Here is a 56,632-nt window from a genome sequence, read left to right as displayed (position 1 = left end):
GCGAGCTGCTTCGGGAAACTGACCGGCAGCTTGCCCGAGGGGTTGACGTCGCCGTAGAGCAGCGACGCGATCGCGTTGCCGTTCTCCTGGCCCGGGTACCAGCCCTCGATCACCGCGGCGACCTTCCCCAGCCACGGCATGGTCACCGCCGAGCCGGTGTTGAGCACGACGACCGTGCGCGGGTTGGCCGAGGCCACGGCGTCGATCAGGTCGTTCTGCTGGTGCTGCAGATCGATCGTCTCGAGGTCCTCGGTCTCGGACTCGCCGTAGCTGGCGAACACGATGGCGACGTCCGCGGTGCGCGCCTGGGCCACCGCGGCCGGGATGTTCGGCGTCTGGACGTGCTCACCCGCGCCGTCCACATAGGACACCGTGACGCCGGACCCGGCCCGTGCCCTGATCCCGTCGATCGGGTTCACCGACGCCGGTGACGGGTTCACCTTGGCGCTGCCGCCGCCGATGTTCTGCGGGTCGATCCCGTCGCCGCCGGAGAGCGCGATCGATTTCGTCGAAGCGGTCAGCGGCAGGACGCCGGTGTTCTTCAGCAGCACCGACCCGGCCGCGGCGACGTCCCGCGCGGTCGTCACGTTGGCCGCGTTCGTCACGACCGACTGGGGTGTCCCCCGCCGGGCCCGGTCGAAGACGCCGAACCGGAACATCTGCGTGAGCACCCGCCGGACCATGTCGTCGACGCGCGCCTGCGTGACCTCGCCGCGCGAAACGGCGTCGAGCAGGCCCTGGCCGAAGAACGCACCGCCGGGCATCTCCATGTCCAGCCCGCCGTTGGCCAGCTGCCGCGGGCCGCCGGTCGCCGAACCCCAGTCGGAGCCGACGAAGCCGCCCCAGTTCGCGTCCTGCTTGATCGCCGTGGTGAGCACGCCGCTGTTCTGGCACGCGGGAACGCCGTTGATCTGGTTGTAGGCGCACATCATCGACGCGACCTGGCCCTGGCTCGCCACCTGCTGGAACGCCGGCAGGTACAGCTCGTGCAGGGTCCGGTCGTCGACGATGACGTTGTCCGACGGCGTGCCGCGCGACGCCCCGGCCTCGACGTTGTAGGCGGCCGCGTGCTTGGCCTGCGCCAGCACGCCCTGGCTCTGGATGCCCTGGATCGTCGCGGTCCCGGCCGCCCCGGCGAGGTACGGGTCTTCGGCGTAGGTCTCGAAGTTCCGGCCCCACCTCGGGTCGCGGACCAGGTTGATCGTCGGGCCGAGCGCGATGTCGACGCCCTTCCCGGCGAACTCGGCACCCATCGCCGTGCCGTACCGGTTCAGCAGGCCGGTGTCCCAGGTCGCGGCGGCCGTCACCGGCGCCGGGAACTGGGTGACGCCGTCGAGGCCGTCGCCGACCCCGGCCGGTCCGTCCTGCAGGCCGAGCGCCGGGATGCACAGCTCGGGCACGGCGTCGGTGTTGCCGATGTACGGCCCGGTGGCCCCGTTGCCGTGCAGCACCTTCACTTTCTGCTGCGGGGTCATCGCGGCCATCAGCTGGGTGACGCGGTCGGCAACCGGTGCGGTGGAGCCGACCCACGGGCACCCGGCCGGCGGCGGTGCGCTGTCGGACGTGTGCACCGCGAACTCCCACAGCGAGACGCCCCACTGGGTGGCTCGCGCGGTGGCGTTCACCCGGACGTACCGCGCCGTGCCCGAAACGGCCGGGTGTTCGGTGCCGCCCGACCCGGTGACGGTCGCCGCCGTCGTCCAAGACGTCCCGTTGGTGGACAGCTGGACCGTGTACGCGCTCGCGTAGGCCGCCTCCCAGGTCAGATCGACGCCGCAGACCGCCCGCGCGCTGCCGAGGTCGACCTGCAGCCACTGCGGGTCGGCGGCCAGGCTCGACCACCGGGTCCCGGTGTCGCCGTCGACGGCCGCGCTCGCTCCGAACGCGTCCGACTGGACGCTCGACGCGGTCGCGGGCTGGCGCAGGCCTGCGTTCGCACTGCCGCACGCCTGGGCCGAGCCGTCGCCGAAGACCTGGAACTCCCACAGCGACACGCCCCACTGGGTCGCGCGCTGGGTGGTGGTCAGCCGGACGTAGCGGCCGCTGCCCGACACCGGCAGCGTCTGGGTGCCGCCGGTACCGGTCGTGGTCGAGTACACGGTGGTCCACTGGCCGCCATCCGCGGAGGCCTGGATCGTGAACGCCTTGGCGTAGGCCGCCTCCCACTGGAGGACGACCTGGTTCAAGGTGTGTGCCGAGCCGAGGTCGACCTGCAGCGTCTGCGGGTCGGCGGCGAGGCTGGACCAGCGCGTGCCCGGGTCGCCGTCGACCGCCGCGCTCGCCGGGAAGGCGGCGTTCTCGGTGGAGGACGCGGTCACGGCGTGCCCTTGCGAGAGCAGCGCGGGGGCCGCCTGGGCGGCGAGCGGTGGGACGGCGAGCAGGCCCGCCGTCACCACCGCGGCGAGGACGAGCCGCCTCACTGGTAGACCCGCACGTAGTCGATCACCATGTCCTGCGGGAGCACGGTGCCCGCGCCCGGCGGGCCGGGGAAGTCCCCGCCGATGGCGTTGTTGAGGATCAGGAAGAACGGGTGGTCGTACACCCACGGGCCCCGCGTGCTCTCGACCGTGTCGCGGTTGATCGTCTCGAAGGCCTTTCCGTCGACGTAAAAGGTCATGTGCGAGGCGTCCCAGTCGAGCCCGAACTTGTGGAACCCGGCGGCGACGTCCTGCCCGAGGTCGAGGGGTGCGCCGATACCGCCCGCACCGTTGTACGCCGGGGCGTGGATGGTCGAGTAGGCCAGGTTCGGCGACTTCCCGACGTGCTCCATGATGTCGATCTCGCCGCAGTTGGGCCACGGTGTGCCGCTGAAGAAGTTGGCGCCCAGCAACCAGAACGCGGGCCACAGCCCCTGCGTGCCGGACACCTTGATGTTGGCCTCGACGTGGCCGTAGGTGAAGCTGAACTTGCCGGCGGTGTTGATCCGGCCGGAGGTGTACTGGCAGGTGCCGCTGCCGCTGACCGGGTCGACCGGGCAGGCGCTGCCCGGCGTGGCTTCGCGGCGGACCTGGATGACGAGGTTCCCGCGGCCGTCCTGCTTGGCGTTGTTGTTGTTCGTGTAGAACTCGAGCTCGTTGTTGACGCCCGCGCCGGTCTCGGCGGTCCACTTGCTCGCGTCCGGGTTCGCGCCCGCGGCCCCGTTGAACTCGTCGCTCCAGACCAGCGTGCCCGGGAAGTGCGGAGCGGGCGGCGCGGGCGGCGGGGTCGTCGGGTTGCCGCCGGTGCCGTAGACGTCGAAGCCCCACAGCGAGTAGCCGTAGCCGTTCGAGCGGGCGGTGCCGTACATCCGGACGTACCGGCCGGACCCGTTGACGGTCAGGGTTTCCTTGAAGCCCTTGCCGCTGGTGGTCGAGTAGAGCGAGGTCCAGTTCGTGTTGTCGTTCGACACCTGGATCTGGTAGGCGACGGCGTAGGCCGGATCCCACTGCAGGACGACCTGGTGGATCGCGGCGGTGGCCCCGAGGTCGACGGTGATCCAGCCGGGGTCGACCCAGCCGGTGGTGGCGCTCGTCGCCCAGCGCGTGGCGGGGTCGTGGTCGAACGCCTTCGCCGGGAGGCACCCGGGGCAGGCGCCGTCGTCCTGGTAGGAGGACGCCGTGCCGGACTTGCCGTAGGACAGCAGGGCATCGCCGGGCTGGGTGGTGCCGCCCCCGCCGTAGACCTGGAACTCCCAGAGCGAGTAGCCGTACTGGGTGGCCCGCTGGGTCCCGGTGAGCCGCACGTACCGGCCGCTGCCGGTGACGTTCAGGGTCTGGCTGCCACCGGTCGCGGTGGTGGTCGAGTAGAGGGACGTCCAGGTGGCACCATCGGCGGAGGCCTGGATCGTGAAGGCCTTGGCGTACGCGGCTTCCCAGGTGAGGACGACCTGGGACAGCTGCTGGGTGGAGCCGAGGTCGACCTGGAGCCATTGGGGGTCGCCGAAGGCGCTGGACCACCGGGTACCGGCGTCACCGTCGACGGCGGCCGACGCGGGGAAGGCGCCGGATTCGGTGGAGGACGCCGTGACGGGGCGGCCTTGGGAGAGCAGAGCGGGAGCGGCCTGGGCAGCCGGCGCGGTGAGGAGGGCGGTGAGGGTGAGCGCGAGGACGGCGAGGGCGGTCCAGCGAGCCCCGACCCACCGGCGCCCGGTCCGGAGCGAGCCGGCCCGGCGGGCTCCGGTCCGACCGGCCCCGGTCCAGCCTGCCCCGGTCCAGCCAGTTCCGGCCGAGCGCCGGGCGGTGAACCGGCGGGTCCCGGTCCAGCCAGTTCCGGCCCGGCGGCCGGCAGGCCGGTTAGCCCGAGACCGGCGGCCCTCAGTTCCCTCGGTTCCGGCCGGGCCGTCGACGGGCCGGACCGGGCCACTCCAGTCGGCCGCCGACCGGGGCGAACCACCACCCCCGTCGGCAGCCGGCCGAGGCGAACCACCACCCTCGTCGGCGGCCGGCCGGGGCGAACCGCCGCCCCAGCGAGCCCCCAGCCAACGAACCCCGGTCCGGCGGGATCCGGTCCAGCTTCCCCCGGCCCACCAGCCGGCGGGCCGGAGCGGGCCGGCCCGGCGGGCGGTGCGCGACACCACCCCACCCATCCGGGCGGATCTCGTTCCTCCCCCGGCGGCTGCGGACGGAGTGGTCTTCGGCGTGCGGCGTTGCATGAGCACCTCCACGGCGAACCGGCGCCGGGGCGGCCTTGCCCCGGCGCGGATCGGCTCACGTGGCCCTCGGCGCGGGTGTGGGTCCCGGCCGTCGGCACGCTCTTAGTTCAGGATATAAATAAAGAGCCGTAAAATGTCAACTTCCCTGCGCCGGACGGTCGCGGACCACGGCCGGGATTGGTCCGGGAGAACGAATCCGCGCCGGATCCTTGACTCCGCCGAACCCCGCGGTGTTGACTTCGACCCGCTGGAACCGGTTCCGTGACCGCCACCCGGATCGGTTCTCCGCGTCACGCACACCCTCGGGCTGACCGGTTCGCGCCGTCGCACCCACCCTGGTACCGCTCCTCCGGCTCACGGTGCCGGCGGGTGCCGGGGCGCGAACCCGCCGCACCACCCGACGCCGGCGCGAGCTGTGGGGCTCGCCCGGTCCCCTTCGCACGTCCTCCCCCGATCAGCAGGCAGGCCGATGAGATCAACGACGTTCTCCCCCGTACACCGCCTCCTCGTCATCGCCACCACCTTCGTCACCGCGGTCACCACCGCGGCGGTGGTCGGCGCCGCGCCGGCCCAGGCCGCCGCGTGCGGGACGACCAACCTCGCCCAAGGCCGCACCGCGACCGCGTCGTCCGCCGAAAACGGCGGCACCCCCGCGTCCGCCGCGGTCGACGGCAACGCCGGCACGCGCTGGTCCAGCGCGTTCAGCGACCCGCAGTGGCTCCAGGTCGACCTGGGCTCCGCCCAGCAGCTCTGCGACGTGGCGCTCACCTGGGAAGCCGCGTACGCGAAAGCGTTCAGCGTGCAGCTCTCGAGCAACGGCACGAGCTGGACCGACGCGTACACGACGACCACCGGCACCGGCGGCACGCAGACCGTGCCCGTCACCGGCACCGCCCGCTACCTGCGGGTCTACGGCACCCAGCGGGCGACCGGCTACGGCTACTCCCTGTGGGAAGTGGCCGTGCACGGCACCGGCGGCGGCACCACGATCCCGCCGACCGACCCGCGCAACCCCGACCTCGGGCCGAACGTGTCGGTGTTCGACCCGTCGACGCCGGCCGCGACGATCCAGAACCGGTTGACGCAGCTGGCGAACCAGCAGCACACCAACCAGTTCGGCAACGAGCGCTACGCCGTGCTGTTCAAGCCCGGCAGCTACAACGCCGACGTCAACCTCGGCTTCTACGAACAGGTGGCGGGCCTCGGCCTCTCTCCCGACGACGTCAACCTCAACGGCCACGTCCGCGTCGAGGCGGATTGGCTGCAGCAGGGCGACAACCCGAACAACAAGGGCAACGCGACCCAGAACTTCTGGCGCTCCGCCGAGAACCTCTCGGTGACGCTGCCCGCCGGGCAGGTCGAGCGCTGGGCGGTCGCGCAGGCGGCGCCGTACCGCCGGATGCACCTCAAAGGCAGCCAGATCCAGCTGTGGAACGGCGGTGACGGCTGGGCCAGCGGCGGCCTGATCGCCGACAGCAAGATCGACGGCGTCGCCGTTTCCGGGTCGCAGCAGCAGTTCCTCACCCGCAACAGCGAGCTCGGCGGCTGGCAGGGCGGCGTCTGGAACATGGTGTTCGTCGGTTCCACCGGCACCCCGCCGGCGTCGTTCCCGAACCCGCCCGAAACGGTCGTCGGCCAGACGCCGGTGATCCGCGAGAAGCCGTTCCTCTACGTCGACGGCTCGGGCAGCTACAACGTGTTCGTCCCGGCGCTGCGGCAGAACTCGCAGGGCACGAGCTGGGGCCACGGCGCGCCGGCCGGGCAGTCGATCTCGCTGAGCGAGTTCTACGTCGCACACCCGTCGGACTCGGCGGCGACCATCAACGCCGCCCTCGCCGCGGGCAAGAACCTGCTCGTGACGCCCGGCGTGTACCACCTCGACCAGGCGCTGAACGTGACGCGCCCGGACACCGTGGTGCTCGGACTCGGCTTGGCGACGTTGATGCCCACCAACGGGAACGCGGCCATCACGACGTCCGATGTGGACGGTGTGAAGATCGCGGGCCTGCTCGTCGACGCGGGCGCGGTGAACTCGCCGGTGCTCGTGCAGGTCGGCCAGCCGGGGTCGAACGCCAACCACGCGGCGGACCCGACGTCGCTGCACGACGTGTTCTTCCGGATCGGCGGCGCGGCCGTCGGCAAGGCCACGCAGACGCTGGTGGTCAACTCGAACAACGTCATCGGCGACCACATGTGGCTGTGGCGCGGCGACCACTCGAACGGCGTCGGCTGGAACGTCAACACCGCGGCCAACGGCCTCGTCGTCAACGGTGCGAACGTGACGATGTACGGCCTGTTCGTCGAGCACTACCAGCAGTACGAGGTGCTCTGGAACGGCAACGGCGGGCGGACGTACTTCTTCCAGAACGAAATGCCGTACGACCCGCCGGACCAGGCGTCCTGGACCAGCGGCGGCGGCCGGCAGGGCTGGGCGGCGTACAAGGTGGCCGATTCGGTGACCAGCCACGAAGGCTGGGGTCTGGGCAGCTACTGCTTCTTCAACACCAATCCGTCCATTGTGGCCAGTCACTCCTTCGAGGTGCCGAACAACGGCGGGGTCCGGTTCCACAACCTCGTTTCGGTGTCACTCGGCGGCGTCGGCACGATCGCGCACGTCATCAACGATTCGGGTGACGCCGCGAACACCGGGCACCAGGTGAGCCCGCTGGTCAGCTACCCGTAGGACGGCGGCGACGTAGGCGTCCGGACGGACCAGCCAGGCTTCGCCCGGACGCGCGCCCAGCGCCCCGCCCACCGGGATCTCCACCGCCGGCACCCCTTCGGCTCGCACGCCGGGGGTCGTCAGGACCCGGAAACCCCGGCGGGCGTGGTCACGCAACCGTCCATTCGCGACGGTGACGTCCGGCAGCAGCACCCCCGGCCCCGGCGGCGGCAACGTCCCCCGCCGGGGCCGTCCGGTGTGCGGGCGCACCGGATCGGGCGTGGTCAACGGCGAATCCTCGTACCAGAAGGGTTCGGCGAGCCGGCCCGAGTCGACTTGCTCGTGCACCGCCGGGTCGGTGGCGGCGCGGGTGAGGACGTCCAGGCGGCGCGCGCGCTGCCCGTCGTCCTGCGGCACCAGGAAATCCATGGTCGCGGTCGTGACCGCCGCGTTCTCGACGGCCGCCGCGTGGCGCTCGGTGTGGTAGCTCTCCAGCAGCTCCTCTTCGGCGTGGCCGCGCAGGACCCAGGCGAGCTTCCAGGCCGCGTTCTCCGCGTCGGCGACGCCGGAGTTGAGCCCGCGCGCCCCGAACGGCGCGACCAGGTGCGCGCAGTCGCCGGCCAGCAGCACGCGGCCGACACGCATCCGGTCGACGAGCCGCGTGTGGAAGCGGTACACCGAGCGCCAGACGACCTCGTACGGCCGGTCGCCGATGATCGCCCGGATCCGGTGGTCGAGGGCGCCGCCGGTCTCCTCGGCCGCGAGGTCGTAGTCGTCGGGGACCTGCCAGTCGATGCGGAACTGCGAACCCGGGCACGGGTGGATGAGCACCTGGCGGCCCGGGTTCCACGGCGGGTCGAAGTGGAACCGGCGCTCGGCCGCCCAGCCCGGCAGGTCGGCGCGGATGTCGCAGATCAGGAACAGGTCGCGGAAGGAGAACCCGGCCAGCTGCTGCCCGAGGGCCCGCCGCACGGTGTCGCCCCGCGAGCCCGCGCACGCGATCGCGTAGTCGGCCTCGATCCGGCGCGGCCCGTCCTGAGTTTCGCACTGGATTTCGACGCACCCGGGCTGGGTGACGCCGGTGACGCGGTGCCCGCGCCGGACGTCGATCAGCGGCTGCTCGGCGATCAGCGCGTCGAGGACTTCCTCGACGCGCGCCTGCGAGATGTTGACGAACGGCGGGAGCGCGGACCCGCCGTCGGGCAGCTTCAGCGAGAACAGCTCGGTCTCGCGGTGGAACGTCCGGGCGGTCGTCCAGGTGAGCCCTTCCTCGGCGAGGCACCCCGCGCCGAGCGACGCCCAGACGTCCAACGTGTCCCGTTGCTGGCAAATCGCCTTGGACCCCACGGGGTCGCGCACCTCGTGCTCGTCGACGAGCACCACCGGTACACCCCAGCGCGCGAGCAGCAGCGCGGCCGTCTGACCGACCGGGCCGCCACCGAGGACGGCAACTGTCATCGGTCTAGCCCTGGAGCTGGTCCCAGACTTCGCGGTCGCGTTCGGCGGTCCACACCACCGGCCGTTCGATGCCGCCGAGCTCGTCCCAGAGCCGCGAGACGTCGAAGGGCAGGCAGTGCTCGAAGATCGGCCAGTGCCCGTACTGGTCGTTCAGGGCCGCGTGGGTGCGCTCGAAGGCGTCCTTGAGCGTGCCGCCGGCGTCGCGGACCGCGCCGACCTCACGGATCATGGTGCGCAGGAAGTGCCGGGTCTGCGCGACGGCGGCCTCGACGGCGTCCCGGCCCCGGCTCACCCCACCGCGCCCGCCGATCAGCGTCTCCGCGCCGAACTCGCCGACGCGGTCCAAAGTGGACGAAGCCCAGTCCCGGTGGAACGCGTCCCCGGTGTACAGCGCGGCTTCGGCTTCGACGAGGTCACCGGCGTAGAGGATCTTCTGCCGCGGCAGCCAGGCGACGATGTCGCCTTCGGTGTGCCCACGCCCGCAGTACTGGAGGACGAGATCGCCGCGCTCGCCACCGAGGTCGATGGTGAGCCGGTCGGAGAAGGTCAGCGTCGGCCAGGTAAGGCCGGGGACGGAGTCCGCGCCTTTGGCCAGCCGCGGCATCCGCCCGAACTCACTGGCCCAGTCCTCCTTCCCGCGCTCGGCGACCAGCGCCCGGGTGTTCTCGTGCGCGACGATGACTTCGGCGTCGAACGCGGAGGCGCCGAGCACGCGCACGGCGTGGTAGTGGCTCAGCACCAGGTAGCGCACGGGCTTGTCGGTGTGTTCCCGCAGCTTGGCGAGCCACTCACGGGCCGCGACAGGAGTGGCCAGCGCCTCGAAGCAGACGAGGAAGTCCTCGCCCTCGATGGCACCGATGTTGGGGTCGCCCTCGGCGGTCAGCGCGTAGACCCCGTCGTCCAGGACTTCCAGGGTCTGCGCTTTCTCCGCCAGGTCGGCCGAAGAGGCGAAAGCTTTCTTCGTCACGGCTCGGGCTCCTTGATCGTCAAAGGATTGACTATCTCTCGGCCAGGCTAGCCCGCCAGGCCGCCGCACGGAACCCCCGCGTCGCCTAACCTTGGCCGCATGACCGACCGACCGGCCGACCTCGACTACCTCTCGTTCGTCGACTACGCGATCGGGAAGACGCAGGCCGAGCTCCCCGCAACCGACCCGGTGGCCATGCGCCTCGGCCTGACCCTCCACCGCCTCGCCGGAGCCCTGGTCTACGACTGGGAGTCGACGGTCCACCGCCCCCGGGGCTGGAGCTGGGGAGGGTTCCGGGTGCTGTTCGTGCTGTGGCTGGCCGGCCCCCTGGAGTCCCGCCACGTGGCCCGCCTGGCGGGCATGAGCCGAGCAGCGGTGTCGGCACTGGTCAAGACCCTGGAGCGCGACGGCTTGGTGACGCGCGCGGCGGTCCCCCGCGACCGCCGCGCGGTCGAGCTGGACCTGACGAAGGAGGGCCGCGCATCGGTGGCGGAGGCGTACCAGGAGCACAACGCCCGCGAGCAGGCGTGGTCGGCTTCGCTCACGCCGGAGGAACGGACGGTGTTGATCGGGCTGCTCGAGAAGCTGACAACCGGCCCGGCAGCGGCGACAGCCCAGCGACTGACCTAGCCGGCGAGGCCTTTCTTCGGACGAGCAGCAGCAGCGGCCGGGACGGCGAGGCCGTGAACGACGACAACCAGCCCGGCTGCGGACCAACGCCTGACGGCGCCTTGATCCAGCTGACGAGGGCGCGGACCGTGGCGATGACGACCAGCTGCGGCGGACACCTCACGGCACGGAACCGGTGCACCATGGCAGGCAATCACTACGGCGCCCCAACGCCCGCTCATGGCCCGACGGTGCCTCGGCCCGGATAGCCAATGAAAAACAGCGACAAGCAGCTGCGGAGGCGGGCTCAGCACCTGACTTCGTTCGGGCGATCAGTGCGTATGACGAGTGGGCACTGCGGCGGATGGGCGCCCGCCTGCGGTCCGAGCGATCAAGCGTGAAGCGGTGAACGAGCTGCGGTCGACGCCTTGGCCTGGGCGACCCCGTGGACGAGGACGGGCTGCCACCACAGCAGCCGATCGCCCAGACGACGAGTAGACGCTGTGGCACGGTGTCGGTGGATGGATCCGCCGGAGCATCGGCGAATGGGCTTGCCGGCGCGAAGCGGGGCAGCGCATGGGTGTAGGCCCGGAGCCTGGCGGCTACGGGCCGATCCCATCAAGCCGCGAACGGCAGTGGCTGATGCAGGTTGTTGCGCCTGGGTTTTCGACGCTTGTCCAGGAAACGCGGCGGCAGGAACTCGGGGTGGCCGTCGGAGGCGAGGCGGACCTGCCAACCCGAGCGGTGCATCAGACGGTGGTGATGCGCGCACAACAAGACCAGGTTCGCGAGATCGGTCGGGCCACCGTCGGCCCAGTGGCGAATGTGGTGGCCTTGACAGTGCCGGGGTGGGCGATGGCAGCCCGGGAAGGCGCAGCCCCGGTCACGCAGGAACAGTGCCCGGCGGAGGCCGGGTGAGATCAGGCGGCGTGCTCTACCCAAGTCCAGAGGTTCGCTGCTGGCGCCGAGGACAGTAGGGATCAGCTTGCAGTCGCAGGCGTGGATGCGGGCTTCAACCGCGGAGATCAGGCCGGTGTCGCCGAGAGTGGCGTGGCCGACACCGGATCTCAGGTCAGCCAGGGACACCGCGACCATCACGTGCGCACGTTCACCAGCCTGCGTCGGCAACTCTGGGGAGTTCAGCGCGAGGTCGATCGCGTCGGAGAAGGCGTCGCCGTAGCGTTCCTGTGGGGAACGGAAGTCTGCGCCGTCGTCGGCGGTGCGGCGTTCCGCGAGGGCGTCGAGTAAGGCGCTGGCTCGGGTGCCGGTTTCGTCGTCGAACCGGCCCGAGAGTTCCCAGGTTCCGGTGCGCCTGCGGCGTAACGAGAGTTCGCGGGTCGGGGTGGCGGGCTCGACATCGACCGGCTCGGCGCCGTCAGGATCGAGGTGGGCCAGGATCCGGGTGCCCAGGGCGGCGACTTGTTTGTGGCCTGCATCGGCGGCGAAAGCCAGCAGATCCTGTTCGGCGGAGTCGCGATGCTCGACGGGGATCCGAGACACAGCCTCGATAATGGTGTCGATCATCGGGGTACTCAGGGCACCCGTCAAAGCAGCGACGCCGGTAGCGGGGGCGACAGCGGCCGGAGAGTCGAGGGTGTGCGCAGAGGTGAGAGCCCGGGCTCGGGCGACCGTACGCTGGGCAGCCGCGTGGGGAATGTCGGCGAGGTGTTCGAGCAAGCGGGCAACCGAGCGGTAGCCGAACAGTTCCATCACACCACGCGACTCGATTTCCACCAGCAGAGTCCCGATTTCCGCCTCGGCAGACCGCACAACGGAGAGCAGCCCACGGAGACGGTCAGCCAAAGCCTCCGCATCCGTCTGCCACACCGCTTCTCTGTCCACACAACAAGATTACCCGACCATCGACCACATGTTCATCACTCGATCAGGTGGCGATGATCGTTGCGTGGGGAATCGGCACTGCCGACCACCACAAAAACGCAACCACCACGAGCGCCGATTTCCCACGCCCCGGCGAAGCCGTATCAGTAAAGCCGAAAAAGGCTTTTAACTGGCAATCCCAGGCAAGCGCAGAGTGTGCCCAGTCTGCTCAGCCTTCGCCCGCAGGTACCGAACGTTGTTGTCAGTGGCGAAAACCCCAGTAGGCACCTGATCCCGCACACCAATCCCAGCAGCCCGCAACTGAGCAGCCTTGTCAGGGTTGTTGGAGAGCAGATCGACCTCCCCAGCCCCCAGCGCCTTGAGCATCTGCGCGGCAACGGCGTAGTCCCGAGCATCCTCAGGCAACCCGAGCGCGGCATTGGCGGCATAGGTGTCAAGACCGTCATCCTGCAGCGCATAGGCGTCGAGCTTGTTGTAGAGCCCGATCCCCCGCCCTTCCTGCCGCAGGTAGAGCAGGTAACCACCCGTAGCGGAGATCCGTTCGACGGCCTCAGCCAACTGCGGCCCGCAGTCACACCGAGCGGACCCGAACACGTCCCCGGTCAGACACTCGGAGTGCGGCCGGACGAGCGGAACCTCCCCCGGCGTACCGAGCACGAAGGCCAAGTGCTCCCCGCCGTCCGAGAGCCCCCGGAAGGTGACGGCTTCGGCGTCGACCTCGACGCCGCCGTGCAGGCGCAGCGGGATCCGCACCCGGGTCCGCACCTCGGCCGTCACGTCGTCGCCCCTGGATTCGCCCACAAGATCGACCCTACACGAAGTTCAAATTCGAACACCGGCATGCGGGAAAACCGGTGGCGGGGCGGTCGTAAGCTCGGGCCATGATCCCCGGCGCCACCGCGGCTTCCTTCCTCCTCGTCGTCATCCTGGGCGCGATGTCGCCCGGTCCGGACTTCATCGTGGTCACCCGGTCGTCCCTCACCGGGGGACGGCGGGCCGGGATCGCCGCCGGGTTCGGGATCGCGCTCGGGGTCTTCGCCTGGGTCGTCGCGATCGCGCTCGGGGTGGCCGCCGTGCTCACCGCGTCCGCCGTCGCCTTCACCGTCGTGAAACTGGTCGGGGCCGGCTACCTCGTCTTCCTCGGGGTCAAAGCCTGGCTGGCCGTCCGGCGCGGGGAGTACCGGGACCTCGGGGCGGACGCGGACGAAGAGCCGCTCAAGGCGGCCGCCGCCTTCCGGCAGGGGTTGTTCACCAACCTGCTCAACCCCAAGGTCGCCGTCTACTTCCTCGCCCTGCTCCCCCAGTTCCTCCCCGCCGACGGCTCGACCCTGCAGACCCTCGAACTCGCCGCCATCGCGACCGCCGGCACCGTCTTGTGGTTCGTCACGCTCGCCGTGGTCGTCGGGGCGCTCAAGAAGGTCTTCCGCAACGGCCGGGTCCGGCGCGGGCTCGACGCCGTCCTCGGCAGCCTGCTCGTCGGGCTCGGCCTCAAGGTCGCCGCCACGACGGCGTGAGCTCAGCCGAGCTTCTCGGCCGCCAGGCGGGTGCCTTCGACCCGCGCCTCGATCTTCGCGAACGCGAGGTCGCGCGAAGTCGACGTGTCGTCCGCGAACGGGGAGAACCCGCAGTCGTCGCACGTCCCCAGCCGGTCGACCGGTAGGTACCGGGCCGCCCGCAGCACCCGGTCGCGGACCTCCTCCGGGGTCTCCACGCGCGGGTCGATCGGGTCGATGACGCCGACGAACACCCGCTGGTCCGCCTTCAGGTTCTCGGCGATGATCCCGAGCGCGCGGTCCGGGTCGGGCTCGCTGGCCAGCTGGACGAAGAAGCGCCCGGCCTTGAGGTCGAACAGCGCCGGCAGCAGGCCCGCGTAGTCGACGTCGAGGCTGTGCACCGAGTCCAGGTCACCGCCCGGGCAGGTGTGGACGCCGATCTTCGCGCGCTCCTCCGCCGTGAAGCGGTCGAGGACCGCGTTGTTCAGGTCGACGAACTGGCGCAGCAGGCCACCGGACGGGTCCAGCTTCAGCGAAAGCCGGCCCTCGGTGAAGTCGATCTGGACGCTGTCCGCGCCCGCGTCGAGGCTGCGCCGGATGTCCGCCTCGGCCTCGTTCACCAGGTCGGCGACGAACTGCTCCTGCGAGTACCCCTCGATGCCGTCGGCCGGGTAGATCAGCGAAAGCGCGGACGGGGCGATCACCGCCTGCTTGACCGGCTTGGCCGTGACCGCCTTCGCGCGCGTCAGGTACTCGTCCGCGTGGGTCGCGTAGCGGAAGGGACCCGCGGTCAGCCGCGGCAGCTGGCGGGTGTGGCCGTCGGCGAACGGGATGACGACGCCGTCCGGGGCCAGCGCGGTGAGCCCGGCCAGCGGGTACGTCGCGAAGCTCGGCTTCCCCTGCTCGCCGTCGGTCAGCACCGGGGACCCGGTCTCCTCGAACCGGCTGATCGTGTCGGCCAGCGCCCGGCTCTCCAGCTCGGCGAGCGCGGCGGCGTCGATCCGCCCGGCGGCGAACTCGCCGAGGCCTTCGACGAGGTACGCCGGGCGGGGGATGCTGCCGATCGGTTCGGTGGGCAGGGTCATCGAGGTCCTCCAGCTGCTTGAAGGTGCAGGCGCGCGAAGAGGACACAACGGCCCCCATCCGTCACCCGGGCCGTCACCGGCCACGTTCGAAAGGCAACTTAACGTGCTCGCGGGCGGTCACGGAGCGCGGATCACCCGGTCGGAGCAGCAAAAAGCACGAAATCAGAAGACGTTCGGCGGTTCGTTCGGAGGACGATTGGGTATTCGCTCTGGCGACACGGCGGGTTCGGCGCCGAAGGAGTACCCCGATGCTCAGTCACCACGATCGCACCGAGCTCGAGAAGATCGAGCGCAGTCTCGAGCTCAGCGACCCCGATCTGGCCACCGCGCTGCGCGACGGCAAGCGGCCGAAGTCGCGCGCGCTCCGGAGCACCCTCCTGATCTTCTTCGACGTCGTCGCCGTGACGCTGCTGGTCGTGGGGCTGGTCCTGCCCGACCCCGGGGTGACGCTGTGCGGGATCATCGCGCTCACCGGCACCGTCTGGACCCACGTGGCGCGGCACCGGGTCTGAGGCGAGACTGGGCCCGTGAAGTGGGTCCTGCACGTCGACCTCGACCAGTTCATCGCCGCGGTCGAGGTCGCCCGCCACCCGGAGCTCGCGGGCAAGCCCGTCGTCGTCGGGGGCAACGGCGACCCCACCGAACGCGCCGTCGTCGCGACCGCTTCGTACGAAGCCCGCGAGTTCGGCATCCAGTCCGGCATGCCGCTGCGGCTCGCGGCGAAGCGCTGCCCGGACGCCGTCTTCCTGCCCAGTGACCCGGACGCCTACCTCGAGGTGTCGGCGCGGGTGATGGCGGTGCTGCGGGAGTTCCCGGTCGTCGTGCAGGTGCTGGGCTGGGACGAGGCGTTCCTCGGCGCGGAAGCCGACGACCCCGAGGCGCTCGCGGCCGAGCTGAAGGCCGCCGTGGCCCGCGAGACCGGCTTGTCGTGCGCGGTCGGGATCGGCGACAACAAGCTGCGGGCCAAGCTCGCCACCGGGTTCGGCAAGCCGGGCGGGATCTACCGGCTGACGCAGGAGAACTGGTGGGCCGTGATGGCCGGGCGCCCGACCGACGCGCTGTGGGGCATCGGCGGCAAGACGGCGAAGAAGCTGGCCGAGCTGGGCATCGAGACCGTCCTCGACCTGGCGGGCGCGGACGCGGCGGCGCTGGCCGCGCGGTTCGGCCCGAAGACCGGGCCGTGGCTGCGGCTGCTCGGCGGCGGCATCAGCGACGCGGACGTCAGCGCGACCCCGTACGTCGCGCGCTCCCGCAGCCGCGAGACGACGTTCCAGCGCGACCTCACCGACCCGGCCGAGATGGCGGCGGAGGTCTCGGCGCTGGCGAAGCGGGTCACCCAGGACGTCCTGGAGGAGGGCCGCCCGGCGGCGCGGATCGCGGTCAAGGTGCGGTTCGTGCCCTTCCTGACCCACACGCACAGCATCACGTTGCCGGAGCCGACGTCGGACGCGACTGAGATCGACCAGGCGGCGCGCGAGGTGCTGGGGATGTTCGAGCTGACCCGCGCGGTGCGGCTGCTGGGGGTGCGGGCCGAGTTCCTCCGGGAGGACGAGGACTAGCGGGCCGGCGTAACGATCTCGAACTCCGCCGCGACCACAAGCCGTACCTTCACCGGGCGCCGGCGGTCTGGCGGTGACGATGGGAGATGCCGCGTGACCTCCGATGGTTCAGCAGATCTCTCCGATGACAGCGTCCTGTACTTCGCCTACGGCAGCAACATGTCGTTCGACCAGCTGGCCAAGCGGTGCCCGTCGGCTCGGGAAGTCGGAAAGGCCCGGCTTCGCGACCATCGCCTGCGGTTCAGCCGGAAATCCCAGGTCACCGACACCGGCGTCGCCGACATCACCCCCGAACGCGGCTTCACGGTCATGGGTGTCGTTTATCGCGTACCGCGCGATGAGTGGCCGGCACTGCGCCGCAAGGAGGGCCTGGAGCTGTCGCCGCCCGCATACGCGGAGTCCGAGGTCGACGTGTTCTGCTTCGCGGACAAAACCTTGCGGCGAGCATCGACGTTCACGGTCGTCACGCCCGAGCCAATGGAGCAGGTTCCGTCGGCCGACTACCTGGACAACATGATCCGGCAAGTCGAAGAACGCGGACTTTGGCCCTACGCCATGTTCCTGAAGTGGATCGAGAAGCAAAGAAAAAACCGGCCGAACGAAGAGCTTCGCACCGGCCTGCTGCCGGCCGGGACCAGTGCTCGCCACAATTCACGCGGGCGCTGTATCGTACGGGCAAGTCCCCGCTCGGTTCCCGGCTACGCCAAAGGTTCACTGGTGAGCGTCACGTTCGACCGGAAGGTTTCGATCGCCTCACTCCACGTCTCACCCGAGATTCCCGAAGGACTGTGCGAGATTGACCAAAATCTGCGGCATGCACTCGGAATGGTGGGACAGAATTGCTACGGCTACACAGCTGATCTCCAGGTCCACCACAAAGCACGTCTCCAGTCGACCCTTGCCAGACCACGCAACCTCTGCCTGAAAGTGCGGCAGACCAACTGGATGGACAGCGAGAAGAGGATATGCATTCTCCATCCCTACTACATCTCGATGATCGGCGTAAACGAGGGCGACCACGTGGAAATAGAATGCTCGACACGACAGGGCAACACCGTTGTCGTCAAAACCCTTCGCATTCGCGCGTACTCCTCGAAATCCCACACCGGCCAGCAGCACGACTATCCCGCGATGGACCACATCTACCTAGATCTGGAGTGTCGCCGCGAACTCGGCCTGCCCGAGGACCGCAGCGATTTCCTCGACTGGCCTCTGACCGTCCGGCCGAGCGTGATTCACCTGCTGAGGCGAAGAGCGGTCATCTACGGGATCACCTTCTTCCTGGGCACAGCTTCATTGAGCAACCTGTTCTCCTTGTTCATACCGGCACTAACCGGGACGGGTCGCGGACTCGTGGCGATCCTGACGGCGATCGTCGCCACGATCACCGTTGCCGTCATGGATGTCCGGGTAAATGTCGGCTATTGACCGGACTCACACACGAGGGAGCAGACTTCGGATGGCCGGGATAAAGATCGAGAACCTGTTTTCGCCACCACGCACGGCCGACCGCGGAAACTTCGTCCGCCAAGTCGACCGCGCGGTCGCGGAGATCGGCGGCCAAACGATCTGGCATTCAACCGAATGGGTCCTCGAGATGCGTTTCAAGACGAACAGGAAGTTCGTCATCGGCTATACCTTTCCCTTGAACGATGCCGCGTCGGCGATGCTGGCCGAAGACAAGGTCGCCACCGCGTGCGTCTTGGCGGAATCCGGTGTCCCGTGCGTGCCACACGTCCTGATCCGGCCCGGCCCCGAGGGGCTGGAAAGGGTGTTCACCCGGTACGAACCGGGCCAGGAAGTCGAAGACTCCGTGCTCAAGCCGAACGACGGCTGCGGTGGTCACGACGTGTACCGGGTCCGGACCGCGGACGAACTCGAAGCCGCACTAGGCACGCTGTCCGGCAAGTACCGAGCTCTGGCACTTTCCCCGTACATCGCCATCCAAGACGAATACCGAACGGTGTTCCTCGACGGCGAGCTGCTGCTGGCCTATAGCAAAGAGCGCGCTTCCGATCACACCGGCAACGGATCCGGCACGCTCGAGTGGCGTCACAACCTAGGACTCGGGGCCGCGCCGAGGTTGTGCACGGGTAAACCTGAACTCGATCGACTCACCGACCTGGGCAGCCGGGCCATGAACGCGCTCGGTCTGCGGTTCGCGACCGTCGACATCGTCACCGACGGGGAACGCGACCTCGTGCTGGAAATCAACGGTGGCGTGGCCTTGGAACGGTTCAGCGCGGACAACGCGGCCTACTTCGCGCTCGCCGGTGACGTGTATCAGCAAGCCGTCATGGCCAGCTTCGTCCATTGAGGCGGGCGCGACACCACGTGGAGGTGACGCCCTCAGCCCAGCTCCTCCGGCAGCGGCAACGGCCGGTCCGGGTCCACTTCCACCCCGCCGGCCCTCAGCGTGTGGTCGAGCATCGCCCAGATCGTGCCCGTCAGCTGGTCCGTCAGCTGCGCCAAGCTCAGCGTGCCCGGGTGGTCGAGCCACCGGGTCGTCGCCGACTCGACGTAGCCGACCAGGCCGAACGCGATCGTGTCCGCCGGGGCCGGGTCGAGGCCGAACGCCGTCAGGTAGCCCGAGAACAGGCCGCTGAGGTGGCGGGCGATCGTGCCGCGGACGTCCGTCGTGCCCGGGCCGGTGCGCAGCAGGTAGCGGTGCAGGTGGACGTGTTCGGTGAGCCAGCGCAGGTGGGTCGAGATGACCGCCGAGATCATCTCGTTCGGCGAGCCCGACGGGTGCCACAGCGGGGCGAGCTCGGCCGTCACCAGCTCGGCTGCACGCTCGGCGATCGCGCGCTGGAGGTCGGCTGCGTCGGCGAAGTGGCGGTAGAGCCGGGTGCGGGCCACGCCGGCGCGCTCGGCGATCTGCTCCGTCGAGACCTCCGGGCCGTGCTCGGCGATGGCCGCCAGCGCCGCGTCGACGAACTCCGCGCGCCGCCGTTCCTGCTGGCCCGCCCAGCGCGCCGCCCGTCCGTCGACCTTGGTCACCCGGGAAGCCTACTCAAGTCCCGCGCGCCGGTGTACGCTCGCCGAAGTAACTAGTACATCGCGTACCCCCTACTTTCCGGAGGCCGCCATGGGCGTCGAGGCCCAGGACCGGGACGTCACCGCGGCTCGTCTGCTCAAGAGCTCCGCGAAGAACTCCTACGACCCCTACGTCGACATCGACTGGGCTGCGCCGCTCGCCGAGGGCAAGGCCTACATGCCGCTCGAGCGCGTCTCCCTCTACGGCACCGAGCTGTGGGCGAGGCTGACGCCGGAGCAGCGGATCGAGCTGTCCAAGCACGAGATCGCCAGCATCATGAGCGTCGGCCTGTGGTTCGAAATCGTCCTCATGCAGCTGCTCGCCCGGTACGTTTTCGACCTGGACGCGCGCAGCGAGCACGCGCAGTACGCGATGACCGAGATCGGCGACGAGACCCGGCACTCGGTGATGTTCGCCCGCACCGCCGAGCGGCTCGGCGTCCCGCGCTACGGCGTCCCGAAGGTGGTGCACCGCGCGGCCAAGGTGTTCGGCGCGACGGCGGCCGGCCCGTCGATGTTCGCCAGCGTGCTCGTCGCCGAGGAGACCACCGACCGGCTGCAGCGCTCGATGATGGACGACGACGGCATCCAGCCGCTGATCCGCTCGGTCAACCGCATCCACGTCGTCGAGGAGGCGCGGCACGTCCGCTTCGCCAAGGAAGAGGTGCTGCGGGAGACGCCGAAGCTGTCGAAGGCGAGCCTGCAGCGGCACCGGGTGCGGACCGCGCTCGTCGCGTTCGGCGTCATCGACAGCATGGTCGACCCGCGGATCTACCGCAGCGTCGGGATCGACCCGCGCGCGGGCCGGGCCGCCGCGCTCGCGAACCCGCACTTCCACGAAACGCGCCGCTGGATGGCCGAGAAGATCGTGCCGTTCCTGCGCGACGCGGGGCTGATCGGCGGCCGGTCGGAAGGCATCTGGCGGCGCGCGCATCTCGTTTGAGGCACTGACAGCGGAATTCCCTTCGCACCGATTGCCCGGTTCCGCCACGATGCCCGGGTGACCGCTGAGATCCCCGCCGCCCCGGCGCCGCTGCGGCGCTCGCCGTTCGCCCACCCCGTGTTCGCCGGCCTGATCGGGGTCATCGTCGGCGCGGTGCTGGTCGGCGTGCCGTGGCTGGCGCTGACCCTGCTCGGCGGGCCGAGCGGGCGCGCGCTGAGCGTGCCCTCGAGCCTGGGCGGGCTCGGCCGCACCCAGGACACGCTCGCGAAGTTCGACGTGGAGAAGAGCAAGGTCCAGGTCGCCCGCGTCGACAAAGCCGACCGGGAAACGGCCGCCCGGACGTCGGCGGCCTACGGCGGCGCGGGCGCGGTGGTGCAGCAGTACCAGGACGACCGGCTGGAACGCAGCTTCCAGCTGATCGCGGTGCGCGCGGGGTCGCCGGAACTGGTGGCGCCGTACGAGGACGCCGAGGAACTCGGCCTGGCCGCCCCGAGCACCGAACTGGTGCGCGTCGGCGCCGTGCAGTGCCTGGTCCACAACGACGCCGCGGCCGCGGGCTCGACGCCGGACCCCGACCGGTCGTTCGTCACCCACTGCCAGCGCAGCGGCCCGGACCTGACCGTCACGCTGCGCAGCATCTCGGCCGAGGGCAACCGCGACCCCCGCGAGCTGGCCGGGATCGTCGAAGAAGCCTGGAAGGAACTTTCGTGACGACCACCGTCCGGCCGGCCCGCGCCGGCGACGAAGCCGCGCTCGCCAAGATCGACGAGCGCACGTGGGACTCCACGGTGTCCCCCGCTCCCCCGCCGCCGCCCGGCACGCCGTTCTTCGACGAGGGCTCGCGGCCGGAGGACTTCCTCGTCGCCGAGCACGACGACGTCGTCGCCGGATACGTCCGGCTCGCCGAGGGGTTCGGCATCCCGGCCCACGCGCACGTGCTGGTGGTCGGCGGGCTCGCCGTCGACCCGGACCGCCAGGGCCTCGGCATCGCGGGACGGCTGGTGGACGCGGCCGCGGCGGAGGCGCGCCGGCGCGGGGCCCGCAAGCTGACGCTGCGCGTGCTGGGTCACAACGCCGCCGCCCGCCGGGTCTACGAGCGGTCCGGGTTCGTCGTGGAAGGCGTGCTGCGCGGGGAATTCCGCATCGACGGCACCGACGTCGACGACGTTCTCATGGCCCTTTCGCTCGCTTGACAGCTTCCCGGCGGCTTTGCCATCCTGGGTCCCGGGCCGAGAGGCGCTGCGACGGAACTCTTTCCGCCACGCTCGGCCCGCGACACGCATCCAAGGGCGCCTCCCGCGAGGGAGGTGCCTTTTTTGGTGTCACAGCCGTCCGTCGTCACCCCGGTGAGTCCTCCCGCGCGCTCCGCAACCAGCCTCAGGAAAGAGCTCGAGGAATGAGTGACAAACTCGCACGCCGCAACGGTCTCGACTTCGCCGTCGCCGACCTCTCCCTCGCCGAAACCGGCCGCACGCAGTTGCGCCTGGCCGAGCACGAGATGCCCGGCTTGATGGCGATCCGCCGCGAGTACGCCGCCAGCCAGCCGCTCAAGGGCGCGCGCGTCGCCGGGTCGCTGCACATGACGGTGCAGACCGCCGTGCTGATCGAGACACTGGTCGCGCTCGGCGCCGAGGTGCGCTGGGTGTCCTGCAACATCTTCTCCACCCAGGACGAGGCCGCCGCGGCCGTCGTCGTCGGCCCCGAGGGCACGGTCGACGCGCCGTCGGGCACCCCGGTGTTCGCGTGGAAGGGCGAGACGCTCGAAGAGTACTGGTGGTGCACCGACCAGCTCTTCGCCTTCGCCGGCGGGAAGGCCCCGAACATGATCCTCGACGACGGCGGCGACGCCACCCTGCTCGTGCACAAGGGCGTCGAGTTCGAAGCCGCGGGCGCCGTCCCGCAACCGTCCGAAGAGGACCCGGAGGAGTACCGGATCGTCCTGGAAACCCTCCGCGCGAGCCTGGCCGCCGACGGCGACCGCTTCACCCGGATGGCCAAGGAGATCCGCGGCGTCACCGAGGAGACGACCAACGGCGTCAAGCGGCTCTACAAGCTCGCCAAGGACGGCGAGCTGCTCTTCCCCGCGATGAACGTCAACGACTCCGTGACCAAGTCCAAGTTCGACAACAAGTACGGCATCCGGCACTCCCTTGTGGACGGTCTGAACCGGGCCACCGACGTGATGATCGGCGGCAAGCGCGTCGTCGTCTGCGGCTACGGCGACGTCGGCAAGGGCGCGGTCGAGGCGCTGCGCGGCCAGGGCGCCCGGGTCTCGGTCACCGAGATCGACCCGATCTGCGCGCTCCAGGCGTCGATGGACGGGCTCGACGTCGTCGAGCTCGACGACGTGGTCGCCACCGGGGACATCTTCATCACCACCACCGGCAACTTCGGCATCATCTCCGCGGACCAGATGAGCCGGATGAAGCACAACGCGATCGTCGCCAACGTCGGGCACTTCGACAACGAGATCGACATGGCCGGGCTGGCGAAGCTGCCGGGCATCGTCAAGAACGAGATCAAGCCACAGGTGCACGAGTGGACCTTCGCGGACGGCCACGCGATCATCGTGCTCTCCGAAGGCCGCCTGATGAACCTCGGCAACGCGACCGGCCACCCGTCGTTCGTGATGTCGAACTCGTTCACCAACCAGGCGATCGCGCAGATCGAGCTGTTCGCCAAGCCCGGCGAGTACACCACCGACGTCCACCGGCTGCCGAAGCACCTCGACGAGAAGGTGGCCCGCCTGCACCTCGACGCACTCGGTGTGAAACTCACCAAGCTCACGAAGGAGCAGGCGGAATACATCGGGGTCGACGTCGAAGGTCCGTACAAGCTCGATCACTACCGGTACTGATCCGAGATTGCTCCGTTTGACGCAGTTTGCCGAAGCGCGAAAGTGGCCATCCTCCCCGTGACAGCGCATCCGCCCGGCCGGCATGCCGGACGGAACCCATGCGAAGGAGTGTGTGTCAAAGTGATCGTTCTCGGTGTAATTCTCCTGATCATCGGGTTCATCGTGGGTATCCCGGTGCTTTACACCATCGGCATCATCCTCGCGGTGGCCGGCGTGGCACTGGCCATCCTGGGCGGCACCGGCCGCCGGATCGGTGGACGTGCGCACTGGTACTGATGAATGAACGGCCCGCGGCCTGGCGCGTCAGCAGCAATGCTGACCGCGCCAGGCCGTTCGGCCTTCTCACACCGCCACCACGGCGATCGCGAGCCCGACCGCCGGATCGGCCCACCACCAGCCGAACAGGGCGCTGAGCAGCAACCCCGCCAGCAGCACCGCGGAAAGGTAAGCGCAGAGCAAAGTCTGCCGCGAATCCGCGACCGCGCCGGCCGACCCCAGCTCCCGCTCGGCCCGGCGCTGCGCTGCGGACAGGGCGGGCATCGCGGCGAGCGAAACCGCCGCGAGCACGATTCCCGTGCGTGAGTTTCCGGGGCGGCACCGCCGAAGAATGTGCCGGCGGCCTCGACCATGACGTAACCCGCGGGCGCGAAAAACGACCGGGCGATCATTTCAGCGCCTGCCGTTCGCGCTTTTCCGGGTCCTCACCGGAAAACTGCCAGGAGACCGCGGCCGCGGAGGCGACTTCGATCAAGGAATCGAGCCCGAAGCCGATCAAAGCGCCCGAGGAAGCCGCGCTCCCGGCGGTCGAAGCGACGACCGCCTCGACGATGTTGTAGGTGATGGCCGCCGCCACGAGCCACCGGACCCGGCGCACCAGCACCGCCCGGCGGTCCGGCGCCACCGCGAGCGGCGCGCAGCACCCGCCGGCGCACGTCATGCCGGCTCGCCTTCGTCCCGCGGAGACGTTCGACCGGCTCAGCCCAAGTTCGGCCGCCAGCCGGCCCGGGTAGGCAGGACCGTCGAGCAGCGCCGCCAGGATCCGGCAGCGGGTCGGGTCGGACAGCGCGCGCCCGATCCGGGCGAGTGCCGCTTCCCGCGTCTCAAAATAAGGGGGTCCTCCGGCTCCGAGGGGGAGGGAGAGCCGAAGGACCCCGTTAGTGTTAGCACATCGCCAAGCCCGTGTACACAGCTGCATACACGATCGTGTTACCGCTTTGACACTGTCCTAACGCCACGAAGGCCTCCCCGGCCGGTGCGTGGCACCCGGCGGGAAGGCCTTCGCGGATCCTGGCGGGAGGCTCAGGAAGCTCGGCGCAGCAACGACTTCTCCGGCGCGGCGGCGCAGGCGCAGCCGCCGGGGGCCGGGCAGTCGACGATCAGCGCGTGCCGCACCCGATCGGGGTCCGCGCACGCGGTGTCGGTGCACTCGGCGAACCCGCGTTCCGGGTGCACCACCAGCGTGCCGTGGCAGTGGTCGATCCGGGCCTCACACGAAGCACACTCCATGAGTCCTTGGTACCACCGGGAAGCGGGCGGGCCCGGGACCGGGACGGCGTGTCGGCGCGACCACCCGTCCGGGGCTCACGCGGACTTCGGCGCCCGCTTCCGCGCGGCCGGCTTCTTCTTCGCCGCCGGCTTCGCGTCCTCATCGGACGCCTCCGAAGTGGACGCCTCCGAAGTGGACGTGTCCGAAGCGGACTCGCGCGACTTCTTCGCCGCGTCGACGCTGGCCTGCAGCGCCGCCATCAGGTCGACGACGTCCGCCTTCGCGGTGACCGCGGCGGGCTTGGTCGTCTCCTCCCCCGCGACCTTGGCCTCGATCATCTCCTCGAGGGCCTCGCGGTAGTGGTCGTGGTACTTCTCCGGCTCGAACACCGGCTCGGCCAGCGAGTCGATCAGCGAGCCGGCCATGGACAGCTCCTGCGGGCGGATCTGCGGCGGGTCGTCGCGCAGGAACGGGAAGTCGGGTTCGCGGACCTCGTCCGGCCACAGCATCGTCGTCATCACCAGCACGTCGGCGTGCACCCGCAGCACCGCCATGCTCTCCCGCTGCCGGACCGCGACCTTCGCGACGGCCACCTGGCTCGACTTGTGCAGCGCGTCCCGCAGCACGACGTACGGCTTCACCGCGTTCTTCTGCGGCTCCAGGTAGTAGGTCCGGTCGTACTGGATCGGGTCGATCGACTCCAGCGGCACGAACTCCAGGACGTCGATCGTGCGCTGCGAGGACAGCGGCAGCTCGGCCATCTCGGCGTCGGTGATCACGACCATCTCGCCGTCGGGCAGCTCGTAGCCCTTGGCGATCTCCGGGTACGGGACCTCGGCGCCGTCGATCGTGCAGAACCGCTTGTACTGGATGCGGCCGCCGTCGGCCTCGTGCACCTGGCGAAGCGAGACGTTCTTGTTCTCGGTGGCCGCGTACAGCTGGATCGGGATGCTGACCAGCCCGAACGACACCGAGCCCTTCCACATCGCCCGCATGCCACGTACCTCCGAGATCGTCTTCACGCTCGGTAGTTACCGTAGCCCGAATCGTCCCCCGGCGACAGTGCGACCTAGACCTCTGCCAGGTACTTCTCCCAGAGTGCGGGGTCCATGAACCAGTTCTGGAAGTCCGTGGGATCGGTGAACCCGTTGGCGAACCTGCGGGCCACGGCCGGATTCTGCCCCGCGACGCCGAGGATCTGGAGCACGTGCGGGGGCGGCGGAAGCAGCAGCGCGTTGGTCCATTCGGTGACGTGCCGGGCGTACTCCCAGTAGCGCTCGAACGTGGCGTCCATCCACTCCGCGTCGAACGGCCGGTCGCCGTGCTCGAGGATCGCGGTCAGGTAGGTCGCCGCGCAGTGGCTCGCGTTGTTCGAGCCCTGCCCGGTGATCGGATCGTTCGCCACGACGACGTCGGCCATGCCCAGCACCCGCGCCCCGCCCGGCAGGGTGCCGACCGGGTTGCGCACGACGGGCGTGTACCCGCCGGCCAGCGCCGCCTTGCCGTCGGTGAGTTCGGCGTCGCGGCAGCGCTCGTACTCCCACGGCACGAACTGCCGCATCAGGTCGAGCAGCCGCGTGAAGTGCTCGGCCGGTGCCGGGTGGTCGCCGAAGCAGTCCAACGGCCCGCCCGGGACGCCCTCGAAGAAGAGGATGTCGCAGTTCCCGCTCAGCGTGTACGCCGGGATCATGAACAGCTCGCCGACGCCGGGCACGATGTTGAACCGCACGGCCTGCTTGTCCGGGTGCTCCGGCCGCGGCCGCACGCCGTGGGCGTAGACCAGCGAGAGCGCGCGCATCGGCTTCGTGTACGGCGACCGCTCGGGCACGCGGTCGAACAGCTGGACCAGCTCGCCCTTGCCGGCCGAGACGATCACCAGGTCGTAGAGCCGGGACAGCGCGTCCAGTTCGGACGTCATCACGCCGTGGATGACGAGCTTGCCGCCGCGGTCCTCGAACAGCTCCAGCCAGCCCGCCATCTTCACGCGCTGGTCGACCGACTGCGCGTAGTGGTCGAGCTCGGCGAACCAGTCGAGCGCGCGGCCGCCGTCCGGCGCCGCCACCGACACGCCGAGACCCTCGACGCGGACGGTCTCGTCCTCCCACTGGTTCAGCCCGAGGTCCCGCTCGTGCTGCAGCGCGTCGTTGAACATGCACTGCGTCGACATCACCCGCCCGGCCCGGATCTCCTCCGGCGTCCGCGCGGACATCACCGTGACGTCGTAGTCCTTCGCCAGCAGCCCGAGGGCCAGCTGCAGCCCGGACTGGCCGGCGCCCACGATCAGGACTCTGCGCATGAAGCTCTTCTCTCCTCGTTCAGGCCTGCGGGACGCTGCCGGCCAGCTCGCGCGGGCCGGACAGCACGGCGAGGGACAGCGTGTGGCCGACCAGCTCGGTCAGGGTGGCGATGGTCGAAGCCCGGTCGCGGGCGTCGCAGGTGACCAGCGGGACGCTCGGGTCGAGGGCGAGCGCGTCCCGCACCTCGTCGAGGTCGTGCACCGGCATGCCCTCGAACTGGTTGACCGCGACCACGAACGGCAGCTCCGAGTCGTTCTCGAAGTAGTTGATCGCCGCGAACGACTCGTCGATCCGGCTGGTGTCGACGAGCACGACCGCGCCGAGCGCGCCGCGGCTCAGGTCGTCCCAGAGGAACCAGAACCGCGCCTGCCCCGGGGTGCCGAACAGGTACAGCAGCAGGTCCGGGCGCAGCGTGATCCGCCCGAAGTCCATCGCGACGGTCGTCGTCGACTTGCCGCCGGGCGGGATGTCGTCGACGCCTTCGCCGGCCTCGGTCATCCACGCCTCGTTGCTCATCGGCGGCACTTCCGACACCGCGCCGACGAACGTGGTCTTGCCGACACCGAAGCCCCCGGCGACGACGATCTTCGCGGAGATCGTCAGCAGATCGCCCTCAGGCGGGGAGCCGCTTGAGCCCATCAAGGATCCTCTCGAGCACGTTGGTGTCGTGGTGGTAGGCGTGCGCGGTGGGGTGGACGAACACCGCGCCCTGGGAGGCGAGGTCGCCGATCAGCACCCGCACCACGCCCAGCGGCAGGTCCAGCCCGACCGACAGCTCGGCGATCGAGGACCGCACGCGGGCGCGTTCGTAGAGCGAGCGCGACTCGGGCATCAGCGTGTCGCTCAGCGCCGGGTCGTACTGCGGGACCGAAACCAGCGTCTCCACCAGCAATTGGTGGCGGGTGCTGGTGCGGCCGCCGGTGAGCGCGTACGCCCGGATCCGGCGGCTGCGCCGCGGCAAGGCGGTGTCCTTCTCGGACACGGGGATCACATCCTCGGGCACGCCCATCACACCCGCGGCCGGCGCGCGGTGAGCACCTGGCGCAGTTCGGCGCGCACCTCGGGGGTGAGCGCGTGGCCGGCGTTGGTGATGAACTGGGTCATCTCGTAGGCGACCACCTTCATGTCCGCGTCGCCCGTGGTCAGCACCGCGAGCCCGGCACCGGAGCCGATGCCCATGAAGAGGAAGTAGCCGTGGGTGAGCCGGATGATGATCTGCTCGCAGGCGCCCTTCCCGAACAGCGCGGCGCTGTTGCCGGCCAGCGAGAGCAGGCCGCTGGCGATCGCGGCCAGCTGCTCGGCCTCGGCTTCGCCGACCGAGTCCGACGCGGTGAGCGGGAAGCCGTCGACGCTCATGATCAGCGCGTGGCTGACGCCGTGCACCTTGCGGACGAAGTCGTCGAGCAGCCAGGCGAAGTTCGCCGGTGCCGGGTGGGGGGCGCTCACGAGGCGGTTCCTCCGGGCGTTTCGTCCTGCTGGTGGTTTTCGGCGCGCGCGGCCCGCTCGCCGTCGGCGAAGGCGCCGAGGTCGGCGAGCAGCTGCTCGTGCCCGTTCGCCGCCGGTTCCGCGGCCGGGGGCGGCGGTGGCGGTTCGGGCGCGGCACCGCGGATGCTGCCGGGCACGCGCCGCGGCAGGCCGTTGGCGGTCGTGCCGCCGGTGGCCCGCTCGACCGGCCGCGGCCGGGGCGTGAGCTTGCGCGGCACCGGCGCGGGCTCCTCCCCCGGGAAGGCACCCGGGCGGCGGCGCGGCAGCCCGCCGGCCGCGACCGGCTCGCCGCCGGTCTTCGCCGGTTCGATCGTGACGGTCCGGGCGCCCGACCAGGCGTTGTCGGCGAGTTCGGTGACCACGCCGGTGGGCAGCAGCACGGTCGCGACCGTGCCGTGCGGGCTGCGCCGGTCCAGGCGGACGCTGACGTCGTGCCGCGCGGCGAGGCGGGCGACGACGGCGAGGCCCATGTGCCGCGCCGAGGCGTCGTCGAGGTCGCCGCCCGCGGCCAGCCGCCGGTTGAGGCCGTCGACGCGGTCGGCGGGGATGCCGATGCCCTCGTCCTCGATCCGGACGAGCACGCTGCCCTGCTCGGTCAGGTGCGCGCTGACGTGCACCGGCGAGCTGGGCGAAGACTGGTTGGCGGCGTTGTCGAGCAGCTCGGCGAGCACCCGGCCCAGGTCTTCGGCGGCGAAGCCGACGACCCCGAGGTTCACCACGCGGCCGATGGTGATCCGGGCGTAGTGGTCGATCGAGGACATCGCGGCGCGCACGAGGTCGAGCACCGAGGTCGCGCGGGCGGCGTCGTCGGCGGTGTCCTGCCCGGCCAGCACGCGCAGGTTCTCGGCGTTGCGCCGCAACCGCGTGGCGAGGTGGTCGAGCTGGTAGAGCTCGGCGAGGCGGTGGTGGTCCTCCTCCCCCGCTTCGAGTTCTTCGAGCCGCGCGAGGAGCTGGTCGAGCAGGTTGAGGTCACGCAGCGCGACACTGGCGCAGATCTCGGCCAGCACGCCCTCGTTCCGCGTGTCCTCGGGGGTGATCACCTCGGGCCGCGACAGCTCCGCGATGGCCGGCCCGGCCGCGGGCTCGTACCCGGGGTGCTTCGGCGGTGCGGTGAGGTACTGCGCGGCAGCGACCCGCGAACGGTCCAGCAGGACGCGTGATCGATCCAGGAGTTCCCGGGCCCGGCTCGCCATGTGGTCCCACTTCTTCCTTGCTCAGGTTCGGCAACGACAGCATCGCGCCGACCCCCGGGCGGCGATGCCGGACATGCAAGCAGAAAGGTTCGTCGGATGTCCACAGCGGGTCCCCGTCCGATCGCGGGGGGTGATCGGTTTTCGGCGCCGTCGCTGCTGGTGAGCGCAGCGGACTAGGCCATTCGGTTCATTTTTGCATCTTGCACCTGGCAACAGAGCGCACACGACGCCCGATACCGCAGGCACCGGGGCTCCTACCGCGAAATCCCAGGTCGCGCCCGATTAGTCCGAAAATTGCGGGCCACGCACTTTTTTGCGGGGCACGCAAGTTTTTCGCTACACTCCGTTCATGCCGTCGGACCCACCACCCCAGCTGACCCTGCGCGAGCGCAAGAAGCGCGAAGCACGCAAGGCACTCGCCCAAGCCGCGCTGCGGCTGACGCTGGACCGCGGCTTGGAGAACGTGAAGGTAGAGGACATCGCCACCGAGGTCGGCGTGTCACCCCGCACATTCAACAACTACTTCTCCAGCAAGGAGCAGGCGGTCTGCTCGGTCGTCGTCGACCGGCACGAGGGGATGCGCGAGGCCCTGCTCGCGCGGCCGGACGGCGAGCCGCTCTGGGATTCGGTCAAGTACGCGGTGCTCGAGCAATATTCGCGTGAGGGCGAGCCCGATCGCGCGTATGTTGCGCGTATCCGTGAGCTGATGGGACGGCTCATGCTGCGTGGCGAGTTCCTCAACGCCCACGCGGCCGTCGAGCGCGTCCTGGCCGAAACGATCGCGAAACGGGTGGGCGGTGTGGACCACCTGTTGTGCCGGCTGATGGCGGCCTCGGTGGAAAGCGCTGTCCGCGTCGCCTTCACCAACTGGTTCACCACCGAAGGCGAACCGTTCCTGCCGATCCTGGAACGGCTGCTCGACGAGCTTTCCGCGGGGATGCCCACCCTGACCGCCGGCACCGCTGCTCCGCAACCCGAACCGACCACCACCGCACTGGGGGAATCGTTGTGCTAGTCAAGCTCCTGCGCAGTCACCTGCGCCCGTACCGGAGCACCTTGTGGGTGATCGTGCTGCTGCAGCTCGTGCAGACGATCGCCATGCTCTACCTGCCGACGCTGAACGCCGACATCGTCGACAACGGCCTCATCAAGGGCGACATGGACTACATCCTGCGCGTCGGCGCGATGATGCTCGTCATCACGCTCGCGCAGATCGCCGGCTCGATCGGGGCGGTGTACTTCGGCGCCCGCACCGCGATGGCGGTCGGCCGCGACATCCGCTCCGGCGTCTTCCACCGGGTGCAGGACTTCTCGGCCCGCGAAGTCGGCCAGTTCGGCACGCCGTCGCTGATCACCCGCACCACCAACGACGTCCAGCAGATCCAGATGCTGGTGCTGATGACGCTCACCCTCATGGTGTCGGCGCCGATCATGTGCGTCGGCGGGATCATCCTCGCGCTGAACCTCGACGTCCCGCTCTCGTCGCTGCTGCTGGTCATCGTGCCGGTGCTGGCCGTCGCGGTCGGCACGATCATCGCCAAGATGCGCCCGGCGTTCCGGCTGATGCAGGAGCGCATCGACCGGATCAACCAGATCCTGCGCGAGCAGATCATGGGCATCCGCGTGATCCGCGCGTTCGTCCGGGACTCCCACGAGCGGGAGCGCTTCGACGTCGCCAACGACCAGCTGCTCACCGTGTCGCTGCGGGTCGGCAAGCTGATGGCGCTGATGTTCCCGATCGTCATGCTGGTGATGAACGCCTCCAGCGTCGCCGTGCTGTGGTTCGGCGGGCAGCGGATCGACTCCGGCAGCATGCAGATCGGCGCGATGACCGCGTTCCTGTCCTACCTGCTGCAGATCCTGATGGCCGTCATGATGGCCACGTTCATGTTCATGATGGTGCCGCGCGCCGAGGTCAGCGCCGAGCGGATCAGCGAGGTGCTCGACACCGAGTCGAGCGTCCGCCCGCCGGTGTCGCCGATCCGGCCCGGCGCGGTGCACGGGCACCTCGAGCTCGCGAACGTCGAATTCCGCTACCCCGGCGCGGAAAAGCCGGTGCTGTGCGACATCTCGCTGATCGGGCGGCCGGGTGAGACCACCGCGGTGATCGGCTCGACGGGGACCGGCAAGACCACGCTGCTCAACCTGATCCCGCGCCTGATGGACGCCACCCGCGGCACGGTGAAGGTGGACGGCGTCGACGTCCGCGACCTCGACCCGGCGGTGCTCGCCCGCGCGGTCGGGCTGGTGCCGCAGAAGCCGTACCTGTTCGCCGGCACGGTGGCGAGCAACCTGCGCTACGGCAACCCGGACGCGACCGACGAAGAGCTGTGGCACGCGCTGGAAGTGGCGCAGGGCAAGGACTTCGTCGAAGCGATGGAGGAGGGGCTCGAAGCGCCGATCGCCCAGGGCGGCACGAACGTCTCGGGCGGTCAGCGCCAGCGGCTCGCGATCGCGCGGATGCTGGTGCACAAGCCGGAGATCTACCTGTTCGACGACTCGTTCTCCGCGCTCGACTACGCGACCGACGCGGCCCTGCGCCGCGCGCTGGTGTCGGAAACGGCCGAGGCGACCGTCGTCATCGTGGCGCAGCGGGTCAGCACGATCCGCAACGCCGACCGGATCATCGTCCTCGACGAAGGCCGCGTCGTCGGCACCGGCACCCACCACGAACTCATGGACGGCAACGAAACCTACCGGGAGATCGTGCTGTCCCAGCTCACCGAACAGGAGGCGGCGTGAGCACCACGGAATCGCCCAAAGCCGCCGTGACCGAGGCCGGGGAACGGCCGACCGCCGAGCGGCACAAGAACACCGGTGCCGCGACGGTCGGGCCCGGCCGCTGGATGGCCGGCGGCGCGCCGCCGGAGAAGGCGCTCGACTTCAAGGGTTCGCTGAAGCGGCTGCTGCGGCTGCTGCGCCCGCAGCGGGCCGCGCTCATCGGCGTGCTCGTGCTCGGCGCGGCCAGCGTCACGCTCACCGTGATCGGGCCGAAGATCCTCGGCCAGGCCACCGACGCGATCCTGGCCGGCGTGCTCGGCAAGCAGGTGCCGCCCGGCGTCACCAAGGAGCAGGTCGTCGCCGGGCTGCGCGCCCGCGGCGACGGCACGCTCGCCGACATCTACAGCCGCGTCGACCTGGTGCCCGGCGTCGGCATCGACTTCGACAAGGTCGGGCAGATCCTGCTCACCGTGCTGGCGCTGTTCGTGATCTCGTCGTTCTTCGGGCTGATCCAGGCCCGGCTGACCACGACGCTGGTGCAGCAGGCGGTGTACCGGCTGCGCGAAGAGGTCGAGGCCAAGTTCTCGCGGCTGCCGCTGAAGTACTTCGACCGCCAGCCGCGCGGCGAGGTGCTTTCCCGCGTCACCAACGACATCGACAACCTGGCGATGTCGCTGCAGCAGACGCTGTCGCAGATCGTCTCGTCGCTGCTGACGGTGGTCGGCGTGCTGATCATGATGTTCCTGATCTCGCCGCTGCTGGCGCTGATCGCGCTGCTCACCGTGCCGCTGTCGGCGGTCGTGGCGGCGAAGATCGGGAAGCGGGCGCAGCCGAACTTCATCAAGCAGTGGTCGACGACCGGGAAGCTCAACGCGCACGTCGAGGAGATGTACACCGGGCACTCGCTGGTCAAGGTGTTCGGCCGCCGCGACGAGGCTGCCGCGGTCTTCGACAAGCAGAACGAAACGCTGTACGAGGCGAGCTTCCGGGCGCAGTTCATCTCCGGCATGATCCAGCCGGCGATGATGTTCATCGGCAACCTGAGCTACGTGCTGGTGGCGGTGATCGGCGCGCTGCGCGTCGCGTCGGGCAGCCTGACGCTCGGCGAGGTGCAGGCGTTCATCCAGTACTCGCGCCAGTTCAGCCAGCCGGTGACGCAGATCGCGAGCATGGCGAACCTGCTGCAGTCCGGCGTCGCCTCGGCCGAGCGGGTGTTCGCGCTGCTCGACGCCGAGGAGCAGGCCCCGGAGCCCGCTTCGCCGGAGCGGCCCGCCGAGATCCGCGGGCGCGTCGAGTTCCAGGACGTCTCGTTCCGCTACCTGCCGGAGAAGCCGCTGATCGACGACCTGTCGCTGACGGTCGAACCCGGCCAGACGGTCGCGATCGTCGGCCCGACCGGCGCGGGCAAGACGACGCTGGTCAACCTGCTCATGCGCTTCTACGAGCTGGACGGCGGGCGGATCACGCTCGACGGCGTCGACATCGCGAAGATGAACCGCGAGGAACTGCGCGACCAGACCGGCATGGTGCTGCAGGACGCGTGGCTGTTCGGCGGCACGATCGCGGAGAACATCGCCTACGGCGCGGACGACCCGAGCCACGAGGAGATCGTCGAAGCCGCGAAGGCGACGCACGTGGACCGCTTCGTCCGCACGCTGCCGGACGGGTACGAGACGGTGCTCGACGACGAAGGCGGCACGGTCAGCGCGGGCGAGAAGCAGCTGATCACGGTCGCACGGGCGTTCCTGGCCAAGCCGGTGATCCTGATCCTCGACGAAGCGACCAGCTCGGTCGACACCCGCACCGAGGTGCTGATCCAGCGGGCGATGAACTCGTTGCGGAGCGGCCGGACGAGCTTCGTGATCGCGCACCGGTTGTCGACGATCCGCGACGCCGACGTGATCCTGGTGATGGAGCACGGCCGGATCGTGGAGCAGGGCGACCACGAGACGCTGCTGCACAGCGGCGGCGCGTACGCGCGGCTGTACGCGGCCCAGTTCGCCGAAGCGATGGCCGAGACGGACTGAGACCGGGTTTTCGGAAGCCCTTCGCCCTCGGCGCGGGGCCTCCGCGGCTTTCCGCGGTCACCCGCGCTGGAAGCGCGGCCCGGCCGGGCGGCCTGCACTGTCATGAACGACCCTTTCACCTCGCCAGACGCGGTGAAAGGGTCGTTCATGACGTCCGCTCCCGGGAATCGTGGTCCGGCGTCGTGAACGAGTCGGCCATCCCAGGGCGGCCGGACGACGCTCACCGCGCCCGGTACCCTGGAAGCTCTTGCAGCGGAAGGGGTACCGGGGCGGCCATGGCCGACAGACTCGAGGAATACCGCGGCAAACGCGGCAAGGACCGCACCCCCGAACCCTGGCCGGACGGGCCGCCGGAGCCCGGGGGCGACGACCTCTTCGTCATCCAGGAGCACCACGCCACCCGGCTGCACTGGGACTTCCGGCTGGAGCGCGACGGCGTGCTCGTCTCCTGGGCCGTTCCGAAGGGCCTGCCGCTCTCCCCCGGCGTCTCGCGGCTCGCCGTGCACACCGAAGACCACCCCATGGAGTACCTCACCTTCGCGGGCGAGATCCCCGCCGGCGAGTACGGCGGCGGCCGGATGACCGTGTGGGACACCGGGAAGTACGAAACCCTGCACTGGAACGACCACAAGGTCGAGGTCGTCTTCCACGGCGCACGCGCGCGCGGCAAGTACCTGTTCCTCAACCGGCACGACGAGGACGACCGCGACTGGACGCTGCGGCGCCTCGACCCCGCCGAGCCCGGCCACGAAGACGCGCCCGAGTTCCTCGAGCCGATGACGGCGGTCCCCGGCGACCTGCCCGCGGACGACGACGAGTGGGCGTACGAATTCGCCTGGGGCGGCCTGCGGACGATGCTGCTGGTCAGCGGCGGCCGCGTCACCGCGCACGACGAAACCGGCGCCGACGTCACCGGGCGGTATCCCGAGCTGCACAAGCTCGGCGAGGAGTTCGGGTCGACGGAAGTGCTGCTGGACGGCGAAGTCGTCGTGGTCAAGGACGGCAAGCCGCACCCGGACGGGCTCGAAGAACGGCGCAAGGCCGACGGCGCCGCCGCCAAGCGGCTCAAGGCCCACTGCCCCGTCTTCTACTTCGCGGCCGACGTCCTGCACCTCGACGGCAAGCCGACCCTGGACCTGCCCTATACGAAACGCCGGGAACTCCTCGACGGGTTCGCCGTCGAAGACCGGCACTGGCAGGTGCCCCGCTACTTCGCCGGCGGCGGCGAGGCCGTGACCGGCGCGAGCCGGCAGCACGGCCTCCCCGGCGTCGTCGCGAAACGGGCCGACAGCCCCTACCGCCCCGGTGACGGCTCGGGCGACTGGCTGCTGATCAAGAACTGACGCGGCGGGCCGGCGCCAGTCCCGCGACGACGACCACGGCGCCGGCCACGACGTTGCCCACCAGGGCGCCGGTCGACGGCGGGGTTTCGCCGCCGTGGCAGAGCAGCCACGGCGAGACGGCGGCCCACGCGCCGAGGACCGGGACGACCCAGCCGATCAGGGCGAGCCGCCGGGTGGCCGTGCGGGCGATCGCCAGCGCGATCAGGACCAGGCCGACCAGGGTGTCGCTCAGCGCGAGCACGCCCGCGCCGCCGAAGCCGGCGATCCACGGGGCCAGCACCAGGTAGAGCCCGGCCAGCAGGACGAAGCCCGCCGCCGCGCCGATCAGCGCCGTGCGCGAGCGGGGAGCCGGGGTGCTGTGCGAAGTCATCTCCTCACCTCCACCCGCTCGGGTACCCGGCCGTCGCAGCCGGTAACCGGGGCCTGCCCGCCGCCCTCGGAACGGACAGGCCCCCGGACGTCAGCAGCCGCAGGTGTAGTACGTGATGTCCCAGTGGTTTCCTTCGTCGCAGTAGAGGTTGCCGGAGCCGGCCTTCCACTGCGGGTAGCCGTCGCCGCGCAGCCCGATGTAGCCGAAGCTGTTCTTGATGTAGGCGTCGATGCAGCTGTTGTGCGCGATGTCGACCTTGTAGCCGTTGTAGTGGCTGTAGGTACCCGACGCGTGGCCGACCTCGGTGCCGCCGGTGATGTTGATCGCGCAGCCGCTCGCCCGCTTCAGCGTGATCACGCCGCTGACCGTGCTCTGGTTGATCTGCTCGTACGACGTGCAGGTCGAGTTCGACCGCGTCGTGCAGCCCCCGCTGGACGAGTGCGTCACCCCGGCCGCGGACAGCTGCGACGCGGCCGCCGACTGGCTGAGCTTGGTCACCTCGACGCTCGCGGACGCGGTGCCGATGGTCGCGAACACGACCGTCGCCGCCGAAGCGACCAGCCCCAGTGCCGCCCGCGCCAGAATCCGTTGTCCCGGCATGCCGTTGCCTCCTCGATCCGACGATCCGTCGGCGGCAGCCAAATCGGGAGGCCCATAACTTCGCCAAACACCCGCCCGCGGGCGGGGCCGGTGCGGGCGTCAGGTCCTGATCTTCGTCAAGAGTTCACGGCTGCGGTCGCGGGCCGGGGATTCACCGCTCACGCTGGTCAGCTCCCCCAGCGCACGCAGCTCCCAGAGCGGGAACCCCAGCTCGCGGAACAGCCCGGCCGACCCGCGCAGGCACCGCGCCGCCTCGGCCGCGGCGTCTTCGGCCGCGTGCGTCCGGCCCAGGCTGAGCAGGGCGTACCCGGCGCCGCGGCGGTCACGCAGCTCCCGGAAGACGGCCATGGCGGCCAGCAGGTGCCGCCGCGCCCCCACCGGATCCCCCGCCCGGCGGCGGGCCTCGCCCAGGCTGCGGTGGGTGTAGGCGGCGGCGTGCCGGTGCCCGATCTGGTCGAACAGCGCCAGCGACCGCGTGAGGCACCGCTGCCCGTCGGCGAACTCCCCGGCGTCGGTGTGCAGGTCGCCGAGGCTGCGCAGGACGTGCGCCTCCCAGTGCCGCTCCCGCGTCCGGACGGCGCCGCCGAGCGCCCCGGTGAGCAGGTCGGCCGCCTGGTCGTGCCCACCGTGGCGGCGCAGGACGTCGGCGTAGCGCTTCGCGGCCTGGTCGTGCCAGCGGCTGTCGTCGCACTGGCGGGCCAGCAGCATGCTCACTTCGAAGCTCTCGACCGCGCCCCGCACGTCCCCGACGTCTTCGGCGAGCGACCCGAGCTGCGCCGCGGCGGCCGCCTGCCCGCGCCGGTCCCCGCAGTCCCGGAGCAGGGCGAGGGCTTCCCGCAACTCCGCTTCGGCGGCCCGCGGATCACCCCCGTCGAGGTGGACGTCGGCGAGCGCGGCCAGCGCGGTGCCGGTGCCGCGAGGGTCCTCCAGGGCCCGGTAGCGGTGCTCGGCCATGGCGAAGTAGTTCCGCGCCTGGCGGGCGTGGCCGTGCTGCCAGTGCACGGCCCCGAGGTTGTAGAGCTTCTCGGCTTCGGCCCGCGGATCCCGCCGCCGCCGGGCGGCGGCGAGCCCGAGCACGGTGACGGCCCGGGCGGCGCGGCCGAGCCACGGGGTGCCGGCGAGGGCGGTGCAGGCGTCGGCGAGCCGCTCGGTCAGGTCGTGCCAGCCGTGGGCGCCGGCGAGCCGGACGGCGGCCGCGAGGTGACTGGTTTCGGCGGCCGCCCAGGCCGCGGGATCGGCGGCGACCCGGCGCAGGACCGCGGGATCCGGCTTCGCCCCCGCCGCCGATGGCCGGCGCGCCGGACGTCCCAGCGCGTGCTCCGCCAGCGCCAGCGCGGTCTCGCACGCGCGGCGCAGGGCGGCCGGGTCGACCTCACCCGGCGGGCCCTCTGCCAGCACCAGCCGCACGAACGGCGGGATCGTCCCGGCCGCGTCCAGCAGGTGCGCCGCGGTCAGCTCGTCGAGGCGGTCGCGGGCTTCCGGTGTCGGGCGGTCGAGCAGGGCCGCCGCGGACCAATCCGGGACGGCGCCCTCGAACGCGGTCAGCAGCCTCAGCAAAGCGACGTCACCGGCGGGCCGCTCGCGCAGCGCCGATGTCACCGCAGCCCGGACGCTCAGGTCGCCCGCGGTCAGCTCGTCGAGGCGGCGCCGGTCGTCGGCGAGGCGGGCCGCGAGTTCGGCGATCGGCAGGTTCGGCCGGGCCGCCAGGCGCACCCCGGCGATCCGGACAGCCAGGGCAAGGCGGCCACACCGGGCGAGAAGTCGTTGCGCCGCTTCGGGTTCCGCGCGCAGCCGGGACTCCCCCGCGATCGCGGCCAGCAGCGCGTGAGCGTCCTCAGTGGACAGATCAGGCACCGGAACCGCGTGCGCGCCGCAGAGGCCGGGCAGCTCGCGGCGGGTCGTGACCAGCGTGGCGCAGCCCGGGCCGCTCGGCAGCAGGGCTCGCACCTGGGCCTCGGACGCGGCGTCTTCCAGCAGCACCAGCAGCCGCCGGTCGGCGGTGTAGCCGCGCCAGAGTCCCGGTAATCCCGTGCGGTCGGCCAGTTCCGACGGGGTCGCGCCGAGCAGGCGCAGGAAGCCGGAAAGCACCGCCGCGGGTTCGGCGGGGGTGCCGTCGGACCCGCGCAGGGACGCGGCCAGCTGGCCGTCGGGGAACCGGCGGCGGACCCGCCACGCGGCCTGGACCGCGAGCGCGGACTTGCCGGCCCCGGCGGCGCCGTGCAGCACGACCGGCGCCGGACCCCGCACCGCGCGCGTGACGTCGGCGAGTTCGGCCGCGCGGCCGGTGAAGTCGGGCACCGCGGGCGGGAGCTGGGCGGGCGGGCCCGGCGTCGTCCACTCGGTGCCGGCGATCCGGCGGTACACCGCGACGAGGTCCGCGCCCGGCCACACGCCCGCCTCTTCCCAGAGCGCCCGGCGCGTCCGGCGGAGCACCTCCAGGGCCGATTCGCGGCGCCCGACCGTGCCGAGCGCGGACGCGAGCCGGGCGGCGAAGCGCTCGTCGGCGGGCCGGGCCGCGACCACCGGGCCGAGCCGCTCGACCACCGACCGGCCGTCGCCGTCGGCGAGTTCCAGCTCGACCAGCTGCAGCAACGCCGCCGAGCGCCGGTCCTCCAGCCACAGCTTGTGCGCCTCCAGCAGCGGTCCGCCGGCGACGTCGGCGAACGCGTCGCCGCGCCAGCAGGCCAGGGCCCGCTCGAGGCCGCGGCGGCGCTGGGCGCGGTCGTCGGCACCCGCCGACAGCCACGTCAGGAACTCGTCCGCGTCCAGCTCCCCCGGCTCGACGCTCAGCGCGTACCCGCGCGGCCCGGACCGCAGCCGCTGCCCGGCCTCGGCGGCGCCGAGGCCGGGTGAGAGCGTCTTGCGCAGCTTGGACACGGTGACCTGCACGATCGCCGCGGCGCTCGACGGCGCGCCGTCCGGCCACAGCTCGTCGACCAGCGTGTCGCGGCCGACGAACTGTCCGGCGCGCGCGAGCAGCACGGCGAGCAGCCGCCGCGGCTGGGCCGCCGAGGGCAGCGGGACGGAGGCCGTCATCGGGCCGAGCACCTGGAACCGCACGGCTACAACACCCCACCCGCGAGATCACCTGATCGAGCGAGCTGAATCTAGCCGCCGGGCGCGCGGTGCGTCCCCCGATCACCCGGATGGCCGACGACGTCGGTCAGGTGTGCGCGAGCAGTTTCTCCAGCAGTTCCGGGTGGTCGGCGAGCCCCTCCCGCAGGGTGTGCTCGCGCAGCGGCTTGAGGTCGCCGAAGGGCGGGTTCGCCCAGTCCAGCGCGCCCTGCGGCGGCTCCGGGTCGTACTCGATGCCGAACTGGACGTTGGTCGCCAGCTGCCGCCCGGCCAGCCGTTCCACCAGGTGCAGCGCGAGGTCGATGCCCGCCGACACCCCGGCGGCGGTGATCACGGAGCCGTCCTCGACCCACCGCTGCGCGACCGGCGTGGCGCCGAGCCCGGCGAGGACGTCGCGGAACATCCAGTGCGTGGTCGCCTTCTTCCCCTCCAGCAGGCCCGCCGCGCCGAGGATGAGCGAGCCGGTGCAGACCGACGTCACCAGCTCGGCGCCGGCGGCCGCGGCGCGCAGCCACGCGAGGAGGCGCTCGTCGGCCATCGCGCGCAGCGTCGGCACGGTGCCACCGGGCACGAGCACCGCGTACGGCGCCGGGACTTCGTCGAAGGTGTGGCTCGGGGCGACGCGCAACGGCGTGTCCGTGCCGACGGTGCCGGTGCTCGCGCCGACGACGACGGTCCGGTAGCCGGCGTCCATCCGCGCGAGCGCGCTGAGCACCTGCAGCGGGCCGACCAGGTCGAGCGGCGTGAGGCCGGGGTACACGACGAAAGCGAGGGTCTTCTGCTCATCGGTCATGTCCCCGACCATGGCGGGCCGGGACGCCGGGCGGGGCGCCGGTGTCCGGATTCCTGCGAACCGCGTCCGAGCGCCCGGTCCGGCTGCTAGCGTGCCGATCATGTCAGGGTCACCCAGACGGGTCGTGATCGTCGGGTACGCCGACGCCGAGCTGCTGGACATCGCCTGTCCCGCCGATGTGTTCGACGCCGCGAACCGGCTCGGCGCGCGGCCGCCGTACGAGCTCCAGCTCGCTTCGGTCGACGGCCACGGCATCCGCACCTGCGCCGGGCTGGTGCTGCAGCCGCACCTGCGGCTCGACCAGGTCGCCGGCGACCTCGACACGCTGGTCGTCGCGGGTGGCTGGGGCAGCCCCGCCGCGGCGGCCGACGAGCGCGTCCTCGCCCACGTCCGGCGGCTGGCCCGCACCAGCCGCCGGGTCGCGTCGGTCTGCACGGGCGCCGAGGTGCTCGCCGCGGCCGGCCTGCTCAACGGCCGCCGCGCGACCACGCACTGGCGCTACGCGGCGAAGCTCGCGCGGGACTACCCGGCGGTGACGGTGGACCCGGTGCCGCTCTACGTCCGCCACGGCAACGTCTACACGGCGGCGGGTGTGACGAGCGGGCTCGACCTGACGCTGTCGCTGGTGGAGGCCGACCACGGCCCGTCACTGGCCCGCGAGGCGGCCCGCGCGCTGGTCACCTACCTGCAGCGGCCCGGGAACCAGGCCCAGGTGAGCCTGTTCCTGTCCGGTCCGCCACCGGAGCACCGCGAGGTCCGCGACCTGACCGCGTACATCGCCGAGCACCTCGAGGACGACCTGGGCACGCCGGCGCTCGCGGCCCGCGCGGGCATCAGCACGCGCCAGCTCACCCGGCTGTTCGACGCGCACCTGGGCACCACGCCCGGCCGGTACGTCCGGACGATCCGCACCGAGCAGGCGGCCCGCCTGCTCTCCGGCACCGACCTCCCGCTGGCCACGATCGCCCGCCGCTGCGGCTTCGGCTCGACGGAAACCCTCCGGCAGGCGTTCCTCGACCACTTCGACACGCCGCCGTCGGCGTACCGGCGGGTGCACGTCCGCCAGGCGTACGGCTGAGGCATCCGGACGAACCGGTCGCCCGGCGGCCCCTGGCGCGGGCGCCGGGATCCCGCTGTCAGGATGTGCGGGTGGACCGCCCCGACCTCGCCGACGACGCCACCGGACCGATTCGCCGGGTCACGGACGAGGTGTCCCCTTCGCCGGGGCCCGGCACGTCCGGAACGCCGGGAACGCCGGGGAAACCGGCCCGCCGCACGCCACCGGAGGCCGGCCGCCGCCGCACGGACACCGGAGCGCAGCGGGTGCCGCCCGAGACCGGCTCGCACCGCATCCCGGCCGACGTGGCGGCTCCGCGCACCAGCCGCCGAGCCGACACGGGCGCCCAGCGGCTCCCGGCCGTCGACCTGGGCGAGACCGCCCGGACCCGTCGCGGGGACACGGGACCGCACCGCACCGCGGCCGCCGCCGACCACGCACCAGCCCGCCGCAGCGCCCAGCGAGCCCCCGCCGAAGACCAAGGCGAGACCCCACGAGTCCCCCGCGGCGCCCAGCAAGCCCCCACGGGCGACCAAACCGGCACTGCCCGGCCCCGCCGCGGAGACACCGGCCCGCAGCGCGCCGCCGATCAAGCCGACAGCGCGCCACCCCGCCGCAGCGCCCAGCAAGCCCCGGCCGTCGACCAAACCGACACCGCCCGGCCCCGCCGCGGAGACACCGGCCCTCAACGCACCACCCGGCGTGGCGACACCGGCCCCCAGCGCGCCGCCGCGAGTTCCCAGCCGCGCACACCGGCCGAACCCGAAACCGGCCACGGGCATGGCCACGGCCATGGGCACGGCCCCGCCGCCCCCGCGTCGCGCCGGGTCAAGCTGCTCCTGATCTGGCTGCTCGCCCCGCTGGCCCTCGCCACCGTCGTCGGCATGGTCGTCCTCTACCCCTGGGGCAAGGCGTCCCCCACGAGCGTCGTCCCCCAAGGCACGCCCGTCCACGCGAACATCACCGCCACCGCCACCGGCCCCTGCCTCGCGCAAGGCCAGGTGCAGGTCGGCGACCAGACCGACCCGAACGCGAAACCCTGCCTGACCGTCGACCTCACCATGACCGACGGGCCGGCGAACGGGAAGCAGCTCAAGCTGACCGTCCCGATCGAGCCCAGCACCCCGCGGTTCGCCGCCGCGGACGCCGTCGTGCTCGCCTACAACGGCGGGAACGCCAATGACCCGGCCAGTTTCCAGCTGGTCGACTTCCAGCGCGGGACGCCGCTGTTCGTGCTCGCCGCGCTGTTCGCCGTCGCCGTGCTCGTGCTCGGGCGCTGGCAGGGGGTCGCCGCGCTCGTCGCGCTCGGGCTGTCCTTCGTCGTCATCGCGCTGTTCATCCTCCCGGCCATCCTCGCCGGCGAAAACCCGCTGGTCGTGGCGATCGCCGGGGCGGGCGCGATCATGTTCATCGCGCTCTACCTGACCCACGGGCTGTCCGCGAGAACGTCCGCCGCGGTGCTCGGGACGCTCGTCAGCCTCGCGCTCATCGGCGTCCTCGCCGCGATCTTCTCCGCCGCCGCCTCGCTGACCGGCCTGGACGACAGCACCTCGACGCTCATCGGCTCGCTCGGCCACGGCATCGACGCGCGCGGGCTGCTGCTCGCCGGCGTCGTGATCGGGGCGCTCGGCGTGCTCGACGACGTCACCGTCACCCAGACGAGCGCCGTCTGGGAGCTGCGCCGGGCCAACCCGGACCTGACCTGGCAGGAGCTCTACCGCTCCGGGCTGCGGATCGGCCGCGACCACGTCGGCTCCGCGGTCAACACGCTCGTGATGGCCTACGCCGGGGCCGCGCTGCCGGTCCTGCTGTACTCGTCGATCTCCGGGGTCGGGCTGGGCGCGCTGCTCGGCAGCGAGGACATCGCGCAGGAGATCATCCGGACGCTCGCCGGCAGCGTCGGCATCGTCGCGGCCGTCCCGGTGACGACGGTCCTGGCCGCGCTGATCGCCTCCCGCGAGCCGGCGGCCCACCTCAGCAGCACCACGAAGGCCGTTCCGTCCCATCCGTGACACCGGCGCGGCCGCCCGCGAGGACGACGTCAGTCGAGCGTCGCCACGAACCGGCTGACGGCTTCCATCGTGAAGCGCTGGACGTACTTGCCCGACGGCGCCACCGACGCCAGCCGGTAGAGCGGGCGCTCGGCCACGCCGGAGCCGCGCGCCTCCGCCTTCAGCTCGGCGACCAGCAGCTCGCCGAAGACGAGGCCGTTCGCCTCGGTGTTGTTCATCAGCGCGTTCGCCAGCTTCCGCAGCTGCAGGATGCCCAGCTCGCGCCCGCCGGTCCCGGAGAACACCGCGAGGTCCACCTTCGCGACCTTGCCGCGCTGCCCCGCGTTGACCAGCAGGCTGACCGTGCGGCTGCCCCGGACGTCGCCGACGACGAGGTCGAGCCGGGTCGCGGCGACCAGGTCGACCCGGCGCAGGCCCCAGGTGCGCACGAGCAGCGTCGAGCCCTCCAGCCAGACGCGGCGCCGGATGCTCACCGCCATCACGTACAGCAGCGGCAGGGCGATCACCAGCGCGACGATCAAGCCCGGCACCGTGCCGCCGATCAGCCCGGCGACGCCGCCGAAGGCCGCGGCCACGATGACCACGCCGATCAGGCCCGAGATCCCGCGGCGACGGCGTCCGCGCGGGTCCTCCTCGAACAGCGCGATCCGCTCGGTCGTCTCCTCGGCCATGCTCACGCCCCCGTCCCGGCGAGGAACGGGTTGCCCGCGCGTTCCCGGCCGATCGTCGTCGCCGGGCCGTGGCCCGGCAGCACCACCGTGTCGTCCGGCAGGTTCGCCACCAGCTCCCGCACCGCCTCCGCCACGTCGCCGCGGCCCACCGACCCGGCGAACAGCGTGTCGCCGGTCAGGGCGAGCCGCCCGCCTTCCGCCGTCTCCAGGACGAGCACCACCGAACCCGGGGTGTGCCCGGGCGCGGGCCGGACGTCGATCTCCAGCCCGGCGAAGGTCCCGGCTTCGAGCGGGACGCTGGCACCGTCGTGGAGGTCCGCGTCGGCCGGGTGCAGGTGCAGCGGGACGCCGTGCTCGGCCGAAAGCGAAGCGGCCGAAGCGACGTGGTCGGGGTGCCCGTGGGTGGCCATGAGGGCCGCCGGGACCAGCCGGTGCTCGGCGAGCGCGGCGGCCAGCGGCGCGGCCACCTCCTGCCCCGGATCCACGACCACGCACGGCCCGCCGGCGGCCTCCGCCAGCAGGTAGCAGTTGGCCTGCAGCGGGCCGCTGCCGAACCCGACGACGAGCACCGAACGCCTCCCGGACATCCGCGCCGGATGGCGCCGATCACGATCGGGTTGAGACTAGCGGGCCCTGTACATGGTCCTCACAGGCTGTGCCCATACACTGCCGCTACCTCAGACGTGTGACACGAGCGGAAACCTGGAGGGTACGGGGTGGCGACCAACCAGCAGCGCCGCGAAGCTGCGAAGCGCAAGCTCGAGAGGCAGCTCGAGCGCCGATTGGAGCAGCAGAAGCGACGCAGGAGGATCGGCGCCGGTGTAGTCGGCGTGGCGGTCCTCGTCGTCGCGGGCGTGGTGGTGTGGATCGTGAGCGCGAACGGCGGTGACAGCACCGACACGGCCGCGTCGTCGTCTTCGGCCACCCCGCCGCCGACCGAAGTCCAGATCCCGACGCAGCGCACCGCGCTGCCGAAGCGGGCCACGGCGCTGCCGAACCCGACGACGTGCGACTTCAAGGCCGACACGACGGGCAGCAAGGCGCCGAAGAAGGTGAACACGCCCGACGGCAAGAACGTCCCGTCGACCGGCACGGTCAACGTGACGCTCAAGAGCACCGCGGGCGACATCCCGCTGACGCTCGACCGGGCGCTCGCGCCCTGCGCCGTGCAGAGCTTCATCAGCCTCGCGAAGCAGAACTTCTACAACGACACCATGTGCCACCGGCTCGGCACCGAGGGCCTGCAGATGCTGCAGTGCGGTGACCCCTCGGCCACCGGCGACCCGACGACCGACGGTCAGGGCGGCCCGGGCTACACGATGCCGGACGAGGCGTTCCCGGAGATCAAGTACGGCCGCGGCATCCTCGCCATGGCGAAGACGTCCGCCCCGAACTCCGGTGGCAGCCAGTTCTTCATGGTCTACGGCAACGCCGAGGGCCTCCCGGCGGACTACTCGGTGTTCGGCAGCATCAGCGACGAGGGCCTGAAGGTGCTCGACGCGGTCGCCAAGGCGGGCATCGCGAACCCGAACCCGCAGGACGGCACCGGTGCGCCGACCAAGCAGGTCAAGTTCACGGGCGTCACCGTCGCGTAGTGCCGCCCCGCTACGAGCTGAACGGGGATCCGCTCGGCCCGGACGCCGCGCTCGCGGGAATGGTCTCCTACGGCCACTTCACCGCGATGCAGGTCCGGGACGGGCGGGTCCGCGGGCTCGCGTTCCACCTCGAACGGCTCGCGACGAGCACCCGGCTGCTGTTCGGCACCGACCTCGACGTCGAGCTGGTGCGTTCCTACGTCCGGCAGGCGATCGACGGCGAACCGGCGCTTTCGGTGCGGGTCCTGGTGCTGACGCGCTCGTTCGACGAGCCGATGCGGCCGGAGATCCTCGTCCGGACACTCCCGCCGCACCCGCCCGACCCGGCTCCGCTGCGCCTGCGGACGGTCCGCTACGAGCGGGACCTGCCCCAGGTGAAGCACCTGGGCACGTTCGGGCTGATCCACCACTCCCGCCAAGCCGAGCTGGCCGGGTTCGACGACGCGTTGTTCGTCGACCACGCAGGGCGGATCAGCGAAGCGTCGATCTGGAACGCCGGATTCCTCCACGGCGACACGGTCGTGTGGCCGGAAGCCGCGGTGCTGCCCGGGATCACGATGCTGGTGCAGAAGGAAGCCCTGCGGCGCCTCGGCGTACCGCAGGAAACGCGTGAAGTCCGGCCGGCCGACCTCCGCGACTTCGACGCGATGTTCGTGACGAACTCCGAAACGCCCGGCCGCCCGGTCGCCGCCGTGGACGACCTCGTCCTGCCGCCCGCGGACCGCGCGGTGGCGTTGCTCGCGGGGGCCTACGAAACCGTTCCCTGGGACGAGATCTGAACCACGGCCGCACCGGCCCCGTGTAGGGGGCAACACCGGAACCCGCCGGGGTCGCCGGGGAGAGGTGCCGACCATGGCCGAAAACCGGGCTCCCGCGGTGCGCCGCGTCCTCGGGCGAGCCGGGCAAGCCGGTGCCGCCGGTGTCCTCTTCGCCGTGCTCGCCGGGGGTCCGGCCCTCGCGCAGGCCGCCCCGGACCCGCCGTCGGTCAAGTACTACATCGTGCCGCACGCCGACAACCCGGACGACATCACGCTGTTCAGGATCGCCGAACGCGCGCTCGGCGACGGGAACCGCTTTCCCGAGATCTTCCGGCTGAACCAGGGCCGGCCGCGGCCGGACGGCTCGCCGTTCACCGACGCCACCCGGATCGAACCGGGCCAGGTGCTCCAGCTGCCCGAGGACGCCCAGGACCCGGCCGTCCGGTTCGGCCCGTTGCCGGCCGCCCCACCCGTGCCCGTTCCCGCGCCGGTGGCGGCCCCGGAGCCGGCCGGGCTCGGGGTCGGGCTGGCGTCGGCCGTCAGCGGTTCCGGCGGCCTGCTGACCGGCCTGATCGCCGGGCTCTGGTGGCGACGGCGCCCGCAGCTCGTGCCGCCCCCGCCGTTCGAACCGCCCGAGCCACCCGATCCGCTCGAACCCGAGACCGGCGACGACTGCAGTGGCTCGGTCAGCGGCACGCTGCCGATCCCGGTCGTGCCGGCGGTGCTGCGGCCGGAGCCGAGCACGGCCGAACACGCGATCATCGTGCTCGACACCGCCGACACGCAGGTGATCGCCGCGGTCCGGCCGGGTTCGCGGTTCCACTTCAAGCTGGGCGGCCCACCCGATTTCGCCGACGGCTCGACGGTGCTCGTCGTCGACGACGACGGGCGGTGACCGGCCCTGCGCTGAACGGCTCAACCGGCGCCGGAACCCTGGCCTCGGCCCGCCGGGGCCGCAATAGTCGAACGATGACCTCGGATCCGTTCGGGACCCTGCGCAAGGCGCTGTGGATCGGCGGCGCCCCGTGGACCGGGAAGTCCACGGTCGCGCGCCTGCTGGCCGACCGCCACGGGCTGACCACCTACCACCACGACCACCGCGCGCGCCCCGCCACCGCGCCGGGGGACGACGTCCCGGCCGGCGAGCAGCTGACCGCCGTGCTGGCGGAGTTCGAACAGCGGTTCCAGCGGGCGCTGGACGAGCTGCGCGCGTGGGAGTCCCCGCGCCCGATCGTCGCCGAGGGCTGGGGCCTGCACCCGGAACTGGTGGCCCCGCTGGTGGATTCGCCGCGCCGGATGGTGGTGCTGGTGCCGACCGAGCTGTTCCGCCAGCACCAGCTGCGCCACCGGCCGGACGAGCCCACCATCCCGGAGCAGCGCAGCCGCCTGACGCGCGACCGGATGCTGGCCGCGCAGGCGGTCCGCTCGGCGCGGGCGCGGGGCATCCGGGTCATCGAGATCGACGGCAGGCTCGACCCGGCCGGGGTCACCGACGTCGTCGCCGAGCACTTCCGCGAGTACCTGGACGCGTGACTTCTCTTGTGGCGACGGGACTTCAGCGGTAGGTGAAGCGCGGCGGGCGCCGCTCGAGGAACGCGGCGACGCCCTCCGCGTAGTCCTCGCCGTGCAGGGCTTCGGAGCGGATCTCCTCGACCTCCGCGTCCGGGGTCTCCTGGCCGGCGACGATTTTCTCGATGATCCGGTTCATCCCGCGGATCGACGCCTGCGAACGCGAACACAGCGTCGCGGCGAACTCCGCCGTCGACGCTTCCAGCGATTCGGCCGGGAAGACGTCGTTGAGCAGGCCGATCTCGCGGGCACGGGCCGCCGTGATCAGCTCGCCGGACAGCAGGAAGTACTTGGCGTGCGCCGGGCCGACCAGCGACACCAGCTGGCGCGTGGAATCGAAGTGGTAGACGATGCCGAGCTTCGCCGGGGTGATGCCGAACCGGGAACCTTCGGCGGCGAAGCGGAAGTCGCAGGCGACCGAGACCTGGCAGCCGCCGCCGATGCAGTTGCCCTGGACCATCGCCACCGACGGCTTGCGCATCGAGGTCAGCGCCGCCACCGCGCCCTCGACCGCTTTGTCGTAGCTCGCCGCGCCTTCCGCCGTGGTGCGCAGCTCGCCGAACTCGCTGATGTCGGCGCCCGCGGAGAAGTGCTTGCCCGCGCCCGCGATCAGCAGCACCTTCAGCGCCGGGTCGGCCTCGACCTCGGCCACCACGGCCGGGATGGCCGACCACATGCCGTAGGTGATCGCGTTCATCTTCTCCGGCCGGGTCAGCGTGAGCCGGGCGACTTCGCCGTCGCGCGTCAGGTCGAATCCGTCGGTCATGCACCGCACCCTAACCGCTCGCCCTCAGCGAAACCTGCGGTGTGTGACGTGGTCGTGCCGCTAGCTTGAGGCCATGGCGATGATCGAGGTGGGCGGGACGACGTTCGGCTACGACGAAGCCGGTGAGGGGCCCGCGGTCGTGCTGCTGCACGCCGCGATCGGCGACCGCCGGATGTGGGACGCCCAGTTCACCGCGCTCGGCGCCACGCACCGGGTGATCCGCTACGACCGCCGCGGCTTCGGCGAAACCGCCGACGGCCCCGGCGAGTTCGCCCACTTCGAGGACCTGCTGGCCCTGCTCGATGCCCGGGGGATCGAGCAGGCCGCGCTCGTCGGGGCGTCCATGGGCGGGGCGTGCGCGCTGGACGCCGCCCTCGCCGCACCGGAGCGGATCACCCGGGTCGCCCTGCTCGGCTCCGGCCTCACCGGGCACCCGTGGCCGGACCACATGCAGGCGGACATCGCGCGCCTGACCGCCGAGATCCTCCCGGCCGACCGGCTCGCCCGCTACCACGCCCGCGAAGGCGACGTCGACCCGGCGGACGTCCGGGCGATGGCCGACGCCAACATCGACTACCTGGTCGCGGGTCCGGAGCGGGACGTGTCGGTGCTGCCGGCCGAAATGGTGGCGCTGGTGCGGGAAATGTGCGAGCAGGTCTACCGCCACGACTGGACGGCTCCACAGTGGACGGAGCGGATCCCGGACACCCGGCACCGGCTGGCCGAGATCACCACCCCGGCGCTGGTGGTGATCGGGACGTCCGACGCACCCGGCCTGGTCGAGCTTTCCGCGCACCTGGCGGAGTCGCTGCCGGACGCGAAACTCGTCGAGCTCGCCGACACCGGCCACCTGCCGTCGATGGAACGCCCCGACGAGGTCACCGCGCTGCTGCGGGAATTCCTTGGCGGACAGCCGCTCAGGTGAAGATCTTCTGCACCTGGTCGGAAATCTTGGCCACCAGCTCCGAGAACTGCACGAGCCCGCCCAGCAGGCCCTTGACCTTCTCCCACCGGCTGCGCACCACCGCGGGCTCCGCGGCTTCCCCGGCGCGCAGGTCGCTCGCCAGGTCGGCCAGCGTGTCCTCCACGACCTCCTGCTTGGCCAGCTCCTTGCCGCGCACCTCGGCCGTGAGGCGCTCGACGAGCTCCAGCAGCGACGAGACCGCGGCTTCTCCCCCGCCGCCGTCGATTCCGGTCTGGCTGATGTCGCCCGAGTTGTCGCCGCCGATGCTGACCTTGTTCGAAATGCGGTGTCCCATCAGACCTCCGTCCTGGCCGTCCGGCCGGGCTTGCCGGGCAGCAGCTGGCTGCCCGTCCCGGTCTGGGTGATCGGGGCGCGGTTGTCGCCCGCGATGGTGATGTCGTTGTTGATCACGACCGCCGCCTGCTCGTCGAACTTCGCCGTCGAGAACCCGGCGTCGCCGAGGAGTTTGCCGATGGCCGGCAGGAGCCGGCTTTCGATGATCTTTTCGTAGCGTTCGATGTCGACGAGCTGGAAGTAGTCGGTGAACCTGTTCACCGACCCCAGTTCGCGAAGCGTGCTCGCGGTGCCGTAGCGGTCCGGGTCGAGGACGCCGGGCTCGCGGCCGGGCTGCCGGATCCAGGACGCCACGTTCGCGACCCGGCCGGGCAGGGTCGCCGGCATCTCCAGCCACGCCAGCAGTCCCTGGCCGAACGGGCGCAGCGAGTCCGGCCGCATCTTGTCCACCGCCCGGTACTCGGCCTTGACCGGCGGCAGCATGAACGGCGTCCACTCGACGTACAGCGTCGTGTCGGCCACCGCGACGTGCAGGAACGTCGTCAGCACCAGCTCCCGGTCCCAGGTCTCGACCTGGAAGCAGAGGTAGTAGCGCGCCCATTCCTTCGGCTCGGTCCGGAGCTGCTCGACGTGCGCCTCGGGCAGCCGCGTGAGCGGCGGGTGCTCGACGTCCGGCAGGTACGCCGCGGCTTCCGGCTCGTCCAGGTGGTCGACGAGTTCCGCGGCCGGGGTGAACACCGCTTCGGTCACGGTCAGCCCGGCCAGCCGGCGGTCCGGCGACAGCGCGCTCGAGTTGCGGAGGTTCCCGATCGCCGCGCGGATCCCTGCGTACATCGCTTCGGTGGTCAGCTCCGGCCGGTTTTCCGGGGCGTCTTCGCCGTCTTCGACCCGCTCCAGCGGGATCGCCATGGACCAGGCCGCACGCCGGAACCCCGCCCCCACGAAGGGGTTGTAGCCGCGGTACACCACCAGGGGCGCGCCGGCCGAGCCCGCGAGCTCGTCGTCCCGCCGGTAGCGGCCGAGCTGTTCGCGGAAGTCTTCGGTGAACGCCCCGGTGAGCGTGCCGGTGTCGGGCGCCGGTGGGGCGAGGCGCCGGAAGCGGCTCGTCAGCAGGTTCCACAGCGACCACCGCTCGATCGTCACCACCACGAGCACCACCACGGCGAGCACGATGCCGACGACCAGCCGGGCGGTGCTGCCGCCCGAGGTCTCTTCGTAGTAGTCGTCGTACCGCGCGGCGTACCGGCTGCGGTCGTCCTCGAAGAGCGCGCTCCCGTAGGTCAGCGCCAGCCACACGACCACGATGGAAAGGCCGATCATGACGAGCGTCTTCGGGTTGAAGGTGCGCTGCGTGACGTAGGTGGTCTTGCCCGCCCGCGCGGCGACGAGCAGGACCGACAGCACGATCCAGCCGTACAGCACCAGGTTGTCCCACGACAGCGCGAGCACGACCGCCATGAGCAGCACCAGGATCAAGTCGTAGTTCTTGCGGCGCGCCCGGGCTCGCACGGCTTCGGTGAGCACGCGGCCGGCGTCGATCCCCGGCGTCGCCGGGACCGGCCGGGTGGGCTCGACGAGGAATTCCTTGATCGCCCGCGTGCTGTAGCCGGGGTCGAGGTAGGACGCCGCGCACAGGTACCGCGTGGTGTCGTCGGACATGCTGCCCCTCCCGGCACAACCGCACATTTCGGACCACCTGCAATTTGCCGACCGTAGCATGCGGGCGCGGTTTCCGGGGAGGGCATTTACACCGTGGTCGCGCGGTTCCGGGAATCGTCGAATGACAATTCCCGGACACGGGCCTGCGGCAATTGCGCTAACCGCGTTCGGCGCGCTCGATCAGCTGCTCGGCCCACTCCCGGATGGCCGTGGCCTGCCCGGGGCTGAGCTGGTCGAGGACGAGCCGGCGGACGTTGCCGCCGTGCGCACGGGTGGCGCGTTCGGCCGTCCGGCGGCCTTCGGCGGTCAGCTCGACGCCGGTGCGGCGACCGGTCGCGCCGTCCTCGATCCGCGCCACGAGCCCGCGGTTCTCCATGCGTGTCAACAGGTGCGAGACGCGGCTCTTCTCCCAGTCGAGCGCGTCGGCGAGCTCGCCGACGCGCATCGGGCGGCCCAGCGTCATCAGCACGCTGAACTCGGCCTTCGAGATGCCGCAGTCGCGCTGGAGCCCCTGGTCGAGTTCGCGGACGAGCACGCGCTGGGCCCGCATCCAGGTGTCCCAGAACGCCCAGTCCGCCGCACTCATGCCCGCCATGCCGTCAGTCTACGCTAGAGTTGACACGTCAACTCTTGGGGAAGGACACCGATGAAGACTCTGATTCAGGGCGGCCTGGTGGTCAGCGTGGATCCCGCCGTGGGCACGCTCCCCCGCGGCGACGTGCTCATCGAAGACGGCCGGATCGCCGCCGTCGCCCCGGCGATCGACGCGACCGGCGCCGAGGTCGTCGACGCCACGGGCAAGATCGTGCTGCCCGGCCTCGTGGACACCCACCGCCACACCTGGCAGACGGCGTTCCGCGGCCTCGGCGCCGACTGGACGTTCGACCAGTACCGCGTCGCCGTGCAAGGCACGCTCAAGCCCCACTACCGGCCGGAGGACGTCTACCTGGGCAACCTCCTCGGCCGGCTCGAAGCACTCAGCTCCGGCGTGACGACCGTGCTCGACTGGTTCCACTGCGCCTTCCGGCCGGAGAACGCCGACGCCGCGATCCAGGCCCTGCGCGACGCGCCCGGCCATTCGATCTTCTGCTACGGCGCCGACGGGCCGGACATCGAGCCGGAGATCCGGCGCGTCCGCGAGGTGCTGCCGGGCGAGGACATGGCACTGGGCCTGCGCGGGCCGGTGGTGTCCACAATGGACGATACTGCCGCGGATGTCGCGCTGGCGCGGGAACTCGGGCTGCGGGTGAGCCTGCACGTCCACGGCACCGGCGGCTGGCCGCACGGCGACCGGCCGATCGACGGCATGCGCGAGCGGGGCCTGCTCGACGACCGCACGACCGTCGTCCACGGCAACGGGCTTTCCGACGACCAGCTGGCGATGCTGGCCGACGCGGGCTCCTCGGTGTCGATCAGCCCGGACGTCGAGCTGAAGATGGGCTTCGAGCCGCTGATCACCGGCCGGGCGCTGGCCGCCGGGCTCCGGCCGTCGCTGTCGATCGACGACTGCCCGTCCGCGGCCGGCGACCTGTTCGGCGCCATGCGCACGGCGTTGGCGGCCGAACGCGGGCGCATCACGACGAGGGACGTCCTCGGGTTCGCGACGCTGGACGGCGCCCGCGCCTGCGGGCGCGCGGACCGCACCGGCAGCCTCACCGTCGGCAAGGCCGCCGACCTCGTCCTGCTCGACGCCGAGGACCTGTCGGTCTTCCCCGTCGCCGACCCGGTCGGCACGATCGTCGCCGCCGGGCACCCCGGGCTGGTGGACAGCGTCTTCGTGGCCGGAAAAGCGGTCAAGCGCGACGGGAAACTGCTCGGTGTCGACTTACCGGCTCTGCGCACCCGGCTGCGGGAATCGCGCAACCGGATCGCCGCGGCCGCCGGCATCGCCGTCGACGGGTCGTGGGTGCCCTAGGTGTTCTGTGCGGGGAGGCTGTGCCTGGCCCGCTGCATCGTCAAGGACGGGTGACCACCGCGGCGGGCCGCGGAACGGTTCCAGGAGTCGGTCTCGATGCCGCCGGCCGCCGCAACGGTCGCACTCGCGGGCGTGGCTACGCCTGCCTGCACAACGCCGTGGACGACCACTCCCCTGGCCTGCACCGAGATCCTGGCTGGTGAGACCCGGGAGACCGCGGTCGCGTTCTGGGGCCGCCCAGGCGTTTTTCACCAGCTACGGCGTCACGCGCTTCCGACCTCACGGGTCAGGACGCCTAGGAAGCCGACGTCACGCGGTAGACGTCGTAGACGCCCTCCACGCCGCGGACCACCTTGAGGACGTGGCCGAGGTGCTTCGGGTCGCCCATCTCGAACGAGAAGCGGCTGACCGCGACCCGGTCGCGGGACGTGGTCACCGAGGCCGACAGGATGTTGACCTTCTCGTCGGCCAGCACCTTGGTGACGTCCGAGAGGAGCCGGTGGCGGTCGAGCGCCTCGACCTGGATGGCCACCAGGAACACCGACGAAGCCGACGGCGCCCACTCGACCTCGACCAGCCGCTCGGGCTGGGACTGCAGGTCGCCGGCGTTCGTGCAGTCCGTGCGGTGCACCGACACGCCGCCGCCGCGGGTCACGAAGCCGAGGATCTCGTCGCCCGGCACCGGGGTGCAGCAGCGCGCGAGCTTCGCCCAGACGTCGCTGGCGCCCTTGACCACGACGCCGACGTCGTTGGAGCCGCGGCGGCGGGTGACCGTCGACGGCGTCGCGCGCTCGGCGAGTTCCTCCTCCGCCGCGTCGACCCCGCCGATGAGGGCGACCAGCCGCTGCACGACGTGCTTCGCGCTGGTGTGGCCCTCCCCGACCGCCGCGTACAGCGACGAGATGTCGGCGTGGCGCAGTTCGGTGGCGACCGCGCCCATCGACTCCGCGGAGACCAGCCGCTGGATCGGCAGGCCGACCTTGCGGATCTCCTTGGTGATGGCTTCCTTGCCGCCTTCGATCGCCTCGTCGCGGCGTTCCTTGGCGAACCACTGCCGGATCTTCGCGCGGGCCTTCGGCGAGCCGGCGAACTGCAGCCAGTCGCGCGACGGCCCGGCGTTCTCCGCCTTCGACGTGAAGATCTCGACGACTTCGCCGTTTTCCAGCTTGCGTTCCAGCGCCACCAGGCGGCCGTTGACGCGGGCGCCGATGCAGCGGTGCCCGACCTCGGTGTGCACGGCGTAGGCGAAGTCGACCGGCGTCGACTCCACCGGCAGCGTGATGACGTCGCCCTTCGGCGTGAACACGAAGATCTCGCGCGAGGCGAGCTCGTAGCGCAGCGACTCGAGGAAGTCGCCCGGGTCCGCCGCTTCCCGCTGCCAGTCGAGGAGCTGGCGCATCCACGCCATCTCGTCGACGTCCACGGCGTTGCCGTTGTGCGTGCCCTTGGTTTCCTTGTACCGCCAGTGCGCGGCGATGCCGTACTCGGCGGTGCGGTGCATCTCGTAGGTGCGGATCTGCACCTCGAGGGGCTTGCCGTCGGGGCCGATCACCGTCGTGTGCAGCGACTGGTAGACGCCGAAGCGCGGCTGCGCGATGTAGTCCTTGAAGCGGCCGGGCACCGGCTGCCACAGCGCGTGCACGACGCCCATCGCCGCGTAGCAGTCGCGGACGTCCTCGACCAGGATCCGCACGCCGACCAGGTCGTGGATGTCGTCCAGGTCGCGGCCGCGGACGATCATCTTCTGGTGGATCGAGTAGTAGTGCTTCGGCCGGCCCTCGACCTTCGCGGTGATCCGCGACGACACGAGGTTGCTGGTCAGGTCGGTGATGACCGAGCGCAGGTAGATGTCGCGCGACGGCGCGCGGTCGGCGACCAGGCGCACGATCTCGTCGTACTTCTTCGGCTGCAGGATCGCGAACGCGAGGTCTTCGAGCTCCCACTTGACCGTGGCCATGCCGAGCCGGTGCGCGAGCGGGGCGAGGACCTCGAGCGTCTCGCGGGCCTTGCGGGCCTGCTTCTCCGGCGGCAGGAAGCGCATCGTGCGCATGTTGTGCAGCCGGTCCGCGAGCTTGATGACCAGGACGCGGGGGTCCTTGGCCATCGCGATGACCATCTTGCGGATGGTCTCGGCCTCGGCGGAGGTGCCGAGCTTGACCTTGTCCAGCTTCGTGACGCCGTCGACGAGCTCGGCGACCTTCTCGCCGAAGTCGGCCTTCAGGCTCTCGACGGCGTAGCCGGTGTCCTCGACCGTGTCGTGCAGCAGCGCCGCGACCAGGGTCGTGGTGTCCATGCCCAGCTCGGCGAGGATGGTCGCGACGGCGAGCGGGTGGGTGATGTAGGGGTCGCCGGACTTGCGCCGCTGGTTCCGGTGCAGTTCTTCGGCGACGTCGTAGGCGCGCTGCAGCAGCCCGAGGTCGCCGTTGGGGTGCAGCTCGCGGTGGATGACGGCGAGGGGCTCGAGGACCTGCTTGACCGGGGCGGCGCGCTGCGCGGTGATCCGGCGGGCGAGGCGGGCCCGGACGCGGCGGGTCGCGGACGGGTTCGGCGCCGCGCCGTTCGGCTTCGGCGGCGCGGGCTGTGCCGCCGCCTGCCCGTTTTGCTGGGCGTCCTGGTGCGCGGGCACCGCGGCGTCGAGCTCCTGGCTCACCCGCACCTCCTGCTGCTCGTGCGGCCTTCGGACCACCAGGGTAGCCGCTGCGCCTCGCAGCCCTGTCGGGTGCGCCCGTTCAGGGGGATGCCACGGCTTCGTCCACAGTCGTCTCCGCCACGGCCGCCAGTTTACGGTGCGCGTTCGGGCACGCTTGGCGTCCGGACGGGCCGAGCACCGGCCGCCTGCGA

Annotated in this window: 49 protein-coding genes, 4 pseudogenes and 1 riboswitch (1 of these 54 cut by a window edge); of the genes and pseudogenes, 25 read left to right on the top strand and 28 right to left on the bottom strand. The window is 71.3% G+C overall.

Features of this window, described 5'->3' with window-relative positions; genetic code table 11:
* Positions 1 to 2,420, bottom strand: the 5' portion of a protein-coding gene (locus tag AB0B33_RS36240) for a glycoside hydrolase family 3 C-terminal domain-containing protein (protein ID WP_360780352.1). The gene continues 484 nt to the left of window position 1, outside the view; 2,420 of the gene's 2,904 nt are visible here — the first part of the coding sequence; the start codon lies at positions 2,418 to 2,420; the stop codon falls past the left edge of the window.
* The gene (locus tag AB0B33_RS36235; RefSeq protein ID WP_360780349.1) at positions 2,417 to 4,552 is read right to left on the bottom strand and encodes a discoidin domain-containing protein; all 2,136 of its coding nucleotides are present in this window, start codon (positions 4,550 to 4,552) and stop codon (positions 2,417 to 2,419) included. The genes AB0B33_RS36240 and AB0B33_RS36235 overlap by 4 nt, the downstream gene beginning before the upstream one ends.
* Before the next feature lie 547 nt (positions 4,553 to 5,099).
* On the opposite strand from AB0B33_RS36235, the gene AB0B33_RS36230 reads away from it, so the two are divergent.
* Positions 5,100 to 7,313, top strand: a complete 2,214-nt coding sequence (locus AB0B33_RS36230; RefSeq protein ID WP_360780346.1) for a discoidin domain-containing protein — start codon at positions 5,100 to 5,102, stop codon at positions 7,311 to 7,313.
* On the opposite strand, the gene AB0B33_RS36225 is transcribed toward AB0B33_RS36230, so the two are convergent.
* Together AB0B33_RS36225 and AB0B33_RS36220 are read right to left on the bottom strand one after the other, a co-directional pair.
* Complete coding sequence (locus AB0B33_RS36225; protein WP_360780343.1) at positions 7,215 to 8,750, bottom strand: FAD-dependent monooxygenase; 1,536 nt, start codon at positions 8,748 to 8,750, stop codon at positions 7,215 to 7,217. The two genes, AB0B33_RS36230 and AB0B33_RS36225, sit on opposite strands and share 99 nt — an antisense overlap.
* Before the next feature lie 4 nt (positions 8,751 to 8,754).
* Positions 8,755 to 9,717, bottom strand: coding sequence for an MBL fold metallo-hydrolase (locus tag AB0B33_RS36220; protein WP_360780340.1), 963 nt, complete (start codon positions 9,715 to 9,717; stop codon positions 8,755 to 8,757).
* Positions 9,718 to 9,816: 99 nt separating this feature from the next.
* Between AB0B33_RS36220 and AB0B33_RS36215 the strand changes: the two genes are divergently transcribed.
* Positions 9,817 to 10,347: a MarR family transcriptional regulator gene (locus AB0B33_RS36215; protein WP_247023880.1), complete on the top strand. Its 531-nt coding sequence runs from the start codon at positions 9,817 to 9,819 to the stop codon at positions 10,345 to 10,347.
* Positions 10,348 to 10,944: 597 nt separating this feature from the next.
* Here the strand turns inward: AB0B33_RS36215 and AB0B33_RS36210 are convergent.
* A complete protein-coding gene (locus tag AB0B33_RS36210; protein ID WP_360780337.1) occupies positions 10,945 to 12,168 on the bottom strand; it encodes a DUF222 domain-containing protein in 1,224 nt (407 codons plus the stop codon).
* 165 nt (positions 12,169 to 12,333) lie between these two features.
* Positions 12,334 to 12,945: a GTP cyclohydrolase II gene (gene ribA / locus AB0B33_RS36205; protein ID WP_360780664.1), complete on the bottom strand. Its 612-nt coding sequence runs from the start codon at positions 12,943 to 12,945 to the stop codon at positions 12,334 to 12,336.
* Positions 12,946 to 13,049: 104 nt separating this feature from the next.
* Between ribA and AB0B33_RS36200 the strand changes: the two genes are divergently transcribed.
* Positions 13,050 to 13,682, top strand: a complete 633-nt coding sequence (locus tag AB0B33_RS36200) for a LysE family translocator (protein ID WP_247023882.1) — start codon at positions 13,050 to 13,052, stop codon at positions 13,680 to 13,682.
* A gap of 2 nt (positions 13,683 to 13,684) precedes the next feature.
* Here AB0B33_RS36200 and AB0B33_RS36195 read toward each other — a convergent pair whose 3' ends face one another.
* Positions 13,685 to 14,746, bottom strand: coding sequence for a cobalamin-independent methionine synthase II family protein (locus tag AB0B33_RS36195; protein WP_360780332.1), 1,062 nt, complete (start codon positions 14,744 to 14,746; stop codon positions 13,685 to 13,687).
* A 248-nt stretch (positions 14,747 to 14,994) separates the two neighbouring features.
* Here AB0B33_RS36195 and AB0B33_RS36190 point away from each other — a divergent pair, with 248 nt between their 5' ends.
* From AB0B33_RS36190 to AB0B33_RS36175, 4 genes are all read left to right on the top strand, one after another.
* Entirely contained in the window at positions 14,995 to 15,258 is a 264-nt protein-coding gene (locus AB0B33_RS36190) for a DUF3040 domain-containing protein (protein ID WP_360780330.1), read from the top strand.
* Positions 15,259 to 15,273: 15 nt separating this feature from the next.
* On the top strand, positions 15,274 to 16,305 hold the full coding sequence (locus AB0B33_RS36185) for a DNA polymerase IV (RefSeq protein ID WP_360780327.1): 1,032 nt from the start codon (positions 15,274 to 15,276) through the stop codon (positions 16,303 to 16,305).
* Between the two features lie 93 nt (positions 16,306 to 16,398).
* Positions 16,399 to 17,733 (top strand): gamma-glutamylcyclotransferase family protein, encoded by a 1,335-nt coding sequence (locus AB0B33_RS36180; protein ID WP_360780325.1) that lies wholly within the window; start codon positions 16,399 to 16,401, stop codon positions 17,731 to 17,733.
* 31 nt (positions 17,734 to 17,764) lie between these two features.
* Positions 17,765 to 18,622: a hypothetical protein gene (locus AB0B33_RS36175; protein WP_360780321.1), complete on the top strand. Its 858-nt coding sequence runs from the start codon at positions 17,765 to 17,767 to the stop codon at positions 18,620 to 18,622.
* Positions 18,623 to 18,654: 32 nt separating this feature from the next.
* On the opposite strand, the gene AB0B33_RS36170 is transcribed toward AB0B33_RS36175, so the two are convergent.
* Positions 18,655 to 19,305: a TetR/AcrR family transcriptional regulator gene (locus AB0B33_RS36170; RefSeq protein WP_360780318.1), complete on the bottom strand. Its 651-nt coding sequence runs from the start codon at positions 19,303 to 19,305 to the stop codon at positions 18,655 to 18,657.
* A gap of 88 nt (positions 19,306 to 19,393) precedes the next feature.
* Here AB0B33_RS36170 and AB0B33_RS36165 point away from each other — a divergent pair, with 88 nt between their 5' ends.
* The 5 genes from AB0B33_RS36165 (at position 19,394) to AB0B33_RS36145 (ending at position 23,417) form a co-directional block, all read left to right on the top strand.
* On the top strand, positions 19,394 to 20,284 hold the full coding sequence (locus tag AB0B33_RS36165; protein ID WP_360780315.1) for a diiron oxygenase: 891 nt from the start codon (positions 19,394 to 19,396) through the stop codon (positions 20,282 to 20,284).
* Between the two features lie 57 nt (positions 20,285 to 20,341).
* Entirely contained in the window at positions 20,342 to 20,995 is a 654-nt protein-coding gene (locus tag AB0B33_RS36160) for a hypothetical protein (protein WP_360780313.1), read from the top strand.
* On the top strand, positions 20,992 to 21,477 hold the full coding sequence (locus AB0B33_RS36155; RefSeq protein ID WP_360780311.1) for a GNAT family N-acetyltransferase: 486 nt from the start codon (positions 20,992 to 20,994) through the stop codon (positions 21,475 to 21,477). Before AB0B33_RS36160 ends, AB0B33_RS36155 begins: the two co-directional genes overlap by 4 nt.
* 32 nt (positions 21,478 to 21,509) lie before the next feature.
* Positions 21,510 to 21,586: riboswitch (S-adenosyl-L-homocysteine riboswitch) on the top strand.
* A gap of 94 nt (positions 21,587 to 21,680) precedes the next feature.
* Positions 21,681 to 23,141, top strand: coding sequence for an adenosylhomocysteinase (gene ahcY, locus AB0B33_RS36150; protein ID WP_360780308.1), 1,461 nt, complete (start codon positions 21,681 to 21,683; stop codon positions 23,139 to 23,141).
* Positions 23,142 to 23,261: 120 nt separating this feature from the next.
* Positions 23,262 to 23,417 carry a hypothetical protein gene (locus AB0B33_RS36145; RefSeq protein WP_086678182.1) on the top strand — a complete coding sequence of 52 codons (156 nt, stop codon included), beginning with the start codon at positions 23,262 to 23,264 and terminating at the stop codon, positions 23,415 to 23,417.
* 66 nt (positions 23,418 to 23,483) lie between these two features.
* Here AB0B33_RS36145 and AB0B33_RS36140 read toward each other — a convergent pair.
* From AB0B33_RS36140 to AB0B33_RS36100, 9 genes and pseudogenes are all read right to left on the bottom strand, one after another.
* Positions 23,484 to 24,078, bottom strand: a pseudogene (locus tag AB0B33_RS36140) (cation transporter).
* Between the two features lie 21 nt (positions 24,079 to 24,099).
* Positions 24,100 to 24,216 (bottom strand): annotated as a pseudogene (locus AB0B33_RS36135) (winged helix-turn-helix domain-containing protein); the annotation flags it as partial.
* A 224-nt stretch (positions 24,217 to 24,440) separates the two neighbouring features.
* Positions 24,441 to 24,647: a hypothetical protein gene (locus AB0B33_RS36130; protein WP_360780305.1), complete on the bottom strand. Its 207-nt coding sequence runs from the start codon at positions 24,645 to 24,647 to the stop codon at positions 24,441 to 24,443.
* 75 nt (positions 24,648 to 24,722) lie between these two features.
* Positions 24,723 to 25,622 (bottom strand): Ku protein, encoded by a 900-nt coding sequence (locus tag AB0B33_RS36125; protein WP_360780661.1) that lies wholly within the window; start codon positions 25,620 to 25,622, stop codon positions 24,723 to 24,725.
* A gap of 74 nt (positions 25,623 to 25,696) precedes the next feature.
* Entirely contained in the window at positions 25,697 to 26,923 is a 1,227-nt protein-coding gene (locus AB0B33_RS36120) for a styrene monooxygenase/indole monooxygenase family protein (RefSeq protein ID WP_360780302.1), read from the bottom strand.
* Positions 26,924 to 26,942: 19 nt separating this feature from the next.
* Positions 26,943 to 27,563, bottom strand: coding sequence for an ATP/GTP-binding protein (locus AB0B33_RS36115; protein WP_247023893.1), 621 nt, complete (start codon positions 27,561 to 27,563; stop codon positions 26,943 to 26,945).
* The gene (locus tag AB0B33_RS36110; RefSeq protein ID WP_360780300.1) at positions 27,538 to 27,933 is read right to left on the bottom strand and encodes a DUF742 domain-containing protein; all 396 of its coding nucleotides are present in this window, start codon (positions 27,931 to 27,933) and stop codon (positions 27,538 to 27,540) included. The genes AB0B33_RS36115 and AB0B33_RS36110 overlap by 26 nt, the downstream gene beginning before the upstream one ends.
* Complete coding sequence (locus AB0B33_RS36105; RefSeq protein WP_086856585.1) at positions 27,933 to 28,370, bottom strand: roadblock/LC7 domain-containing protein; 438 nt, start codon at positions 28,368 to 28,370, stop codon at positions 27,933 to 27,935. Before AB0B33_RS36105 ends, AB0B33_RS36110 begins: the two co-directional genes overlap by 1 nt.
* Entirely contained in the window at positions 28,367 to 29,602 is a 1,236-nt protein-coding gene (locus AB0B33_RS36100) for an ATP-binding protein (RefSeq protein ID WP_360780296.1), read from the bottom strand. The genes AB0B33_RS36105 and AB0B33_RS36100 overlap by 4 nt, the downstream gene beginning before the upstream one ends.
* A gap of 349 nt (positions 29,603 to 29,951) precedes the next feature.
* On the opposite strand from AB0B33_RS36100, the gene AB0B33_RS36095 reads away from it, so the two are divergent.
* From AB0B33_RS36095 to AB0B33_RS36080, 4 genes are all read left to right on the top strand, one after another.
* Positions 29,952 to 30,617, top strand: coding sequence for a TetR/AcrR family transcriptional regulator (locus AB0B33_RS36095; RefSeq protein WP_247023896.1), 666 nt, complete (start codon positions 29,952 to 29,954; stop codon positions 30,615 to 30,617).
* Positions 30,611 to 32,344, top strand: a complete 1,734-nt coding sequence (locus tag AB0B33_RS36090) for an ABC transporter ATP-binding protein (protein WP_360780292.1) — start codon at positions 30,611 to 30,613, stop codon at positions 32,342 to 32,344. Before AB0B33_RS36095 ends, AB0B33_RS36090 begins: the two co-directional genes overlap by 7 nt.
* The gene (locus tag AB0B33_RS36085; protein ID WP_360780289.1) at positions 32,341 to 34,350 is read left to right on the top strand and encodes an ABC transporter ATP-binding protein; all 2,010 of its coding nucleotides are present in this window, start codon (positions 32,341 to 32,343) and stop codon (positions 34,348 to 34,350) included. Before AB0B33_RS36090 ends, AB0B33_RS36085 begins: the two co-directional genes overlap by 4 nt.
* A 275-nt stretch (positions 34,351 to 34,625) precedes the next feature.
* A complete protein-coding gene (locus AB0B33_RS36080) occupies positions 34,626 to 35,693 on the top strand; it encodes a DNA polymerase ligase N-terminal domain-containing protein (protein ID WP_360780286.1) in 1,068 nt (355 codons plus the stop codon).
* On the opposite strand, the gene AB0B33_RS36075 is transcribed toward AB0B33_RS36080, so the two are convergent.
* The 4 genes from AB0B33_RS36075 to AB0B33_RS36060 all read right to left on the bottom strand — a co-directional run bounded on the left by AB0B33_RS36075 (position 35,683) and on the right by AB0B33_RS36060 (position 40,531).
* Positions 35,683 to 36,063, bottom strand: coding sequence for an SPW repeat protein (locus tag AB0B33_RS36075; protein WP_360780282.1), 381 nt, complete (start codon positions 36,061 to 36,063; stop codon positions 35,683 to 35,685). The genes AB0B33_RS36080 and AB0B33_RS36075 overlap by 11 nt on opposite strands.
* A gap of 90 nt (positions 36,064 to 36,153) precedes the next feature.
* Complete coding sequence (locus tag AB0B33_RS36070) at positions 36,154 to 36,663, bottom strand: hypothetical protein (RefSeq protein ID WP_247023900.1); 510 nt, start codon at positions 36,661 to 36,663, stop codon at positions 36,154 to 36,156.
* A 99-nt stretch (positions 36,664 to 36,762) separates the two neighbouring features.
* Positions 36,763 to 39,723 (bottom strand): BTAD domain-containing putative transcriptional regulator, encoded by a 2,961-nt coding sequence (locus AB0B33_RS36065; protein WP_360780278.1) that lies wholly within the window; start codon positions 39,721 to 39,723, stop codon positions 36,763 to 36,765.
* A 103-nt stretch (positions 39,724 to 39,826) separates the two neighbouring features.
* Complete coding sequence (locus AB0B33_RS36060) at positions 39,827 to 40,531, bottom strand: DJ-1/PfpI family protein (RefSeq protein WP_360780275.1); 705 nt, start codon at positions 40,529 to 40,531, stop codon at positions 39,827 to 39,829.
* A 100-nt stretch (positions 40,532 to 40,631) separates the two neighbouring features.
* On the opposite strand from AB0B33_RS36060, the gene AB0B33_RS36055 reads away from it, so the two are divergent.
* Entirely contained in the window at positions 40,632 to 41,609 is a 978-nt protein-coding gene (locus AB0B33_RS36055) for a GlxA family transcriptional regulator (RefSeq protein ID WP_360780272.1), read from the top strand.
* 740 nt (positions 41,610 to 42,349) lie between these two features.
* Positions 42,350 to 43,600, top strand: a pseudogene (locus AB0B33_RS36050) (YibE/F family protein); the annotation flags it as partial.
* 29 nt (positions 43,601 to 43,629) lie between these two features.
* Here AB0B33_RS36050 and AB0B33_RS36045 read toward each other — a convergent pair.
* Positions 43,630 to 44,271: a hypothetical protein gene (locus AB0B33_RS36045; RefSeq protein WP_247025153.1), complete on the bottom strand. Its 642-nt coding sequence runs from the start codon at positions 44,269 to 44,271 to the stop codon at positions 43,630 to 43,632.
* 2 nt (positions 44,272 to 44,273) lie between these two features.
* Positions 44,274 to 44,840 (bottom strand): MBL fold metallo-hydrolase, encoded by a 567-nt coding sequence (locus AB0B33_RS36040; protein WP_360780657.1) that lies wholly within the window; start codon positions 44,838 to 44,840, stop codon positions 44,274 to 44,276.
* Between the two features lie 147 nt (positions 44,841 to 44,987).
* Between AB0B33_RS36040 and AB0B33_RS36035 the strand changes: the two genes are divergently transcribed.
* The 4 genes from AB0B33_RS36035 to AB0B33_RS36020 all read left to right on the top strand — a co-directional run bounded on the left by AB0B33_RS36035 (position 44,988) and on the right by AB0B33_RS36020 (position 48,157).
* Positions 44,988 to 45,866 (top strand): peptidylprolyl isomerase, encoded by an 879-nt coding sequence (locus AB0B33_RS36035; protein ID WP_247023904.1) that lies wholly within the window; start codon positions 44,988 to 44,990, stop codon positions 45,864 to 45,866.
* The gene (locus AB0B33_RS36030) at positions 45,866 to 46,645 is read left to right on the top strand and encodes an aminotransferase class IV (RefSeq protein ID WP_360780269.1); all 780 of its coding nucleotides are present in this window, start codon (positions 45,866 to 45,868) and stop codon (positions 46,643 to 46,645) included. Before AB0B33_RS36035 ends, AB0B33_RS36030 begins: the two co-directional genes overlap by 1 nt.
* A gap of 73 nt (positions 46,646 to 46,718) precedes the next feature.
* Entirely contained in the window at positions 46,719 to 47,519 is an 801-nt protein-coding gene (locus tag AB0B33_RS36025) for a hypothetical protein (RefSeq protein WP_360780266.1), read from the top strand.
* A 74-nt stretch (positions 47,520 to 47,593) separates the two neighbouring features.
* A complete protein-coding gene (locus AB0B33_RS36020) occupies positions 47,594 to 48,157 on the top strand; it encodes a hypothetical protein (RefSeq protein ID WP_360780263.1) in 564 nt (187 codons plus the stop codon).
* Positions 48,158 to 48,179: 22 nt separating this feature from the next.
* Here AB0B33_RS36020 and AB0B33_RS36015 read toward each other — a convergent pair whose 3' ends face one another.
* Positions 48,180 to 48,959 carry an enoyl-CoA hydratase-related protein gene (locus AB0B33_RS36015; RefSeq protein ID WP_360780260.1) on the bottom strand — a complete coding sequence of 260 codons (780 nt, stop codon included), beginning with the start codon at positions 48,957 to 48,959 and terminating at the stop codon, positions 48,180 to 48,182.
* Between the two features lie 73 nt (positions 48,960 to 49,032).
* Here AB0B33_RS36015 and AB0B33_RS36010 point away from each other — a divergent pair, with 73 nt between their 5' ends.
* Entirely contained in the window at positions 49,033 to 49,884 is an 852-nt protein-coding gene (locus tag AB0B33_RS36010) for an alpha/beta hydrolase (RefSeq protein ID WP_360780257.1), read from the top strand.
* Here AB0B33_RS36010 and AB0B33_RS36005 read toward each other — a convergent pair.
* From AB0B33_RS36005 to AB0B33_RS35995, 3 genes are all read right to left on the bottom strand, one after another.
* Complete coding sequence (locus tag AB0B33_RS36005; protein WP_360780254.1) at positions 49,877 to 50,218, bottom strand: hypothetical protein; 342 nt, start codon at positions 50,216 to 50,218, stop codon at positions 49,877 to 49,879. The two genes, AB0B33_RS36010 and AB0B33_RS36005, sit on opposite strands and share 8 nt — an antisense overlap.
* Positions 50,218 to 51,876, bottom strand: a complete 1,659-nt coding sequence (locus AB0B33_RS36000; protein ID WP_360780250.1) for a hypothetical protein — start codon at positions 51,874 to 51,876, stop codon at positions 50,218 to 50,220. The genes AB0B33_RS36005 and AB0B33_RS36000 overlap by 1 nt, the downstream gene beginning before the upstream one ends.
* Positions 51,877 to 52,033: 157 nt before the next feature.
* Positions 52,034 to 52,471: a MarR family transcriptional regulator gene (locus AB0B33_RS35995; protein WP_360780248.1), complete on the bottom strand. Its 438-nt coding sequence runs from the start codon at positions 52,469 to 52,471 to the stop codon at positions 52,034 to 52,036.
* Positions 52,472 to 52,522: 51 nt separating this feature from the next.
* On the opposite strand from AB0B33_RS35995, the gene AB0B33_RS35990 reads away from it, so the two are divergent.
* The gene (locus AB0B33_RS35990; RefSeq protein WP_360780245.1) at positions 52,523 to 53,791 is read left to right on the top strand and encodes an amidohydrolase family protein; all 1,269 of its coding nucleotides are present in this window, start codon (positions 52,523 to 52,525) and stop codon (positions 53,789 to 53,791) included.
* A gap of 98 nt (positions 53,792 to 53,889) precedes the next feature.
* Positions 53,890 to 54,059, top strand: a pseudogene (locus tag AB0B33_RS35985) (IS481 family transposase); the annotation flags it as partial.
* 27 nt (positions 54,060 to 54,086) lie between these two features.
* Here AB0B33_RS35985 and AB0B33_RS35980 read toward each other — a convergent pair.
* Positions 54,087 to 56,441, bottom strand: a complete 2,355-nt coding sequence (locus tag AB0B33_RS35980; RefSeq protein ID WP_247023915.1) for a bifunctional (p)ppGpp synthetase/guanosine-3',5'-bis(diphosphate) 3'-pyrophosphohydrolase — start codon at positions 56,439 to 56,441, stop codon at positions 54,087 to 54,089.
* Positions 56,442 to 56,632: the final 191 nt, after the last annotated feature.

This window comes from Amycolatopsis sp. NPDC049159 (assembly GCF_040648295.1).
GTDB classification, from domain to species: domain Bacteria; phylum Actinomycetota; class Actinomycetes; order Mycobacteriales; family Pseudonocardiaceae; genus Amycolatopsis; species Amycolatopsis pretoriensis_A.
This window is presented reverse-complemented; position numbering and strand designations above follow the sequence as displayed.

Excerpts from the sequence above, each read along its gene's own strand:
- AB0B33_RS36230 (WP_360780346.1), top strand. The coding sequence starts at position 5,100 with ATGAGATCAACGACGTTCTCCCCCGTACACCGCCTCCTCGTCATCGCC.
- AB0B33_RS36225 (WP_360780343.1), bottom strand. The coding sequence starts at position 8,750 with ATGACAGTTGCCGTCCTCGGTGGCGGCCCGGTCGGTCAGACGGCCGCG.
- AB0B33_RS36215 (WP_247023880.1), top strand. The coding sequence starts at position 9,817 with ATGACCGACCGACCGGCCGACCTCGACTACCTCTCGTTCGTCGACTAC.
- AB0B33_RS36200 (WP_247023882.1), top strand. The coding sequence starts at position 13,050 with ATGATCCCCGGCGCCACCGCGGCTTCCTTCCTCCTCGTCGTCATCCTG.
- AB0B33_RS36195 (WP_360780332.1), bottom strand. The coding sequence starts at position 14,746 with ATGACCCTGCCCACCGAACCGATCGGCAGCATCCCCCGCCCGGCGTAC.
- AB0B33_RS36190 (WP_360780330.1), top strand. The coding sequence starts at position 14,995 with ATGCTCAGTCACCACGATCGCACCGAGCTCGAGAAGATCGAGCGCAGT.
- AB0B33_RS36175 (WP_360780321.1), top strand. The coding sequence starts at position 17,765 with ATGGCCGGGATAAAGATCGAGAACCTGTTTTCGCCACCACGCACGGCC.
- AB0B33_RS36165 (WP_360780315.1), top strand. The coding sequence starts at position 19,394 with ATGGGCGTCGAGGCCCAGGACCGGGACGTCACCGCGGCTCGTCTGCTC.
- ahcY (WP_360780308.1), top strand. The coding sequence starts at position 21,681 with ATGAGTGACAAACTCGCACGCCGCAACGGTCTCGACTTCGCCGTCGCC.
- AB0B33_RS36130 (WP_360780305.1), bottom strand. The coding sequence starts at position 24,647 with ATGGAGTGTGCTTCGTGTGAGGCCCGGATCGACCACTGCCACGGCACG.
- AB0B33_RS36125 (WP_360780661.1), bottom strand. The coding sequence starts at position 25,622 with ATGCGGGCGATGTGGAAGGGCTCGGTGTCGTTCGGGCTGGTCAGCATC.
- AB0B33_RS36120 (WP_360780302.1), bottom strand. The coding sequence starts at position 26,923 with ATGCGCAGAGTCCTGATCGTGGGCGCCGGCCAGTCCGGGCTGCAGCTG.
- AB0B33_RS36115 (WP_247023893.1), bottom strand. The coding sequence starts at position 27,563 with ATGGGCTCAAGCGGCTCCCCGCCTGAGGGCGATCTGCTGACGATCTCC.
- AB0B33_RS36110 (WP_360780300.1), bottom strand. The coding sequence starts at position 27,933 with ATGGGCGTGCCCGAGGATGTGATCCCCGTGTCCGAGAAGGACACCGCC.
- AB0B33_RS36100 (WP_360780296.1), bottom strand. The coding sequence starts at position 29,602 with ATGGCGAGCCGGGCCCGGGAACTCCTGGATCGATCACGCGTCCTGCTG.
- AB0B33_RS36095 (WP_247023896.1), top strand. The coding sequence starts at position 29,952 with ATGCCGTCGGACCCACCACCCCAGCTGACCCTGCGCGAGCGCAAGAAG.
- AB0B33_RS36080 (WP_360780286.1), top strand. The coding sequence starts at position 34,626 with ATGGCCGACAGACTCGAGGAATACCGCGGCAAACGCGGCAAGGACCGC.
- AB0B33_RS36075 (WP_360780282.1), bottom strand. The coding sequence starts at position 36,063 with ATGACTTCGCACAGCACCCCGGCTCCCCGCTCGCGCACGGCGCTGATC.
- AB0B33_RS36070 (WP_247023900.1), bottom strand. The coding sequence starts at position 36,663 with ATGCCGGGACAACGGATTCTGGCGCGGGCGGCACTGGGGCTGGTCGCT.
- AB0B33_RS36060 (WP_360780275.1), bottom strand. The coding sequence starts at position 40,531 with ATGACCGATGAGCAGAAGACCCTCGCTTTCGTCGTGTACCCCGGCCTC.
- AB0B33_RS36055 (WP_360780272.1), top strand. The coding sequence starts at position 40,632 with ATGTCAGGGTCACCCAGACGGGTCGTGATCGTCGGGTACGCCGACGCC.
- AB0B33_RS36045 (WP_247025153.1), bottom strand. The coding sequence starts at position 44,271 with ATGGCCGAGGAGACGACCGAGCGGATCGCGCTGTTCGAGGAGGACCCG.
- AB0B33_RS36025 (WP_360780266.1), top strand. The coding sequence starts at position 46,719 with ATGGCCGAAAACCGGGCTCCCGCGGTGCGCCGCGTCCTCGGGCGAGCC.
- AB0B33_RS36020 (WP_360780263.1), top strand. The coding sequence starts at position 47,594 with ATGACCTCGGATCCGTTCGGGACCCTGCGCAAGGCGCTGTGGATCGGC.
- AB0B33_RS36015 (WP_360780260.1), bottom strand. The coding sequence starts at position 48,959 with ATGACCGACGGATTCGACCTGACGCGCGACGGCGAAGTCGCCCGGCTC.
- AB0B33_RS36010 (WP_360780257.1), top strand. The coding sequence starts at position 49,033 with ATGGCGATGATCGAGGTGGGCGGGACGACGTTCGGCTACGACGAAGCC.
- AB0B33_RS36005 (WP_360780254.1), bottom strand. The coding sequence starts at position 50,218 with ATGGGACACCGCATTTCGAACAAGGTCAGCATCGGCGGCGACAACTCG.
- AB0B33_RS36000 (WP_360780250.1), bottom strand. The coding sequence starts at position 51,876 with ATGTCCGACGACACCACGCGGTACCTGTGCGCGGCGTCCTACCTCGAC.
- AB0B33_RS35995 (WP_360780248.1), bottom strand. The coding sequence starts at position 52,471 with ATGGCGGGCATGAGTGCGGCGGACTGGGCGTTCTGGGACACCTGGATG.
- AB0B33_RS35990 (WP_360780245.1), top strand. The coding sequence starts at position 52,523 with ATGAAGACTCTGATTCAGGGCGGCCTGGTGGTCAGCGTGGATCCCGCC.